The 56037-nt window shown below is 59.9% G+C and carries 63 protein-coding genes, 1 tRNA gene and 1 riboswitch (2 of these 65 cut by a window edge); of the genes, 52 read left to right on the top strand and 12 right to left on the bottom strand.

Annotation, left to right across the window (positions count from 1 at the left end; all coding sequences use genetic code 11):
• On the bottom strand, positions 1–340 hold the start of the coding sequence (locus tag HALAL_RS0109665) for a DNA glycosylase AlkZ-like family protein (RefSeq protein WP_025273813.1). The gene continues 767 nt to the left of window position 1, outside the view; the window shows 340 of its 1107 coding nt (coding positions 1–340); its start codon is at positions 338–340; its stop codon lies beyond the left edge, outside the window.
• Positions 341–425: 85 nt separating this feature from the next.
• Between HALAL_RS0109665 and HALAL_RS17605 the strand changes: the two genes are divergently transcribed.
• Both HALAL_RS17605 and HALAL_RS0109675 read left to right on the top strand, forming a co-directional pair.
• A complete protein-coding gene (locus HALAL_RS17605; protein ID WP_025273814.1) occupies positions 426–1823 on the top strand; it encodes a serine/threonine-protein kinase in 1398 nt (465 codons plus the stop codon).
• A gap of 105 nt (positions 1824–1928) precedes the next feature.
• A complete protein-coding gene (locus tag HALAL_RS0109675; RefSeq protein ID WP_025273815.1) occupies positions 1929–2642 on the top strand; it encodes a ComEA family DNA-binding protein in 714 nt (237 codons plus the stop codon).
• Between the two features lie 48 nt (positions 2643–2690).
• On the opposite strand, the gene HALAL_RS17610 is transcribed toward HALAL_RS0109675, so the two are convergent.
• Complete coding sequence (locus HALAL_RS17610) at positions 2691–3365, bottom strand: Rv1352/Rv1906c domain-containing protein (RefSeq protein WP_051462876.1); 675 nt, start codon at positions 3363–3365, stop codon at positions 2691–2693.
• 180 nt (positions 3366–3545) lie between these two features.
• Between HALAL_RS17610 and HALAL_RS0109685 the strand changes: the two genes are divergently transcribed.
• The 27 genes from HALAL_RS0109685 (at position 3546) to HALAL_RS17620 (ending at position 20818) form a co-directional block, all read left to right on the top strand.
• Positions 3546–5144: an N-6 DNA methylase gene (locus HALAL_RS0109685; protein ID WP_169732432.1), complete on the top strand. Its 1599-nt coding sequence runs from the start codon at positions 3546–3548 to the stop codon at positions 5142–5144.
• A gap of 427 nt (positions 5145–5571) precedes the next feature.
• Complete coding sequence (gene rpsJ / locus HALAL_RS0109690) at positions 5572–5880, top strand: 30S ribosomal protein S10 (protein ID WP_025273818.1); 309 nt, start codon at positions 5572–5574, stop codon at positions 5878–5880.
• Between the two features lie 9 nt (positions 5881–5889).
• Positions 5890–6537 carry a 50S ribosomal protein L3 gene (gene rplC, locus HALAL_RS0109695; protein WP_025273819.1) on the top strand — a complete coding sequence of 216 codons (648 nt, stop codon included), beginning with the start codon at positions 5890–5892 and terminating at the stop codon, positions 6535–6537.
• Positions 6537–7187: a 50S ribosomal protein L4 gene (gene rplD, locus HALAL_RS0109700; protein WP_025273820.1), complete on the top strand. Its 651-nt coding sequence runs from the start codon at positions 6537–6539 to the stop codon at positions 7185–7187. Before rplC ends, rplD begins: the two co-directional genes overlap by 1 nt.
• On the top strand, positions 7184–7498 hold the full coding sequence (gene rplW, locus HALAL_RS0109705) for a 50S ribosomal protein L23 (RefSeq protein ID WP_025273821.1): 315 nt from the start codon (positions 7184–7186) through the stop codon (positions 7496–7498). The genes rplD and rplW overlap by 4 nt, the downstream gene beginning before the upstream one ends.
• Positions 7499–7515: 17 nt before the next feature.
• Positions 7516–8358 carry a 50S ribosomal protein L2 gene (gene rplB / locus HALAL_RS0109710; RefSeq protein WP_025273822.1) on the top strand — a complete coding sequence of 281 codons (843 nt, stop codon included), beginning with the start codon at positions 7516–7518 and terminating at the stop codon, positions 8356–8358.
• Between the two features lie 3 nt (positions 8359–8361).
• Positions 8362–8643, top strand: a complete 282-nt coding sequence (rpsS, locus tag HALAL_RS0109715; RefSeq protein ID WP_025273823.1) for a 30S ribosomal protein S19 — start codon at positions 8362–8364, stop codon at positions 8641–8643.
• A gap of 35 nt (positions 8644–8678) precedes the next feature.
• Complete coding sequence (gene rplV, locus HALAL_RS0109720; RefSeq protein WP_025273824.1) at positions 8679–9143, top strand: 50S ribosomal protein L22; 465 nt, start codon at positions 8679–8681, stop codon at positions 9141–9143.
• Positions 9143–9973 carry a 30S ribosomal protein S3 gene (rpsC, locus tag HALAL_RS0109725; protein WP_025273825.1) on the top strand — a complete coding sequence of 277 codons (831 nt, stop codon included), beginning with the start codon at positions 9143–9145 and terminating at the stop codon, positions 9971–9973. The genes rplV and rpsC overlap by 1 nt, the downstream gene beginning before the upstream one ends.
• A 5-nt stretch (positions 9974–9978) precedes the next feature.
• On the top strand, positions 9979–10407 hold the full coding sequence (rplP, locus tag HALAL_RS0109730; protein ID WP_025273826.1) for a 50S ribosomal protein L16: 429 nt from the start codon (positions 9979–9981) through the stop codon (positions 10405–10407).
• Positions 10407–10637, top strand: a complete 231-nt coding sequence (gene rpmC / locus HALAL_RS0109735) for a 50S ribosomal protein L29 (RefSeq protein ID WP_025273827.1) — start codon at positions 10407–10409, stop codon at positions 10635–10637. Before rplP ends, rpmC begins: the two co-directional genes overlap by 1 nt.
• Positions 10637–10903: a 30S ribosomal protein S17 gene (rpsQ, locus tag HALAL_RS0109740; RefSeq protein WP_025273828.1), complete on the top strand. Its 267-nt coding sequence runs from the start codon at positions 10637–10639 to the stop codon at positions 10901–10903. The genes rpmC and rpsQ overlap by 1 nt, the downstream gene beginning before the upstream one ends.
• 12 nt (positions 10904–10915) lie before the next feature.
• Positions 10916–11281: a 50S ribosomal protein L14 gene (gene rplN, locus HALAL_RS0109745; RefSeq protein ID WP_025273829.1), complete on the top strand. Its 366-nt coding sequence runs from the start codon at positions 10916–10918 to the stop codon at positions 11279–11281.
• Between the two features lie 3 nt (positions 11282–11284).
• Positions 11285–11596: a 50S ribosomal protein L24 gene (gene rplX, locus HALAL_RS0109750; RefSeq protein ID WP_025273830.1), complete on the top strand. Its 312-nt coding sequence runs from the start codon at positions 11285–11287 to the stop codon at positions 11594–11596.
• Positions 11596–12165 carry a 50S ribosomal protein L5 gene (gene rplE / locus HALAL_RS0109755; RefSeq protein ID WP_025273831.1) on the top strand — a complete coding sequence of 190 codons (570 nt, stop codon included), beginning with the start codon at positions 11596–11598 and terminating at the stop codon, positions 12163–12165. Before rplX ends, rplE begins: the two co-directional genes overlap by 1 nt.
• Positions 12165–12350 carry a type Z 30S ribosomal protein S14 gene (locus HALAL_RS0109760; protein ID WP_025273832.1) on the top strand — a complete coding sequence of 62 codons (186 nt, stop codon included), beginning with the start codon at positions 12165–12167 and terminating at the stop codon, positions 12348–12350. Before rplE ends, HALAL_RS0109760 begins: the two co-directional genes overlap by 1 nt.
• A gap of 266 nt (positions 12351–12616) precedes the next feature.
• The gene (gene rpsH, locus HALAL_RS0109765; RefSeq protein WP_025273833.1) at positions 12617–13024 is read left to right on the top strand and encodes a 30S ribosomal protein S8; all 408 of its coding nucleotides are present in this window, start codon (positions 12617–12619) and stop codon (positions 13022–13024) included.
• A gap of 20 nt (positions 13025–13044) precedes the next feature.
• On the top strand, positions 13045–13581 hold the full coding sequence (gene rplF, locus HALAL_RS0109770; RefSeq protein WP_025273834.1) for a 50S ribosomal protein L6: 537 nt from the start codon (positions 13045–13047) through the stop codon (positions 13579–13581).
• Positions 13582–13583: 2 nt separating this feature from the next.
• Entirely contained in the window at positions 13584–13979 is a 396-nt protein-coding gene (gene rplR / locus HALAL_RS0109775; protein ID WP_025273835.1) for a 50S ribosomal protein L18, read from the top strand.
• A 997-nt stretch (positions 13980–14976) separates the two neighbouring features.
• Positions 14977–15591 carry a 30S ribosomal protein S5 gene (rpsE, locus tag HALAL_RS0109780; RefSeq protein ID WP_025273836.1) on the top strand — a complete coding sequence of 205 codons (615 nt, stop codon included), beginning with the start codon at positions 14977–14979 and terminating at the stop codon, positions 15589–15591.
• 12 nt (positions 15592–15603) lie between these two features.
• The gene (gene rpmD / locus HALAL_RS0109785) at positions 15604–15789 is read left to right on the top strand and encodes a 50S ribosomal protein L30 (protein WP_025273837.1); all 186 of its coding nucleotides are present in this window, start codon (positions 15604–15606) and stop codon (positions 15787–15789) included.
• Complete coding sequence (rplO, locus tag HALAL_RS0109790) at positions 15789–16238, top strand: 50S ribosomal protein L15 (protein WP_025273838.1); 450 nt, start codon at positions 15789–15791, stop codon at positions 16236–16238. The genes rpmD and rplO overlap by 1 nt, the downstream gene beginning before the upstream one ends.
• 336 nt (positions 16239–16574) lie before the next feature.
• On the top strand, positions 16575–17912 hold the full coding sequence (gene secY / locus HALAL_RS0109795) for a preprotein translocase subunit SecY (protein WP_025273839.1): 1338 nt from the start codon (positions 16575–16577) through the stop codon (positions 17910–17912).
• 261 nt (positions 17913–18173) lie between these two features.
• Positions 18174–18800: an adenylate kinase gene (locus tag HALAL_RS0109800; RefSeq protein ID WP_025273840.1), complete on the top strand. Its 627-nt coding sequence runs from the start codon at positions 18174–18176 to the stop codon at positions 18798–18800.
• A gap of 49 nt (positions 18801–18849) precedes the next feature.
• Complete coding sequence (gene map / locus HALAL_RS0109805; RefSeq protein WP_025273841.1) at positions 18850–19686, top strand: type I methionyl aminopeptidase; 837 nt, start codon at positions 18850–18852, stop codon at positions 19684–19686.
• A gap of 109 nt (positions 19687–19795) precedes the next feature.
• Positions 19796–20293 carry a DUF1707 SHOCT-like domain-containing protein gene (locus HALAL_RS17615; RefSeq protein ID WP_051462878.1) on the top strand — a complete coding sequence of 166 codons (498 nt, stop codon included), beginning with the start codon at positions 19796–19798 and terminating at the stop codon, positions 20291–20293.
• Between the two features lie 12 nt (positions 20294–20305).
• Positions 20306–20818, top strand: coding sequence for a DUF1707 SHOCT-like domain-containing protein (locus HALAL_RS17620; protein ID WP_025273843.1), 513 nt, complete (start codon positions 20306–20308; stop codon positions 20816–20818).
• Between the two features lie 50 nt (positions 20819–20868).
• Here the strand turns inward: HALAL_RS17620 and HALAL_RS0109820 are convergent.
• Together HALAL_RS0109820 and orn are read right to left on the bottom strand one after the other, a co-directional pair.
• Positions 20869–20944: transfer RNA gene (locus HALAL_RS0109820), tRNA-His, on the bottom strand.
• A gap of 110 nt (positions 20945–21054) precedes the next feature.
• Complete coding sequence (orn, locus tag HALAL_RS0109825; RefSeq protein WP_025273844.1) at positions 21055–21729, bottom strand: oligoribonuclease; 675 nt, start codon at positions 21727–21729, stop codon at positions 21055–21057.
• 613 nt (positions 21730–22342) lie between these two features.
• Here orn and HALAL_RS0109830 point away from each other — a divergent pair.
• On the top strand, positions 22343–23293 hold the full coding sequence (locus HALAL_RS0109830; RefSeq protein WP_245598071.1) for a sigma-70 family RNA polymerase sigma factor: 951 nt from the start codon (positions 22343–22345) through the stop codon (positions 23291–23293).
• Between the two features lie 450 nt (positions 23294–23743).
• Here HALAL_RS0109830 and HALAL_RS17625 read toward each other — a convergent pair whose 3' ends face one another.
• Together HALAL_RS17625 and HALAL_RS17630 are read right to left on the bottom strand one after the other, a co-directional pair.
• Positions 23744–24796 carry a C40 family peptidase gene (locus tag HALAL_RS17625; RefSeq protein ID WP_025273846.1) on the bottom strand — a complete coding sequence of 351 codons (1053 nt, stop codon included), beginning with the start codon at positions 24794–24796 and terminating at the stop codon, positions 23744–23746.
• Between the two features lie 7 nt (positions 24797–24803).
• Positions 24804–24981, bottom strand: a riboswitch (cyclic di-AMP (ydaO/yuaA leader).
• A 746-nt stretch (positions 24982–25727) separates the two neighbouring features.
• Positions 25728–26369: a MerR family transcriptional regulator gene (locus HALAL_RS17630; protein WP_084471943.1), complete on the bottom strand. Its 642-nt coding sequence runs from the start codon at positions 26367–26369 to the stop codon at positions 25728–25730.
• A gap of 101 nt (positions 26370–26470) precedes the next feature.
• On the opposite strand from HALAL_RS17630, the gene argS reads away from it, so the two are divergent.
• From argS to rho, 6 genes are all read left to right on the top strand, one after another.
• Complete coding sequence (gene argS, locus HALAL_RS0109845) at positions 26471–28120, top strand: arginine--tRNA ligase (RefSeq protein WP_025273848.1); 1650 nt, start codon at positions 26471–26473, stop codon at positions 28118–28120.
• A gap of 129 nt (positions 28121–28249) precedes the next feature.
• Positions 28250–29647, top strand: a complete 1398-nt coding sequence (gene lysA, locus HALAL_RS0109850; RefSeq protein WP_025273849.1) for a diaminopimelate decarboxylase — start codon at positions 28250–28252, stop codon at positions 29645–29647.
• Positions 29648–29686: 39 nt separating this feature from the next.
• A complete protein-coding gene (locus tag HALAL_RS0109855) occupies positions 29687–30964 on the top strand; it encodes a homoserine dehydrogenase (RefSeq protein WP_025273850.1) in 1278 nt (425 codons plus the stop codon).
• Positions 30965–30971: 7 nt separating this feature from the next.
• Positions 30972–32054: a threonine synthase gene (gene thrC, locus HALAL_RS0109860; RefSeq protein WP_025273851.1), complete on the top strand. Its 1083-nt coding sequence runs from the start codon at positions 30972–30974 to the stop codon at positions 32052–32054.
• 3 nt (positions 32055–32057) lie between these two features.
• Positions 32058–32942 (top strand): homoserine kinase, encoded by an 885-nt coding sequence (gene thrB / locus HALAL_RS0109865; protein ID WP_025273852.1) that lies wholly within the window; start codon positions 32058–32060, stop codon positions 32940–32942.
• A gap of 594 nt (positions 32943–33536) precedes the next feature.
• Positions 33537–35294, top strand: a complete 1758-nt coding sequence (rho, locus tag HALAL_RS0109870) for a transcription termination factor Rho (protein ID WP_025273853.1) — start codon at positions 33537–33539, stop codon at positions 35292–35294.
• Positions 35295–35376: 82 nt separating this feature from the next.
• On the opposite strand, the gene HALAL_RS0109875 is transcribed toward rho, so the two are convergent.
• Entirely contained in the window at positions 35377–36714 is a 1338-nt protein-coding gene (locus HALAL_RS0109875) for a DUF6114 domain-containing protein (protein WP_025273854.1), read from the bottom strand.
• A 43-nt stretch (positions 36715–36757) separates the two neighbouring features.
• A complete protein-coding gene (locus tag HALAL_RS0109880; protein WP_025273855.1) occupies positions 36758–37366 on the bottom strand; it encodes a DUF6230 family protein in 609 nt (202 codons plus the stop codon).
• 312 nt (positions 37367–37678) lie between these two features.
• Between HALAL_RS0109880 and rpmE the strand changes: the two genes are divergently transcribed.
• From rpmE to prmC, 3 genes are all read left to right on the top strand, one after another.
• Complete coding sequence (rpmE, locus tag HALAL_RS0109885) at positions 37679–37906, top strand: 50S ribosomal protein L31 (protein ID WP_025273856.1); 228 nt, start codon at positions 37679–37681, stop codon at positions 37904–37906.
• 96 nt (positions 37907–38002) lie between these two features.
• Positions 38003–39091, top strand: coding sequence for a peptide chain release factor 1 (prfA, locus tag HALAL_RS0109890; protein ID WP_025273857.1), 1089 nt, complete (start codon positions 38003–38005; stop codon positions 39089–39091).
• Entirely contained in the window at positions 39081–39926 is an 846-nt protein-coding gene (gene prmC, locus HALAL_RS0109895; protein ID WP_025273858.1) for a peptide chain release factor N(5)-glutamine methyltransferase, read from the top strand. The genes prfA and prmC overlap by 11 nt, the downstream gene beginning before the upstream one ends.
• Position 39927: 1 nt before the next feature.
• On the opposite strand, the gene HALAL_RS0109900 is transcribed toward prmC, so the two are convergent.
• The gene (locus tag HALAL_RS0109900) at positions 39928–40620 is read right to left on the bottom strand and encodes a hypothetical protein (protein WP_025273859.1); all 693 of its coding nucleotides are present in this window, start codon (positions 40618–40620) and stop codon (positions 39928–39930) included.
• A gap of 72 nt (positions 40621–40692) precedes the next feature.
• A complete protein-coding gene (locus HALAL_RS0109905) occupies positions 40693–41859 on the bottom strand; it encodes a PP2C family protein-serine/threonine phosphatase (protein ID WP_025273860.1) in 1167 nt (388 codons plus the stop codon).
• 236 nt (positions 41860–42095) lie between these two features.
• Between HALAL_RS0109905 and HALAL_RS0109910 the strand changes: the two genes are divergently transcribed.
• From HALAL_RS0109910 to atpD, 11 genes are all read left to right on the top strand, one after another.
• Positions 42096–42755: an L-threonylcarbamoyladenylate synthase gene (locus HALAL_RS0109910; protein ID WP_025273861.1), complete on the top strand. Its 660-nt coding sequence runs from the start codon at positions 42096–42098 to the stop codon at positions 42753–42755.
• Between the two features lie 8 nt (positions 42756–42763).
• Complete coding sequence (locus tag HALAL_RS0109915) at positions 42764–43327, top strand: arsenate-mycothiol transferase ArsC (protein WP_025273862.1); 564 nt, start codon at positions 42764–42766, stop codon at positions 43325–43327.
• Positions 43324–43746 (top strand): hypothetical protein, encoded by a 423-nt coding sequence (locus tag HALAL_RS0109920; protein ID WP_025273863.1) that lies wholly within the window; start codon positions 43324–43326, stop codon positions 43744–43746. Before HALAL_RS0109915 ends, HALAL_RS0109920 begins: the two co-directional genes overlap by 4 nt.
• Positions 43747–43867: 121 nt before the next feature.
• Positions 43868–44098, top strand: a complete 231-nt coding sequence (locus tag HALAL_RS0109925; protein WP_025273864.1) for an AtpZ/AtpI family protein — start codon at positions 43868–43870, stop codon at positions 44096–44098.
• A gap of 253 nt (positions 44099–44351) precedes the next feature.
• On the top strand, positions 44352–45050 hold the full coding sequence (atpB, locus tag HALAL_RS0109930; RefSeq protein WP_084472089.1) for a F0F1 ATP synthase subunit A: 699 nt from the start codon (positions 44352–44354) through the stop codon (positions 45048–45050).
• 75 nt (positions 45051–45125) lie between these two features.
• Complete coding sequence (locus HALAL_RS0109935) at positions 45126–45347, top strand: ATP synthase subunit c family protein (protein WP_025273866.1); 222 nt, start codon at positions 45126–45128, stop codon at positions 45345–45347.
• Positions 45348–45359: 12 nt separating this feature from the next.
• Positions 45360–45902: a F0F1 ATP synthase subunit B gene (locus tag HALAL_RS0109940; RefSeq protein WP_025273867.1), complete on the top strand. Its 543-nt coding sequence runs from the start codon at positions 45360–45362 to the stop codon at positions 45900–45902.
• A 6-nt stretch (positions 45903–45908) separates the two neighbouring features.
• Positions 45909–46724, top strand: a complete 816-nt coding sequence (locus HALAL_RS0109945) for a F0F1 ATP synthase subunit delta (RefSeq protein WP_169732434.1) — start codon at positions 45909–45911, stop codon at positions 46722–46724.
• A gap of 49 nt (positions 46725–46773) precedes the next feature.
• On the top strand, positions 46774–48408 hold the full coding sequence (atpA, locus tag HALAL_RS0109950) for a F0F1 ATP synthase subunit alpha (protein ID WP_025273869.1): 1635 nt from the start codon (positions 46774–46776) through the stop codon (positions 48406–48408).
• Between the two features lie 3 nt (positions 48409–48411).
• Complete coding sequence (locus HALAL_RS0109955) at positions 48412–49338, top strand: F0F1 ATP synthase subunit gamma (RefSeq protein WP_025273870.1); 927 nt, start codon at positions 48412–48414, stop codon at positions 49336–49338.
• A 3-nt stretch (positions 49339–49341) separates the two neighbouring features.
• Positions 49342–50769, top strand: a complete 1428-nt coding sequence (atpD, locus tag HALAL_RS0109960) for a F0F1 ATP synthase subunit beta (RefSeq protein ID WP_025273871.1) — start codon at positions 49342–49344, stop codon at positions 50767–50769.
• A 65-nt stretch (positions 50770–50834) separates the two neighbouring features.
• On the opposite strand, the gene HALAL_RS17635 is transcribed toward atpD, so the two are convergent.
• Together HALAL_RS17635 and HALAL_RS17640 are read right to left on the bottom strand one after the other, a co-directional pair.
• Positions 50835–51434: a DUF4190 domain-containing protein gene (locus HALAL_RS17635; protein ID WP_051462882.1), complete on the bottom strand. Its 600-nt coding sequence runs from the start codon at positions 51432–51434 to the stop codon at positions 50835–50837.
• A 190-nt stretch (positions 51435–51624) separates the two neighbouring features.
• Positions 51625–53301 carry a glycosyl hydrolase gene (locus tag HALAL_RS17640; RefSeq protein ID WP_025273873.1) on the bottom strand — a complete coding sequence of 559 codons (1677 nt, stop codon included), beginning with the start codon at positions 53299–53301 and terminating at the stop codon, positions 51625–51627.
• Between the two features lie 670 nt (positions 53302–53971).
• Here HALAL_RS17640 and HALAL_RS0109975 point away from each other — a divergent pair.
• Both HALAL_RS0109975 and HALAL_RS0109980 read left to right on the top strand, forming a co-directional pair.
• Positions 53972–55642 (top strand): Wzz/FepE/Etk N-terminal domain-containing protein, encoded by a 1671-nt coding sequence (locus HALAL_RS0109975; RefSeq protein WP_025273874.1) that lies wholly within the window; start codon positions 53972–53974, stop codon positions 55640–55642.
• A protein-coding gene (locus HALAL_RS0109980) for an O-antigen ligase family protein (RefSeq protein ID WP_025273875.1) crosses the window boundary here: on the top strand, positions 55639–56037 show its 5' portion. 1059 nt of this gene lie beyond the right edge of the window; the window shows 399 of its 1458 coding nt (coding positions 1–399); its start codon is at positions 55639–55641; its stop codon lies beyond the right edge, outside the window. The genes HALAL_RS0109975 and HALAL_RS0109980 overlap by 4 nt, the downstream gene beginning before the upstream one ends.

The following is a 56037-nucleotide window of genomic DNA, read 5'->3' on the forward strand; positions in this document are numbered from 1 at the left end:
CCGCGTTGTCGTCGATGCCGAGAGAACGGATATCCTCTTGTGCCGCCGAACGTCGTCTCCGGGCCAAATACGGCCACAGTTGGAGATCGATCAAAGAGAGCGCGTGACCCCAGTGCTCAAAGGCGACCGGCTTTTCACGCCGTTTCAAGGCGTCATCCACCTCATCGGCCTTCACGCCCCGAGACAAGAGTGTCAACTCGTGGGCTCGACGAACCGCCGAAATGGTATCGATTTGAATGCATCCGAGACGCCGAATCACGTCCTGATACGACTGGGGGCCGCCAGATAGCTGACGATCGACCGCCACCGCACGGGCCTGGGCAAGAGAAAACGAATCCACTGATAGCTCCTTATAAACGTCGCTCCGCCACGAAGCTACCTCCCAGGTGTGACACCGCCACATTCCAGCGCACTAAACTTGAACCGTGACTGTTCCCCACAACGACGATTCCTTCTGGGGCGGCCGATACCGCGTCAAAGGAGACATCGGGTCCGGCGGTATGGGACGCGTATTCTTGGCCGACGACACGGTACTGGACCGCGAGGTAGCCATCAAGACCATACGCCCCAGTCGGCTGGAAGGCGATGGAGCCACCACCGTGATCCGGAGGTTCGAACGCGAAGCACGTTTGGCCGCTCGCCTCCGCCATCCCAACCTCCCGGAAATATACGATGCCTCAGAGCGAAACGCCGATTCCCTTTATTTGGTGATGGAGTTCGTCAAAGGAGTCGACCTACAGGCGCCCATCGATGAAAAGACACCTCTGAACTCCCGTGAAGTAGCGGCCATCGGAATGCAAACTGCCAGCGCTCTCGACGCTATTCACCACGGCCACATCGTCCACCGCGACCTTAAACCCGCAAACTTGCGCCTCAACGAAATGGGCGTGGTGAAACTCGTCGACTTCGGGATCGCGGCCGATCGTGATTCGCGAGCCACTCGACTGACGCATACCGGAAACGAACCGGGTACTCCGGACTATCAGGCCCCCGAATTTCTCACCGGCGGTCAGGCCACCCCGGCAACCGACCTGTACGCCCTGGGAGTCGTTCTGTACGAACTGCTACGCGGCGCCAAAATCTTCGGCGACGGTCGGCTCACCGTTTATGAAACTCAACGGGCCCATGCCGAAGAAATCCCGGAGCCTTTGTCTCACCCCGAACTGAACGTACTCATCGTGGAAGAACTTCTGGCCAAAGACCCGAGCAACCGCCCCGCAACGGCCGGTGACGTGTATCGGAGGCTTGGTGAGATCTTTCCATCGACGCCTTTGTCGACCTGCACTCTAGATGTCGATCCCAGCATTCCGTTGGTCATGCCTTTGACTCCGCCCACCGCAGTTAAGGACGTCAATAGTTCGTCGGGGCGGCAAGCTCCGGTGCAGGCGCGACCGTCCAATACCCTGGAGGAAGACCTGCAGCGGCTGTTTCGTGAAGCCGAGGGCTATTTTCGCACTGAGGACTGGAAGCAGGCCGTGCAAAGTTACCGCGTCTTGGCCCGTCGCCTAGCGCAGTCCGACCCGCATGCGGAATTGCGCGCCCAGATTCGAATCGCGGAGGCATTGGCTCAGCTCGGACACCGAGAACAGGCGCTTCAAGGTATCGATACTCTGCTGCGACGGGCAAGCAAGTCAGAGGTCATCGGCCCGGAGGGGTATTTCGAGGTACGACTCGTACGTTGTGACCTTCTGTACCCGACGATAGGGGACACTGCTGCACGCGCCGATATGCAGGCACTGTATGAAGAAGCGCTGCCCGTGTTGGGGTCACAGCACGATGTCGTTCGCGGTGTGCGACAGCGGATGAACAGATCGGATTGGTAATGGCACATTCATACCCGTTACCTTCCAACCGTTTTCCTGCCCAACCTGGAATCGGTATTCTTACTTCGGTTGCCCGATTGCCTCTATTGACAGGAAAGCCCAGACATGGCCGTTGACGAAGATCGTAGTAGCGCCCCGTCCTTTACCCTGCGTGTGTGTTCCTGGGGTTGGAGTCTTATCCCGTTTGCTTCTCTCGGTTATCTGACCCCCATGGTGTATTTGGTAGGGGCGGTCCGTCGGCCCGGAACGACGATGTGGATATCCACAGCGGGGTACGCCGTTCTTTGGATTCTGATCCTGGCGCTGGTGCCCGTTCACGATGCTGATTCGGTGATCGTCAACGTTTTGATCGCCCTGCAGATACTCCTGCTCATGATCGGGGCCGGCGTTCAGTCCATTGTTCTGCGCCGCCGTGTCTGGTATCCATCGACCCCTACCGCCACGACGACGACCGATTATCCCAGGAACAATCGGGCACCGATGCCGGACGCCACCGAACTGCTGCACCGAAAACGTATGGAGCGGCAGCAAGCGCGCCGAATCGTCGCCGATGACCCCATACTCGCCAAACAATGTTGCATCGGACGTCCCGATGTGGACGCTCGGACCGTATCAGACGGTGGCCTGGTGGACGTGAATCATGCGCCCGCTCAGGTACTGCGGGAGTATCCGGGTCTGTCCGCCGCTGTTGCCGACTCGGTCCGTGAGCGTGTTTCTACGCTTGGGCCGTTTACCAACATGGGGGAGATGCTGATGGAAATCGACGTCGCCCCCGAATATGTCAATGAACTATCGGAGTATGCCGTTTTCCTGCCTTGATCGCCGCGGAGGGTGGGTGGGAACCCACCCTGAAGCCGATGGTGGGAGCTACTTCCTGTCCCACTGGCAATCTCCGCTGAACAGTACCCCGGCATCGGACTCATCGACGGTAATGCGTCCCTGCGCACCGGCGTCGATGTTCTCATTGGAGATGAGGTCGTCCACCGACATGGTGAACCCCGACAGGCGCGCGACGTAGCAGAGGTCCAGGGAATCCTCACCTTCATTGACGGTGGTATAGGTTCCCGGTTCGATTTCACTGCCTACTTCCCATATTCCGGCGCTAACGGGGTCTCCGGCGTCGGCCAGGTTGTCGTCTGTGGCTTCCTGCCATCGGCAGTCTCCGGTGAACTCGACGCCGGCGTCGTTCTCGGTGACGGTGACACGGCCGCGCATACCTCCCTCGATGTTCTCGTTCGCGACGAGGTCGTCCAGTTCGCCGCTGAATCCGCTGAGGCGAGCGACGTAGCACAAGTCGAGCGAACCGTCGCCGGTGTTGGTGGTGACGTACGTACCGGGGGAGATTTCTTCGCCGACCTCCCAGGTTCCGGCTCCGATTCCTTTAGACTCCTCAGCGGCGGAGGTACCCGTTTCCTCGGCGGCGTCGGCATCGGAGTCCTCCTCGCCCCCAATGCATGCGACCGATAGACCGGCGAGAGCGACGGAACCCAGCCCGACCAGAAATTTTTTACGAACCGACACGTTGTTGACTGATGTACTCACAAATTGCTCCTGTAGATAGAATATTGAAAAACTGACTGTGAACTCACTTCACGACAATACTCATGTGTGTATCATGTTCGCAAGGCAGGGATGATCACGATTCCATTACAAGAGGAGAGCTCCTTGACGGCTGTGACCTTGAGTGAGATTGCTCGGCTTGCGAATGTCCAGGTCAGTGCGGTGAGTAATTGGAAATTCCGCGACCGGTCCTTCCCCGAACCGATTGATGCTGAAGGAAAGTACTTCGATCTCGATGCCGTAGCCGCGTGGGCCGATCAGGAGGGTCGCCCCGTGCGGATTTCCGGTACGGATCGCATTTGGTACGACTACCTGGGAAACGAGCGGCGCTCCACGACGGCCTTGGCCGACATATTGGAACAGCTCTACCCCGGGCCGATGACCGACCCGGCGCTACACGAACTGGCCAAAGGCGAATCCAGCAACGCACTCATCGAGTCCTTTGTCGCCAAAACCTCACTTGGAACGGGCATTGAACCGGCGGAATACCTGCGGGATATCAGTGTTGCCGTGCGGTCGAACCGACCCGCCGACGTCTATGATCCTGCAGCCGGGACCGGAGAGCTCCTCCTGGCCTTGGCGGGTGCGCTTCACGTCGGCAGAGTCGTCGCGGTCACCTCCTCCGAGGACGATTCCATTATCGCGCTCGCCCGACTTCAGGCCGCCTTTCCCGAGCAGTCCGTCGCAGTGAGAAGCGTCGACCCGTTCGCGGAACCGGTCGGTGAAGAGCGCTTTGATTTGGTGGTTTGCGATGCGTACAGCGCTGCGCGCTCCCAGTCGACCCCGCAATTGGATGTCGGCGACGTGCGGAGCCGATTCGGCCGCCCACCTAAATCGGAGCCGGAACTCACCTGGCTCGTCCATTGCCTGACGGTCACCGCTGCGAATGGACACGCGGTGATCCGGATGCCGAACGCCGCGGCTCATCGCAAAACCGGACGTCGTATTCGCTCAGAGTTGCTGCGTCAAGGTCTGCTCCGCGCCGTCGTCGCCAATCCGGACGGACGGACTCAGACCTGGGTATTGGACGGGGAGAATCACGGTGCTGCTGACCGGCGACTCATGGTGTCCGAATTCGACTCCTTCGCTCGGAAATGGAACGCCGGTGATGGCGAGGTTGCCGGTGCAGCCTCGGTTCCCGTTATCGAATTGCTGGATCAATCGGTGGACTTGAGCCCCAATCTCCATCTTGGTCCAGGCCACGCGACCGAATCGGACTTTCGCGATGGAGTACATGCTCTCCGCCGACGGCTCCGCGGAATTACCTCGACCTTGCCGGAGTGGGATTTCGAATCCAGTGCACAGTACCCCCTGGTAAGTCTCGGGGCCTTGGACAAGGCCGGCGAGATCTCGATCTCGACGGCGCGAGAAGGGCACGGCGTCGTCCTTGACCACCGACATCTGCGAGTGGTGACCGTTGGAGACGTCCCCGAATCAGAGGCGCTCTATTGGTTGGTGGAGGCGAGCGATGAATGGGACCCGCACTACCTGGCCGCTGGGATCCACAGCGGGGTGCGGGACATGTCGACCGCCGTCACCGGCGAAGCCAAGCGTCGTGTGATGGGAATCCGGGTTCCACGCCTCCCCGTGGAGGAACAGCGTCGTCGCGGGGCAGCGTTTCGAGTCGTATGGGAGCTCAATCAGGAGCTTGAAGCGGCTCGTCGGGAGGGTAGGGACGTCATGTTCGACGCCGCGCAGGTGCTTATGGAGAATCGGGTCACCGGTGAGGTGGATTCAAGTGGTCGTCACGGGTGCACCTAGTTCGAGTCGGATGTGTGCTTCGTAATCTGCGTTACCCTGACCGCCCCTGCCTTGCGCCTGATCTCCTGCTTGAGGCATACTATTCAGGTTGCGTCGTGATCCAGTCAAGCACATTGACTTCTCATGACGTGTATTCAAACGGCTCTCACAGAGCGGGCATCTTTTTCTCACGACGTTTGCCCCGCAGGGAGTTGGTTTGTTCGCCTGAATTGCGCTTATCGGTCGGTTCTGCCGGTCCGTGCTGCCATCAGGCCATGTGAACTAACTATTGGTTCTCAGTCGCTGATTCAAACAGTGTCATAAGGGCGCTTCGTCCCCGGAGTTCTCCTCTTGGGGAAGTGCTGTGCCCGACGCTGCTTTTCCCTAGTGACACGCCCGGCCGCGTGAAGCGGCCCCACCTGTTGTTTAACTAAAAAGGTAAGGAACCATGGCGGGACAGAAGATCCGCATCAGGCTGAAGGCGTACGACCACGAGGTCGTCGATTCCTCAGCCCGCAAGATTGTGGAGACGGTCACCCGTACTGGAGCGAATATCTCCGGTCCGGTACCGCTCCCGACTGAAATAAACCGTTTTTGTGTCATTAAGTCGCCGCACAAGTACAAGGATTCGCGCGAGCACTTCGAGATGCGCACGCACAAGCGCCTCATCGACATCCTCGACCCGACTCCGAAGACCGTCGATTCGCTTATGCGTCTCGACCTGCCGGCCGGCGTTGACATCGAGATCAAGCTGTAGGAGGTGACCATGGAACGCAAAATCAAAGGCATCCTGGGCACCAAACTCGGCATGACCCAGGTGTGGGACGAAAAAGGCCAGGCCGTACCCGTGACGGTCGTCCAGGCCGGTCCCAACGTCGTAAGCCAAATCCGTAAACCCGAGATCGACGGCTACAGCGCCGTCCAGCTCGGTTTCGGCGACATCAAACTGAAAAAAGTCACCAAGCCGTTGCAGGGGCACTTTGAGAAGGCCGGTGTCGCTCCGCGTCGCCACCTCGTCGAACTGCGCACCTCCGACGCTGCTGACTACGAACTCGGCCAGACGCTGGACGCCACCGTTTTCGAGAGCGGTGAGCTCGTGGACGTCACCGGTAAGACCAAGGGTAAGGGCTTCGCCGGTGTCATGAAGCGTCACGGCTTCTCCGGTATGGGAGCCGGACACGGTGTGCACAAGGTCCACCGTGCCCCCGGTGCCATCGGCGGTTGCGCCACTCCGGGGCGCGTCTTCAAGGGTATGAACATGGCGGGCCGCATGGGCGGTAACCGTCAGACGACCCAGAACCTGAAGGTTCACGCCGTGGACACCGAGCGTGGTTTGCTGCTTATTAAAGGTGCCGTTCCCGGACCGAAGAACGGTCTGGTGCTCGTCCGTAGCGCAGTGAAGGCGGTCGTCTAATGAGCATTGAAGTCAAAGTAAAAGACGCTGCTGGTAAAGAGACCGGGACGACCATCGAGCTCCCCGTCGACATTTTCGACGTAGAGCCGAACATCCCGCTCATGCACCAAGTGGTTACCGCCCAGCAGGCGGCCGGTCGCACCGGATCGGCCAACACCAAGACCCGTGGCGAGGTCCGCGGTGGAGGTAAGAAGCCTTACCGCCAGAAAGGTACCGGTCGTGCCCGTCAGGGTTCGATCCGCGCCCCCCAGTTCACGGGCGGTGGAACCGTACACGGACCGAAACCGCGTTCGTTCGCCGAGCGTACTCCCAAGAAGATGATTGCCGCCGCCACGTTCGGCGCTCTCACCGACCGGGTACGCAGCGAGCAGCTGCACGTCATCGACTCCTTCATCAAGGACGAGAGCCCGAAGACCAAGACCGCCAAAACGGCGCTGGCCAATGTCAGCGAAGCGAACAAGGTCCTGGTCGTTCTCTCCCGCGATGAAGAAGTTCAGTGGAAGAGCCTGTCGAACCTCACCAACGTTCACCTGCTCACCGCTGGCCAGGTCAACTGCTACGACGTGCTCAACAATGAAGACGTCGTGTTCAGCGAGGCCGCTCTGCGGCAGCTCATCGCTGACCGTAGTAAGCAGGAGGCTACGGCATGAGTGAAGTGACCATCGCCGATCCGCGCGACATCATCATCAAGCCGATCATTTCGGAGAAATCCTACGCTCTGCTTGGTGACAACAAGTTCACCTTCGAGGTGGACAAACGCGCCAACAAGGCCCACATCAAGATCGCCATCAAGCAGATCTACGGTGTCGAGGTCGAAAAAGTGAACACCATTAACCGTCAAGGTAAGCGCAAGCGCACCCGCTACGGCTGGGGCAAGCGTAAAGACACCAAGCGCGCCATCATCACCATTAACGGTGACCCGGGCCGTCTCGGTGAAGTCTTCGGCGGAACGATCAACTAAAGGGGGGTTAGGACACAATGGCTATTCGTAGATACAAGCCGACCACTCCTGGTCGTCGCGGATCGAGCGTTTCCGACTTCGCCGAGATTACTCGTTCGCACCCGGAGAAATCACTGGTCAAGCCGATCACTAAGACCGGCGGACGGGGTAACGGCGGTAAGATCAACACCCGTCACCGCGGTGGAGGTCACAAGCGGCGTTACCGCATCATCGACTTCCGGCGCCACGATAAAGACGGTATTCCGGCCAAGGTCGCCCACATCGAGTACGACCCGAACCGGACGGCCAACATCGCGCTGCTGCACTACGTCGACGGGGAAAAGCGCTACATTCTCGCTCCCCGAGACATCAAGCAGGGCGACCGGATTGAGAGCGGCCAGGGAGCCGACATCAAGCCCGGTAACGCGATGGAGCTGCGTCACATGCCGGTCGGTACCACCATTCACGCAGTGGAGATGAAGCCCGGTTCGGGTGCGGCCCTTGGTCGCAGCGCCGGAACGGCCATTCAGCTGCAGGCTCGGGAAGGGAAGTACGCCCACCTGCGTATGCCTTCCGGCGAGATTCGACTGGTGGACGTGCGTTGCCGTGCGACCGTCGGTGCGGTCGGAAACTCCGAGCACAGCAACATCAACTGGGGTAAAGCCGGACGTCGTCGGTGGAAGGGCTGGCGCCCGTCCGTCCGCGGTGTCGTGATGAACCCGATCGACCACCCGCACGGTGGTGGTGAAGGACGCACCTCCGGTGGTCGTCACCCGGTTAACCCAAAGGGTAAGCCCGAGGGTCGTACCCGTAAGAAGAACCACCCGACGGACCGCCTCATTGTGCGTCGTCGTCAGGCTAACCGGAAGCGGGGTAAGTAAGCCGTGGCACGTTCATTGAAAAAGGGACCTTTTGTAGACGACCACCTTCAGAAAAAGGTGGACGCCGCCATCGAGTCCAAAAGCAAGAACGTCATTAAGACCTGGTCGCGTCGCTCGACGGTCACCCCCGATTTCATCGGGTTGACCTTCGGCGTTCACGACGGACGTAAGCACGTTCCGGTGTACGTCACCGAAAACATGGTGGGGCACAAGCTCGGTGAGTTCGCTCCGACGCGTACGTTCCGTGGCCACATTAAAGACGACAAGAAGAGCCGTCGCCGCTAAGGCAGGCTTCACAGAAATTACGAAGGAATATCACCATGGCACAACTGGAGCAAGAGGCTCCGAAGGCACGCGCCGTAGCTCGCTACGTTCGCGTGGCTCCGCGCAAAGCGCGCCGCGTCGTGGACCTCGTACGTGGCCTGCCCGTGGACGAGGCGCTGACGACTCTGGATTTCGCGCCGTACGCGGCTGCTCGTGACGTCTACAAGGTCGTCGCTTCAGCCCAAGCTAATGCCGAGAACAACCTCGGTCTGGACCCCGAAGCGCTCATGATCTCCGAGATCATGGTCGACGAAGGGCCCACCATGCGCCGTTACCGTCCGCGCGCTCACGGGCGTGCTTACCGGATCAACAAGCGCACCAGCCATATCACGGTCACGGTGGAATCGGTGACTGCCTCCGGCAGCCCCTCCGAGCCGACCGTCCGTCGCCCGAAGGCCAAGAAGCCTGCGGAGGCGGAGACCGTGGAAAGCAAAGACGACGCCGAGAAGGAGACCGAATAATGGGTCAAAAGGTTCACCCTACCGGGTACCGCCTCGGCATCAGCGCTGACTGGACGTCCCGCTGGTACGCCGACAAAGACTACGCCGACTACGTCGGCGAGGACGTCAAGATCCGTAAGCTCCTGACCAAGGGTCTCGAGCGGGCCGGTATCAGCCACGTTGACATCGAACGGACCCGCGAGCGCGTACGCGTGGACATCCACTCCGCGCGCCCCGGTATCGTCATCGGGCGCAAGGGCGCCGAGGCCGATCGTCTGCGCGGTCGCTTGGAGAAGCTCACTTCGAAGCAGGTCCAGCTCAACATTATCGAGGTCAAGAACCCCGATATTGATTCGCAGCTGGTGGCTCAGAGCGTCGCCGAGCAGCTGGCCAGCCGAGTCAACTTCCGTCGCGCGATGCGCAAGTCGATTCAGTCGGCCATGCGCAATCCGCAGGTGAAGGGTATTAAGATCCAGTGCTCCGGTCGTCTGGGTGGAGCGGAAATGTCCCGCTCCGAGCAGTACCGCGAGGGCCAGGTTCCCCTGCACACGCTGCGCGCCAACATTGACTACGGCTTCTTTGAGGCCCACACGACCTTCGGCCGCATCGGTGTGAAGGTGTGGATCTACAAGGGTGAGGCCACGCTCAAGGAGCAGGCCGAGCAGCAAGTGCAGCGTCGCCGTGAGGGCGGCCCAGCCGGTGGACGTGGCGGCCGTGGTGGCCGCGGCGGTCGCGGCGGTCGCGGTCGTGGCGGCCAGCAGCAGACCCAACAGACGCAAAGCACTGAGAAGCGCAACAACGCTTCTGCTGAGGCTTCTGCGTCAGCGGAAACTCAAAAGCAGGAGGGTTAAGCGACATGCTTATGCCACGGAAACCACCGCGTGGTTACCGCAAGCCTCACGCCCCGAAGCGTAAGGGTAAGGCATCCCGCGGTACGCGCGTGTCGTTCGGTGAGTATGGCATTCAGGCCACCGAACACGCGTACGTGACCAACCGTCAGATCGAAGCGGCCCGTATCGCCATGACCCGTCACATTAAGCGTGGCGGTAAGGTCTGGATCAACATTTTCCCTGACCGTGCGATCACGAAGAAGCCGGCCGAAACCCGTCAGGGTTCCGGTAAAGGTAGCCCGGAGTACTGGGTTGCCAACGTGAAGCCGGGCCGGGTCATGTTCGAGATTTCGTTCCCGAACGAAAAGACCGCCAATGAGGCGTTGATGCGTGCGATCCACAAGCTTCCGATGAAATGCCGCATCGTAAAGCGTGAAGGTGCAGGTGAAGTCTAATGGCAGTCGGAATTGACGCCGGTGAGCTGCGCGAGCTCGGAGATAAAGAGCTCGTCGACAAGCTGACCGAAAAGAAAGATGAGCTGTTCAACCTTCGGGTTCGTTCAGCCACGGGGCAGCTCGAAAACAACCACACGCTCGGTGTGGTGAAGAAAGAGATCGCCCGTATTTACACTGTCATGAATGAGCGCCGTCTTGGCCTCAGTGCTGCGCCGGAGGAGGATAACTAATGAGCGAGAACGCAACTCGTGGCCGGCGTAAAGTAATGGAGGGCATTGTCGTCGGCGACAAAATGGACCGGACTGCCGTCATCGAAGTGGAGAGCCGTAAGAAGCACTCCCTGTACGGCAAGGTCATGCGTACCACTAAGAAATACAAGGCACACGACGAGAACAACCAGTGCGGTGTCGGCGATCGTGTTTCCATCATGGAAACCCGTCCGCTGTCCAAGACCAAGCGCTGGCGTCTGGTCGAAATCCTTGAAAAGGCAAAGTAGGGGAGATTCGACGTGATCCAGCAAGAATCTCGGCTGAAAGTCGCCGACAACACCGGTGCGCGCGAGCTGCTTTGCGTTCGCGTGCTGGGTGGTTCGGGCCGTCGCTACGCCGGCATTGGTGACACCATTGTCGCCGCGGTGAAAGAAGCGACCCCGGGCGCCGGCGTGAAAAAAGGCGACATTGTGAGAGCCGTTATCGTTCGCACCAAGAAGGAACGCCGTCGTCCCGACGGTTCCTACGTTAAGTTCGACGAAAACGCCGCAGTCCTCGTCAGAGACGGTGAACCGCGAGGGACCCGTATCTTCGGCCCTGTCGCCCGCGAACTGCGTGACAAGCAGTTCATGAAGGTCATCTCCCTCGCCCCGGAGGTGTTGTAAGAGATGAAGATCAAATCAGGCGACCGTGTACGCATCATCGCCGGCAAGGACAAGGGTGCCGAGGGGCAGGTCCTCGAGGCCTACCCGCGGCGTGAGCGTGTCCTCGTCGAAGGTGTCAATCGCGTTACCAAGCACGTTAAAGCCGGTCAGACCGCACGCGGTTCGCAGACCGGTGGGATCGAGACGCATGAGGCGGCGATCCACGTGTCCAACGTGATGGTCCTCGAAGATGGCAAGCCCACCCGCGTGGGTTACCGCATCGGCGACGATGGCCGTAAAGTCCGTATTTCGAAACGGACGGGTAAGGATCTGTAATGACTGACGTAGCTGAAAAAGTCGCTCCGCGTCTAAAGGAGAAGTACAACTCCGAGATCCGCGGCAAGCTGACCGACGAATTCAAGTACGGCAACGTTCACGAGGTTCCCGGTCTGGTGAAAATCGTGGTCAACATGGGTGTGGGTGACGCTGCGCGTGACTCCAAGCTGATTGACGGCGCCCTGTCCGACCTGGCCACCATTACCGGGCAGAAAGCTATCGTGCGTCGCGCTAAGAAGTCCATCGCGCAGTTCAAACTGCGTGAGGGACAGGCCATTGGCGCCAAGGTCACCCTGCGCGGTGACCGGATGTGGGAATTCCTGGACCGGACTCTCTCGTTGGCCCTTCCTCGTATCCGCGACTTCCGTGGACTGTCCGACCGTCAGTTCGACGGCAACGGCAACTACACCTTCGGTCTGACCGAGCAGAGTGTGTTCCCCGAAATCGACATGGATAAGATGGACCGGGTTCGCGGTATGGACATCACCTTGGTGACCACCGCGAAGACCAACGATGAAGGCCGGGCGCTGCTGCGTCACTTGGGCTTCCCGTTTAAGGAGAACAGCTAATGGCAAAGAAAGCGCTCATCGCCAAGCAACAGCGCAAGCCTAAGTTCAAGGTGCGCGCTTACACCCGCTGCCAGAAGTGCGGTCGTCCGCACTCGGTGTACCGCAAGTTCGGCCTCTGCCGCGTGTGCCTGCGTGACATGGCGCACCGTGGAGAGCTGCCCGGCGTTCACAAGGCCAGCTGGTAGTTTTCCACACCTGCGGGTCGGCCCCGTTCTCTCGGGCGGGGAATCGACCGAACGGGTGCTGGTTTCGTTGGGGTGGGTGTTCGACAACGGGCACTCACCCCCTCTGGTGTGGCCTCGGGCTCGGGTAACCGTTTCCGAAGGCGCACATAATTTCATTCGACCGTTGTCCCCGCTCTGACTTTTCACGAGCCGGGGCAACCGACTGTCACAGGCCCGGAGACGGTGTACCGGCTTCGGGAACCGTGACGGAAAGAGAGTTCTACTCCATGACAATGACCGATCCGATCGCAGACATGTTGACCCGTCTGCGGAATGCCAACCAGGCATTTCACGAATCGACGTCAATGCCTCACTCCAAGACCAAAGCGGCTATCGCCGAGGTCTTGAAGCAGGAAGGTTACATCGCCGACTGGCACGCCGAAGAGCCCAAGGAAGGCACCGTCGGCAAAAAGCTGGTCGTCGACCTCAAGTTCGGTGCCAACCGGGAGCGTTCGCTCTCCGGCCTGCGTCGTGTTTCGAAGCCCGGTCTGCGGGTGTACGCCAAGTCCAGTGAACTGCCGCGAGTGCTCGGTGGTCTGGGTGTGGCGATCGTATCCACGTCCGGTGGTCTACTCACCGACCGTCAAGCTCGTAAACGTAACGTCGGCGGCGAAGTTCTCGCCTACGTCTGGTAAATCAAGGGAGGGTATGCAGCATGTCCCGTGTTGGGAAAGCACCGATTTCAGTTCCCTCCGGCGTTGACATTTCCGTCAACGGCGTTGCGGTCACCGTTAAGGGCCCGAAGGGTGAACTGTCGCAGGAAATTCCGGAAGAGATCTCGGTTGAGGTCGAAGACGGCACCATCAAGGTGTCCCGCCCCGACGACGAGCGGAAGAGCCGTGCGCTGCACGGGCTCGTACGCAGCCTGATCAATAACATGGTTCAGGGCGTCTCGGAAGGCTTCCGTAAGACTTTGGAAATCAACGGTACCGGTTACCGTGGGCAAGCCAAGGGTAAAGGCGTCGAGCTCAGCCTCGGCTACAGCCACAGCATTCAGGTCGACGCACCTGAAGGCATCACCCTGACGCTGGAAAAGCCCACCATTCTGCACATCGACGGTATCGACAAGCAGCTGGTCGGTCAGGTTGCCGCGAACATTCGCGGTCTGCGTCCACCGGAACCGTACAAGGGCAAGGGCGTTAAGTACGCGGACGAGCGCATTCGCCGCAAGGCCGGAAAGGCAGGTAAGTAGTTATGGGTGCCAAACTGCAGAAGCGAAGCAAAACCGCTCCGAAGGCGTACCGCCGTCGGGTGGCTCGCGACCGTCGCCATTTCCGTCTGCGCAAGAAGGTTCACGGCAGCTCGGCGCGTCCGCGCCTCGCGGTATTCCGTTCCGACTTGCACATCACCGCTCAGGTCATCAACGACGACGAGGGCCACACGTTGGCCGCTGCCTCCAGTGTCGAGGCGTCGTTTGACGACTTCGAGGGCACCAAGACCGACAAAGCGAAAAAGGTCGGTGAACTGGTGGCCGAGCGCGCCAAGGAAGCGGGCGTCGACGCGGTCGTATTCGACCGTGGTGGCCGCAAATACCACGGCCGCATCGCCGCACTGGCCGATGCAGCCCGCAACGGCGGCCTTACGTTTTAGGTGACCGTTCCGACGTCGCACAGCACGTCGCCTAGCGGTGTTCTCAGAACCCCGCGTACTGAAGTACGCGCGGAACCTGAGAATCCCACTATTCAACGCACTGTGCGACGTCGGAACTCCTTTCCAGCTCGGACGTCGCATGACCGCGTACGCGCGTCAGCGACTTAATTTTTCGTTGTTATTGCCGTGGTGACCGCATTAGGTGGTGCACTGCGGTTTTTCTTTTGGGCATGTCCCAGTTCCGAACTCGATTGTTGAGCAACCTCCATCGATAGTCCTGCGCCCGGCGTTAATCCAATGGATTGCCCTCGAGCTTCCTACCGCCTACGAACAGCAATCGGCTAACGATTGTTTCCGGCGTCGAGAACGTAAGTACTGGTAGATGCCAGTAGATCTGGCTGTCACGTCAGGAAAGATTCGACCGCCATACCGAACTTGCGATCTACCGATTGGTGACCTGCGGGTGTTTTAGCGCGGTGTGGCAGGAGAACTGGCCGTTTTTCAATCGCATCGTCCCCACGGATACGTCAACTAGCGAGCTTCCAGCGGAGCGTAGAGGCGGTAGAGCTGCCTGTACCTTCAAGAAAACTGGACCACCACGCATGCCCCTGACGTAACTGGCGAGCTTCGAGCGCAGCGCAGAAGCGGTAGAGCTGGAAAGGAGCTGGGGGCTGCTGAGGTGCTGCGAATTCGTGCGAGGAGGACTCGTAGCGGCCTTGTGGTCGCAAGAGGCCCCCGCAGCGCGAAGGCGTAGTGCCTCAGCAGCCCCCAGCGGTCACCCACCCACCAAGTGTGGAAGTTCACGTGGGGTCAATACCTTCGTTAGGGAGGCTTCAAGGCATAATGGTGAGGTTGCCCGTGTCATGGAGTCGATCGATGTGGTCGGCCCCGATTCAGGTAGCGATGTTCCGTTCGCTTGCGAACGGTACAGAAGTATAGAGCGAGTCGAACCCCATAACGGTGGGTTCGGCGTTTAGCAATGGAAGGAATCAGTCTCATGGCTGATGAGAAGCAACAAGGCGGTAAGGGAGACGGTAAGCGTCGTTCCCGCCGTGACGGCGGTGGCCGTGGTGGGGCGGAGAAGTCTCCGCACATCGAGCGCGTCGTCACCATCAACCGCGTATCCAAAGTCGTTAAGGGTGGCCGTCGGTTCACCTTCACCGCTCTCGTCGTCGTCGGCGACGGTGAAGGCAAGGTCGGTGTCGGTTACGGCAAGGCCAAAGAGGTGCCCTCCGCGATTGCCAAGGGTGTTGAAGAGGCCAAGAAGTCGTTCTTCAGCGTTCCCCGTATCGCGGGATCCATTCCGCACCCGGTCCAGGGTGAGGATGCCGCCGGCGTCGTCATGTTGAAGCCGGCCAGCGCCGGTACCGGTGTTATCGCCGGTGGACCCGTCCGCGCCGTGTTGGAGTGCGCCGGAATCCACGACATTCTGACGAAGTCGCTGGGTTCGTCGAACGCCATCAACATCGTGCACGCGACGGTTGACGCGCTGCGTCAGCTGGAGAGCCCGGAGTCGGTCGCCGCCCGTCGTGGCATGCCGCTCGAGGACGTCGCTCCCGCCGGCCTTCTGCGTGCGCGCGCTGAAGCCTCGACGCAGGCTGTACAGGCGTAAGGGGGTTTGGACATGTCAGAGTTGAAGATCACCCAGACCCGTTCGCTGATCAATAAGACCCCCAAACAGCGGGCCACGATCCAGTCGCTGGGACTGCGCCGTATTCGTCACTCGGTACTGCGCCCCGACACGCCGGACACCCGCGGCATGATCGCAATCGTCGACCACATGGTTGACGTCGAGGAGGTGGAGAAGTAATGGGTATTCGCATTCACGACCTCCGTCCGGCACCCGGCGCCAAGACCACCAAGCCTCGCGTTGGGCGCGGTGAAGCCTCGAAGGGTAAGACGGCCGGCCGCGGTACGAAGGGTACGAGGGCTCGCAAGACCGTACCGGCAGGTTTTGAGGGTGGCCAGATGCCGCTCCAGATGCGCCTGCCGAAGCTCAAGGGCTTCAAGCCCCACAACAAGGTCGTTTTCCAGGTTGTGAACCTGGACCGCCTAGTGGAACTGTTCCCTGAAGGCGGTCAGGTTGGTCCTGAGGAACTCATCGAAAAGGGAGTCTTGAACCGTAAAGAACGCATTAAGGTTCTCGGTCAAGGCGACCTGGAGGGTGTCAAGTTCGACCTCAAGGCTCACGCCTTCAGTGGTTCGGCCAATGACAAGATCACCGCCGCCGGCGGTACTTGTGAGGTCGTCGCCCGTTAAGGGAGCTGTGACGACCTGTGCTCTGCTCGTCCGCACCGAGGTGTTGGACGTAGGCTAAGACACAAGGGCGGCTGGGGATACCCAGCCGCCCTTTTTCACTGCCTCCAACTTGTATTCATCCCGTAACTCCTTGGGCGGCAATTTCGTTGACTTGCCAGGGTGGGTGTACTGCGATACTCACCACCTGCTAGGCTCACCTAGCGAGGATCGGTGTTTTGTGAACGCGGATTCTCGACAGACCTTGAAACCTATGAAGCCCGATTTTGGTCAATTGGGAACCCCACCCGATTGAGGCTCGCTTAAGGATCGACCCGGTCCTAACCAGGAGGAAATGCCTTGCTCTCCGCCTTCGTTAGCGCGTTCAAGACCCCTGACCTGCGCAAAAAAATACTCTTTACGCTTTTTATCATTGCGTTGTATCGTCTTGGGGCGCAAACACCGTCACCGGGCATTGACTATGCCACTGTGCAGGCATGTATCGCACCATTGCAGGATGCCGACAGTGACAGTGCCGGGGTCTTCGGTATTTTGAACCTGTTCACCGGTGGGGCCCTTCTGCAGTTGTCGGTGTTCGCCTTGGGTGTCATGCCCTACATCACGGCGTCGATCATCATGCAGTTGCTGACGGTGGTTATTCCCCGCTTGGAGCAGCTGCGTAAGGAAGGTCAGCCTGGGCAAGCCAAGATCAACCAGTACACCAGGTATTTGACGGTTGGCTTGGCGACCTTGCAGGCGGCCGGTTATATCGCGTTGGCAAGAAACGGAACCCTGATGGGGGCCGACTGTCCGGGTATGTTGCCGAACCTGTCTGATCAAGGAATTCCCTTCTGGTTGTCGATCGTCACCGTCGTAGCCGTTATGGTCGCGGGAACCACGATGATCATGTGGTTCGGTGAGCAGGTGACCGAACGCGGTGTCGGTAACGGTATGAGCCTGATGATCTTCGCTTCGATCGCGTCGGCGCTGCCAGGTCAGTTCTGGACGTTGCAGCAGACCGAGGGCTGGTTCCTCTTCGGGATCATCGTGGTCGTCGGTATCGCCATCATGGTCGCGGTCGTCTTCATCGAACAGTCGCAGCGTCGGATCCCCGTACAGTACGCGAAGAAGATGGTGGGGCGCCGGATGTACGGCGGCACCAACACCTATATCCCGATCAAGGTCAACCAGGCCGGTATCATTCCGGTCATCTTCGGTTCCTCGTTGCTGTACATCCCGACCCTGCTTCTCCAACTCAATCAGGGCAGTGACTCCGCTTGGGTCAGCTTTGTATCCACTTATCTGACCGACCAGGGCTCGTGGGTCTACATCAGCATGTACGCGCTGATGATCATCTTCTTCACGTACTTCTACGTGTCGATCACCTTCCGGGCCGACGACATCGCCGACAACATGAAGAAGGCCGGCGGCTTCGTCCCCGGTGTGCGCCCAGGTAAGCCGACGGCGTCTTACCTGCAGCAGGTTCTCTCCCGATTGACGTTCCCAGGGTCGATATACTTGGCCTTGATCGCGATTCTGCCGAACCTGGCGATCGTGATCATGGGTAATCAGGACCTGTTCGCACAGTTCCCCTTCGGTGGTACCTCGGTGCTGATCATGGTCGGTGTCGGTCTTGAATCGGTCCGACAGATCGAATCGCAGCTGGAGCAGCGTCACTACCAAGGCTTCCTGCGGTAATTAAACGTTGAAGACCGGTTCGCCGCTCGAGTTGCGAGCGGCGAACCGGTCTGTTTTATCCTCCCGCCATGTCGGGAGGGCGAGGTTCGCAAAGGCGCGGGCCGAAAGATAGATAAGCCATAAACTCCGCTGTGGCCTCGACAGGGAATGTCGCGGAAGGATACGTTTAAATCCCGTGCCCTTTCGAAGTGGCCGTACTTGCGGGTAGGCATTCGAACGGCATTCGCTGAGAACTCCGCAGTATTTGGGAAGGATATGTTTGTGCGATTGGTATTGGTAGGTCCCCCCGGGGCCGGTAAAGGTACCCAGGCCGGCATGATCGCCGAAAAGCTCAACGTCCCCGCCATCGCGACCGGCGACATCTTCCGCGCCAACGTGGCCGGGGAAACCGAACTGGGCCTCGAGGCAAAGCGGTACATGGACGCGGGCGACCTGGTTCCGGACGAGGTCACCAATAAGATGGTCGCCGACCGTCTGAACGAGGCCGACGCACAGGAGGGCTTCCTTCTCGACGGCTACCCGCGTAACACCGGCCAGGCGCAGTTCCTCGACGAGACCCTGGGAAGCCACGGCATCGACGTCGCTCTGGAACTGCGTGTGCCGGACGAAGAGGTCGTTCGTCGGCTCTCGGGGCGTCGCACCTCGACCGTCACCGGCAAGGTCTATCACGTGGAATTCAATCCTCCGCCGGAAGACGAGCGTGAGCACGTGAAGCAGCGTGACGACGACCATCCTGAGGCGATTCAAAATCGTCTAAAGGTCTTCCACGACCAGACCGCCCCCATTCTCGACTACTACTCCCAGCAAGGAAAGTTGCAGGGCGTCGACGCGGTCGGGGAACTGGATTCGGTAACCAAACGTATTATGAAGGCTTTGAAACTCGATTAGAGTCGGGTTTCGCCCTTTGTCGATTTAAATGCCGTAGGGAAGCGTGGACATGTTCCGTCGTCGTCAGAATATTCAAATCAAAAGCCTCGAGCAGATTCAGAAAATGCGTCGCGCCGGTCTGGTGGTGGCGGCGGTGCACCAGGCCATGCGGGATACGGCTGGACCCGGTGTGACGACCGGTGAGCTGGATCGTATTGCCGAGAAGGTGATTCGTGACGGCGGTGGGATTCCCTCATTCAAGGGCTACGACATCGGTTCGGGCCCCTATCCGGCCTCGATCTGTGCGTCGGTGAATGAGCAGATTGTTCACGCCATCCCAAGTGACGAGCGGGTTCTGCGTGATGGTGATGTGATTTCCATCGATGTCGGCGCGATCGTGGACGGCTGGCACGGGGACGCGGCCATCACCCTTGAAATCGGCGAGGTCACTCCTGAGGTCCACGCTCTCAACCAGGCGTGTGAGGCCTCCATGTGGGCCGGTATCCGAGCTGCCGCGACGGCAAAGCGCCTGGGCGGTATTTCGAACGCCGTTGAGCGTTCGGTCGACAGTTCGGGGAAGTACGGCATTGTCGAAGGTTTCGGTGGACACGGTATCGGGACCGAGATGCATCAGGACCCGCATATCCTCAATTACGGTGAACCGGGAGACGGCCCCAAACTCAAGCCTGGCATGTGCCTGGCGATCGAACCCATGATCACTCTTGGTTCTCCCGACACGATGGAACTGGACGACCAGTGGACCATCGTCGCTGAGGATGGATCGATCGCTGCCCACACCGAACACACCATTGCCCTGTTGGAGGACGGGTTGTGGGTTCTGACCGCTCCTGACGGCGGGGTGGACATGCTGGGAGACCTGGTATCCGCCATCGCCAAGCGCGAATAGCTTGATAATTCCTCACCATCCGGGGATCCGATTCTGACAGCACTGTGCCATAGTCATAATGTCTTGATGACGTCGCGGCGGCGAGATTCGTTAATGTCATACTATGAGCATGTCTACCGACCCCGGCAAGTATCGTATTTCCGATCGTGAACGTGAGCAAGCCGTTGAACTGCTGAACTCGGCCACTACTGAAGGGCGACTGACGATCGGGGAGTTCGACACCCGCTCAGCCCAGGTCTATGAAGCCCAGACCCGAGCGGAATTGGACTTGATATTCGATGACCTTCCCGTTGAGCTGCCTGGCGCACAAGGCGTGGTTCACGCCAATGACCATCGCCCGCTTGAAGGGTCATACGTGGAAAAGCGTGATGGCAAGGTCACGCGTGACGGTGAAGTAGTGGCCGACCAGGATGATACGAAGTCGTTGTCATTCATTGAGGCACTTCATCCGTTCTTGTGGGTCGGTTCCATCACTACATCCGTATGGTTGGCTACCTGGGTCGTCTCCGGCTCGATGAGCGCGTTCTGGCCGGCGTTTCCCATGGCGGTTCTCCTTGCCGTAGGGGTAGTGCGATATATAACGGGTACCGGGAATTGCGATGAATAGGTAAGGATAAGCATGGCCAATAAGAACAACGAGATCGGCGACGGCGGATTCGATGTGGCTAACTCTCCCCCGGAAACACGGCTGGGGCATCGTGAACGACTCTATTTGGATTCACTTCTTAATCGCTCGGTGGAGGACGGATATCTCGAACTGGACGAATATGAGAAACGTCTGGAAAACGTGTTTGACGCCAAGACCTTGGGCGCAGCCGAACGAGAGCTGGCCGACCTTCCCCTCTATCAACAGGCCGTGGCCGGCGGACAAGTGTCGCACGGTACACCCGCGTGGATTAAATGGGTTTGGTTCGGTCTTTCCATTCCCATGGCCACGACCACCAGTATCTGGATGGCTGTTTTCCTTCTTACTGGGGAGCACCAGAACATGTGGCCGATTTGGGTATTGATACCACTCCTCATTGCTGGTGGGGCCCTGACGATTGCCGAACGGTCGATCATCCGTCCCTGGTGGCAGGAGGAACAGCGCAAGCGACGTATGCGACGTGTCCGTAAGCGTTTCGACGACTGAAACTTTAAGGCATGAAAAAGGGCCCCACTTAAAAGTGAGGCCCTTTTGTCTGGGGCGATCGACGGGATTTGAACCCGCGACATCCTGGACCACAACCAGGTGCTCTACCTGCTGAGCTACGATCGCCATGGGTGGTTACCCGGTTGTTCGGCTTCCGGTGAGGAAACCCCGCAACCGGTACTCAATGATAGTCAATCGCTTCCGGCGGATTGACACCGGGGTGGGTGTTCGGCGTCTCAGTCCGAAGTGGCTTCTTTTTCTGATACCTCGTCGCTGGACGCGTCCCAGTTCCGAGCGGACACCTGAGCGGCTATCTCCGCCGCCTGCGTGCTGTTCGGCCCGGGGTGGGGAACAAACACGGCCTCTCGGTAGTAGGTCATCTCGTCGATGCTCTCTCGGATGTCGGCCAGCGCGCGATGTGCCATTCCTTTACCGGGCTGATTCTGGTACACGCGGGGGTACCACCGACGCGTCAATTCTTTGACGCTGGAGACGTCGATCATCCGGTAGTGGAGATGTGCTTCGAGCCGGGGAAGGTACTTTCTGATGAACAAACGGTCAGTGGCAATGGAATTGCCGCACAATGGAGCGGTATTGGCATCGGGAACGAATTGTTTGACGTAATCGGTCACTGCGATGTCGGCTTCGGACAAGGTGACCGTGGACGCGCGCACGGCGTCGGTGAGTCCCGATTCGGCGTGCATCGTAGAGACCACGGGGACCATGTTGTCGAGATGCTCGTCGTCGGCGTGAACGATGATGTCGATTCCTTCATCCAGTGGATTCAAATCAGCATCGGTGACGATGACGGCGATTTCAATGAGGGTTTCGGCCTCGGGGTCGAGACCGGTCATTTCACAGTCGGCCCAGACAAGTCGGTCGGATTTATTGTTGTTTCCGTTATTACTCACAGGGTTACTGTACGCGGTGGGATTGGAAACAACCGCACTTGGCGGCTTGACATTTATTCGCGCTTACCGTTATATTATTGGTCACTGTAGTTGACAGTTATAGTGTGTTTATTCAATTGTTACGTATTATCGCATGTCATGGTACGTGATTGGTGCCGCAATATAAATAGCTCTCGACTTTCGTGCAATAATGCGCGTGTACCTCTGGAGAGTAAGGGCCGCGACGAGGCGGGCCGCACAATGCGGTTGATGAAATCGACTGAATTGCGGCAAACATCTGACGGAGTTTACCTGTTGCCTCCGCGAAGATGTGCCTGTGTTGACAGTCACTGGAAATTCCTTGGAATAAGGTCGTCATGATCGTCCGTTGAATCCGTGAGGTAGATGAGCCTGTGCTTAAGCCGGCGATTCGACGGCAGTGAACAATGAGGTTGCTGCAGGTACCGTTCATCGGTCAAAGCTGTAAGCGTAAAGTAGGAGCAGTGGCGACGGTGGGGTATTGGTGGTGTAAGCGACACCCTGATTGTGGAATTCCCGGTGGTTGCACGGTCGTTGTAACAGGTACGCCGATTTTTACGGCGTGGGGGACGAGAACCTAGAGGAGACCTTGAGCGTGGACAACAACACTACACCCACCCTAACCACCGAAGAGGTCGCTGAAGAGCGGGACCTGGTAGGTGTCTACCTACACGAGATCTCGCGGACGCCGTTGTTGGACGCCGCCGCGGAGGTCGACTTGGCCAAGGCGATCGAAGCGGGACTCTATGCAGCCTACCTGCTTAAGGAGCGCACGGCACCCGAAGGTCTGAGTGATAAAGATCTCAAGCGACTGATCGAAGAGGGTGCTCGAGCGAAAGAGCAGTTCATCAAGGCCAACCTGCGACTTGTCGTATCCATAGCGCGGCGCTACGTACGCTCGGGTATGCCGATGCTGGATCTGATCCAGGAAGGCAACACCGGACTCGTGCGCGCGGTGGAGAAATTCGACTATGCCAGGGGCTATAAGTTTTCCACCTATGCCACCTGGTGGATCCGGCAAGCGATCAGCCGAGCGATCGCACAGCAAGAACGCACCGTACGTCTACCCGTGCATCTGGTAGAAGACGTCAACCGGATGCGCAATGTGACCCGACAACTCACTCGCGAGTTGGGCGGAGAACCCGATCCCGAACAGATCGCCAACGCACTCGGCGTGACCGTCGAGCGAGTCAACGAACTCATACGCTGGAGCCAAGACACCGTCTCTCTGGATACGCCCATCGGTGACGACGGGGATACGAACCTCGGGGACCTGGTGGCCGACTCCGACGAACCGGGACCGGAAGACCTCGTACTGGCCGGGCTGGAACGCCAGCGTATCGAAATGATGCTCAACCACCTGGACGAGCGTTCCGCCGGAATCGTGAAAGCCCGGTACGGCCTCGAAGACGGGCGGGAACACTCCCTGACCGAAGTGGCGCACCGCTTCCACCTATCCAGGGAACGCATCCGCCAACTGGAAATCCAGGCACTGGCCCGCCTGAAAGAGCTGGCAAACGATCAAATACTCGCCGAAGCCGCTTGATTGGTGAGGTGACCGCTCAGCTTGCCCCAGGCACTCCATATTTGCGCTGTGGGGGATTCTCACGACCTGAAGGTCGCGACGAATCTTCCTCGCGCAAATCTGAAGCACCTGGAACAACCTGAGCTCTTCTCCAGCTCTACCGCCGCTACACACGCGCCTGCGGCGCGATGTTAGCGGCTCGCCAGTTCCCTGAGACGTGCGCGCTGGTCGAGTTCCTCCCGAATGCACGGGCAGATCAACCGCTGCGTCGCACTTTCAGCGTCAGCGACCCGTCAGTTTGACACTCCTGGGAGAAAGTTCGGCGGAATTCCTTCCGTGGTCTTAAGCCTGAACGATTTCGATCCATTTAGTTTTGCCTACTCTGGCCCCAGACCCTGATGTTCGTCTTATTCGCATAAAAAGAGGCGACCGCTGGAATACCAGTCGGCCGCCTCGTAACGGTCGGTTGCGCTAAGCGCGTTTGTAACCGTCGATCGCCATCATGTCGACATTGGAGATCTTGACCGATTCACCGGGTTGCGGCGCGTGGACGACGTCGCCACCACCGATGTAGATTCCGACGTGGCTTTGCCCGTTGTAAAACACCAGGTCGCCCGCTTGGAGCTGGTCACGGGAAACAGAGCTGGTCTGATCCCACAAGGCCCACGTATTACCACTGACGTTGATTCCAGCGGATGAATAGGCGGCACTCACCAAACCGGAACAGTCGAACGCATCGGGGCCGGTGGCTCCGAAAACGTACGGCTTTCCGATTTGCGCCACGGCGAAGTCGGCGACGGCATTGCCGGTCTGTGCATCATGCCCTGCGGTATCGTCAGTGCTCTCCGAAGCCTCGGAGGTGTCTGAGCCGGAGTCGTCGGTTTCGGATTCTTCAGCAGCTTCCTCAGCGGCCTTCCGCTCGGCCTCCGCTTCCTCTGCCAGCTCCTTCTTCTCACGCTCGGCCTCTTCCTCAGCCTTCTTAGTGCTGGTGTAGGCGGCATGTGCGGTGGCGATATCGTCCGTCAAGTCCGTTAGGTGTCCGTGCGCACGATTGATATCGGTTTCCAACTCGTCGATAGTGTCGGAGGCGTCGAGCGCCTCGTCCTTTTTCTCATCGAGAATGTTGTTGACGTTGTAGAGATCGCTGACCTTTTGCTTCAGTGAGAGTTCGTCGTCGCGAAGTGTATCGGCCGCAACCTCGAACGCCGACGTATGCGTGTCGAACGTTTCAGCCGCGTCGTCGACGACCTCCTGCTCACGCTTGATTTGCGACTCCCAGGATTCCACTTGGTCGGAGACGTTCCCGAACTCATCGGTCAGGTCGTTCAAGTAGGTCTGGATTTCCTCGCTGGACATTTCACTGTAGTCGACGGAGGTGGGAGCGCTGTCGGCTGAAGCCGGGGTAGCGCCGAAAACTGCGGCGCCACCGACTCCGAGCAAGCCGGCGCCCACAATGGCGATGGAACGTCGTATTAGCGGGTGGCCGGCATGCTGCGCATGCGGTGAGTTGTTTTCGATTGGCACGAAGGAGCCTTTCCTCATCTTCCGCCTACCGGGTTAGCTGTCGGGTTCGGGCTGAAGAGGAAAGCCCTACGCACTGGGGTCCGTGCGATTCACCCCGGATGTCGCATAACAGGGGAAACGGCTGTACGCCGTTGCGCGACGGGTGGGTCCCCGGTCCGGGCGACCGATTCAGTCGAATCGGAAGTCTGGTTCGGCGGTCCGCTCGGGTGGATCGGGTCGATCCGCTGTTTCCCGGTCGGAACGAGAATGACCCTACTGTTTTAAAAAATTTGCGCCAAGGGATGTGTGAAAATCTCGACAAGGTGGACTGAGAGAAATGATCGAGTGGTCAGAGTAATCATCCGAACGTTGGAGGGGAACAGGCCATACGTCCGAGGAGCATCACATAAAAGAAAGGTGAATCAGTCCAATTGTTGGTGTTGGAGCCAATTAAAAATTGGTCGGTGAACAGTTACTGAATTCGACATATCACTTAATCTAGATGCAATATCCGCTGCTGCCCAACGAGCTGCAAACGCTGAAACGACGATATGGCTACCGGTGCTTTAGCAAAACGCCTGACCACCCACGTACTTTCAACCGGTGCGCTTCCGGCGAAGCCCAGAAGGTACGGCTGCCTGTGTTTTCTGCAGAGCTTAATCACGAGTCTGTTCCCACGGATAAACCAACTGGCGAGCCGCCAACACCGCGCGCAGTGCGTGTGTATGCGGCGGTAGAGCTGCCTGTACCTTCAAGATAACTCGACCAACACGCATTACCCCTGACGCAACTGGCGAGCTTCGAGCGCAGCGCAGAAGCGGTAGAGCTGGAGAGGAGCTGGGGGCTGCTGAGGTGCTGCGAATTCGTGCGAGGAGGATTCGTAGCGACCTCCAGGTCGTGAGAATCCCCCACAGCGCGAAGGCGTAGTGCCTCAGCAGCCCCCAGCGGTCACCTACCCACCACGTTGGTGCCAGGAGCTCGCCGCCGTGTGCGCTATTCGGTGCAATGTGGACATTAGGGTTTCGCCTATGAGGAGAGACGTCACCGCCCATTCGGCATCCAGTTCGCCCTCGCTGGCGGTGGCTCGGTCGATGATGTCCAGGTCTCCGGCCGCCAGTTGTGCGGCCGCGTTGGCGATCATGGTGAACAGTTCGGGTGTGTCGGGGTAGCCGAGTGTGTAGTAGGCGGTCAGGATCGCCAGCAGTGAATCGCGATAGGTTTCGGGAGCGTAGTCCTCCCAATCGTGTTCCCGTAGCAGGCGATCTGCGGTTTGCTGTGCTTGTTGTACTGCGGTTTCGGGGGCTTTGGTGGGATGTGGCGTATGGTGTGTGGCGGCCAGTCCGGCGGCCATGGCTTGGTGCACACTCCCACCGAATCGGTTGATCGCCCCGAGGACCTCCTTGATCTGGGAGATCGTCAGGTTCGTGGTATCGGCCAGCGTGCGTATCAAAAGGAGGCGGTGGATATGTGATGCGTCATAGGACATGCTCCGATCGGACGTCTCCACGCCACGCGGGAGAAGTCGCTCGCGTACGTAGTACTTGATCGTGGCCACCGGTATTCCCGTGACCTGCGATAGTTCCCCTATCCTCATGTATCCAGTGTACGGCCCGGAGGGAGCGGGGACATGCGACCTCGAACATTCCCGCAATAAACCATTCGAGTCGGTGGAGAGCGGAACGGTACAGTTGGGCTGTGACTCCAGAATCGCTCGCAGAAAAGGTCCTGTCCGCCACCGTGACGGCGTTCAACGCCGCCGGTCTTGACACGTCGGTGCTTCCGGCGAAGACCACCGTAGAGCGACCCCGAAATCCCGAGCACGGCGACTACGCCTCTACTATCGCCCTACAGTTGGCGAAGAAGGCGGGCACTCAACCGCGTTCGTTGGCCGAACAGATCGCCGCGGAACTCGTTGACGCGGAAGGCATTGAATCCGTCGAACTGGCCGGGCCAGGGTTTCTCAACATCACTCTCGCGGCCGGTGCGGCCGGAGAAATCGTGGGAACGATCGTGGGGCAAGGTGCCAAGTTCGGCACCAATACCACCATGAACAGCGACCGGATCAATCTGGAATTCGTCTCGGCCAACCCCACGGGTCCGGTGCATTTGGGCGCCACCCGGTGGGCGGCGGTCGGCAACGCTCTCGCTCGCGTGATGCAGGCATCGGGAGCCGAAGTGGTCCAGGAATACTACTTCAACGACGCCGGAGCACAGATCGACCGTTTCGCCGAGTCGCTGTACGCCATTGCTCAGGGGCGTGACATCCCCGAAGACGGGTACGCCGGGGCTTACATGGAAGACATCGCGCAGGAAATCGTGGACAACAATCCCGATATTCTTGAGTCGGACAATGCGCTGCGGACTTTCCGAAACGAGGGAATCGACCTCATGTTCGCCGATATCAAGCGTTCTCTCGCTGACTTCGGTGTCGAGTTCGATGTGTACTTCAACGAGCGTGACCTGCATGAATCGCACGCCCTTGAGGACGCCCTCGAAAAGTTGTCCGCCGCCGGCCACGTCTTCGAGAAGGACGGGGCCACCTGGCTGCGCACGACGACCTTTGGAGACGACAAGGATCGTCCCCTGAAGAAGTCGGATGGGGCGTGGACCTATTTCGCCGCCGACTGCGCGTATTACCTCAATAAACGTAAACGGGGATTCGAACACAACGTCATCATGCTGGCGGCCGATCACCATGGCTATGTCGGTCGCATGAACGCCATGACGCAGTGCTTCGGTGACAATCCCGCGCACCTTGAGCTCATCATCGGGCAGTTCGTCAATTTGCTGAAAGACGGGCAGCCGGTCCGCATGTCCAAGCGTGCCGGAACCGTCGTCACCTTGGACGACGTTGTGGAGCAGATCGGCGTCGACGCCACGCGTTACGCCTTGGCCCGTTACAGTATGGACACACCCATCGATCTCGACATTGATCGGTGGACGCGCCACAACAGCGACAATCCGGTGTATTACGTGCAGTACGCGCACGCTCGGATCAGCGCCGTTATTCGCAACGCCGCTGAAAAGGGCATTATTCTGGGTGGGACCTACCGGGCCGAAGAGCTCACTCACGAGCGCGAGCTTGACCTGTTGAAGGAGCTCGCCGAGTTCCCGAACGTGGTGGCCAGTGCGGCCGAGCTGCGGGAAATCCACCGTGTCGCGCGTTATGCCGAAGGGCTTGCGGGTGCCTACCACCGGTTCTACTCTGAGTGCCGGATTCTTCCCCGCGACGGCGAGAAGCTGACCGAGACCGGTCTGTCGCGATTGTGGCTGGCCGAGGCCACCCGTATCACCTTGCGGAACGCTCTCCGCATGCTGGGTGTGTCGGCTCCCGATCGAATGTAGGGGCTTTCGACACGACCCACATCGTGGACAGGACGCCGTCAAGGCAACACCCGCTGGACCCGACGCGTTACGCTGGTCGGGTCCATATCGCTTTCTAGACCATCAGCACAGAGCACCCAAGGACACACGATGCGCGCCCATGAAGCCGGAGCCCTGCACGGAGACTTCACCGGACTCCGCCCCTCCTGGTTGACCGTACCGGTCGACGTCAATGAATTGCACGGTTATCTATGGCCCCAGAACGTTTCCCGCGATGATCGGGGTGAACTGACCGTGGCCGGTCATTCCGTCAGCGAACTGGCCCGGCAGTACGGAACGCCCGCGTATTTCTTCGACGAGGGGGATTTCCGTACCCGGTGTCACCGCTGGGCTGAGGCCTTCGACTTCGCCGACGTCTACTATGCCGCCAAGGCCTTCTGTTCCAAGGCCGTACTGCGCATCGTCGCCGAATACGGATTCAAAGTCGACGTGTGCACCGAAGGCGAAATGGTCGTGGCCCTCACGGCGGGAATCGAACCGAGCAATATCGGACTACACGGCAATAATAAATCCGATTCCGAGCTCACCCTGGCGCTGAAGCATGGAATCGGGCGTATAGTGGTCGATTCCTTCGATGAGATCCACCGCCTGGAACAACATGCCGCCGCGCTCGGTGTCCGTCCTCAACTGATGGTCCGAGTCAACGTTGGAGTGGAAGCGCATACTCACGAATACATCGCGACGGCTCATGAAGATCAAAAGTTCGGATTCAGCCTGACCGACGGCGACGCGTATGCCGCCGCCGATCGCATCATCCGTAGCGAGCACCTCCAACTAGTGGGTCTGCACACTCATATTGGGAGCCAGATTTTCGACACCTCCGCGTTCGAGGTCTCCGCACAACGCGCACTGCGGCTACACGCCAGGTTGCAGCGAGAGCACGGGGTCAACCTGCCGGAATTGGACCTCGGAGGTGGGTATGGAATCGCTCTGAACAGCCAGGACGATCCACAACCGCCTGAGGACATCGCCGATGGTCTGCGGGCGATTATCGCCGAGGAGTCGGCCGCCGCCGGAATCGACCAGCCGCGGATTTCCATTGAACCGGGGCGGAGTCTCATCGGCCCCAGCATGTTCACTCTCTACACCGTGGGGACGGTCAAACCGGTTCGCCTGTCGGGAGGTACCGGACGCCTGTACGTGTCGGTGGACGGCGGTATGAGCGACAACCTTCGTCCTGCGCTGTACGATGCGTCGTATTCCGCGACGCTGGCGTCTCGGGCCGACACCTCGACTGCGTCCCTCGCCCGTGTGGTGGGCAAACACTGCGAAGCGGGCGATATCGTCGTCAAAGACGAGTTTCTCCCCTCGGACATCGCCGTGGGAGACCTGCTGGCCGTCCCGGGGACCGGGGCGTATTGCCGATCCATGGGATCGAACTACAACCACATTCCCCGTCCTCCAGTCATCGCCGTCACCAGGGAGGGAAGTCGCCCCATCGTTGCCCGCGAAACCATAGAGGATCTCCTCCGACTTGACGTCGGTTGAAGCGAAACGCTGACGAAAGTACAACGAAAGGTAAGTTCAATGAAACTCGCGCTACTCGGATGCGGCACCGTCGGCAGTGAAGTCGTACGCCTCATGCGAATGCGCGCCACTGAACTTGCCAATCGCATCGGAGAGCCGCTGGAGATCGCCGGGGTGGCCGTCCGTCGTGCCGGGAAGGATCGTTCCCACCTGGGACTCGACCCCGATCTGTTCACTACCGACGCCACCGAGCTGATCAAACGTCCCGACATCGATCTCGTGGTGGAGGCGGCCGGGGGGATCGAACCGGCCAAGACCTGGATCACCACGGCTTTGTCGGAAGGCAAGAGTGTCGTGACGGCCAATAAGGCGCTTCTCGCTTCGGACGGTCCGGCACTTGCGGCAGCGGCCGAGTCCGGCCGTGCCGATCTGTATTACGAAGCGGCCGCCGCCGCGGCGATACCGCTCATGCGGCCGTTGCGTGACTCCTTTCAAGGCGACACGATCAATGCGGTGCTGGGAATCGTCAACGGGACGACCAACTACATCTGCACTCGGATGACCGAGGCGGGGATGTCGTTCGGAGAAGCGTTGGCCGAGGCCGGTGACCTGGGGTATGCGGAAGCTGATCCCAGTGCCGACCTCGACGGTTACGACGCGGCCGCCAAGGCGGCTCTGATCGCGTCGTTGGCCTTTCATACGCATATCGATCTCGGTGACGTTCACCGCGAAGGCATCTCGTCGCTCACGTCCGCCGACATTGCGGCGGCCACGGCGGATGGACGGGTCATCAAACCGCTGTGCATCGCCACCCGGGACGACGACGGTATCTCGGTGCGCGTGCATCCGGCGATGATTCCGCGCCACCATCCGTTGGCCAATGTGAACGGAGCCTACAACGCGGTGTTCATCGAGGCGGAGTCCGCTGGGCAACTGATGTTCTACGGGGCCGGAGCGGGTGGTACGGAAACCGCCTCGGCTGTCCTGGGTGATATCGTCACCGTGGCTCGTAACCGGCGTAGCGGTGCTCGCGCCTTCCCACCGGAAGCGGCGTGGCAGGAACGGCCCGTGAAGGAAATCGGACAGGCGCTCACGCGCTATTACGTCAGCCTTGACGTCGTCGATGAACCCGGGGTACTGGCTCGGGTGGCCTCCACCTTTGCGCATCATGGTGTGTCCCTGGCCACGGTCAGTCAGACCGGGCACGGGGAGGACGCACAGCTCGTCGTCGTTACGCACCTTGCGCCGGACGCCGAGCTGGCCGCCACCTTGGAGGAACTCAAGCAATTGGCTCTCGTGCGACACGTGAGCTCAACCATGAGAGTTGAAGGAGAATAGGGCACTCATGTCCGACGGTTCCATGTCACAGCACGAATTCACGGGATGGCCGGGGCTCATTCGCCGGTACCGCGATCGATTGCCCGTCAGCGCCGATACTCCGGTCGTTACCCTCCAAGAGGGAAACACTCCGCTGGTTCACGCTCCCGCCTTGTCGGAGCGAGTCGGTTGTGACGTGTATTTGAAGGTCGAGGGGCTGAATCCCACCGGGTCCTTTAAAGACCGTGGCATGACGATGGCCGTATCTAAAGCTCTCGAAGCCGAGTCGCGGGCCGTGATCTGTGCGTCGACGGGGAACACCTCGGCCTCGGCGGCGGCTTATGCGGCCCGGGCCGGGCTGACCTGTGCGGTCTTGGTTCCCGAAGGGAAGATCGCGCTCGGCAAACTGGCTCAGGCCTTGGTGCATGGGGCGGAGTTGCTGCAGGTCAGCGGTAACTTCGACGATTGCCTCACCATTGCCGACGAGCTGTCGCGCAATCACCCGGTCACTTTGGTCAATCATTTGAACCCCAATCGGATCGAAGGGCAGAAGACAGCCGCCTGGGAAGTGGTCGAACGGCTCGGCGACGCTCCGGATCTCCATGTTCTTCCGGTCGGTAACGCCGGCAATATCACCGCGTACTGGGCCGGATACGAACGGGACGTCGAGGACGGCAATGCGAGTCGCTTGCCGGTCATGCTCGGAGTGCAGGCGAGTGGAGCTGCGCCGATCGTCAATGACCGCAGGGTAAAAGACCCGCGAACCATTGCCACGGCTATTCGTATCGGTAATCCGGCCTCCTGGGACAAGGCCCTGGCGGTTCGCGACGCTTCGGCCGGGGAGATCATTGCCGCCACCGATCGTGAGATCCATGCCGCTTACATGTTCTTGGCCCGTTCCGAAGGCGTGTTCGTGGAACTGGCGTCGGCCGCCAGTGTCGCGGGTCTGTTGCAGCAGGCGGAGGCCGGGAACATCACGCCGGGACAGACGATCGTCTGCACTCTGACCGGAAACGGGTTGAAAGACCCCGACTGGGCCGTTTCGACGGCGCCGCAACCGACTCTCGTGCCCGTCGATGCCGAGGCGACCGCTGAAGTGTTGGGGTTGTAAGGAATGAGAGATTCGTCTACGGCCCTGGTTCCGGCCACGAGCGCCAATCTGGGGCCGGGTTTCGACAGCCTTGGATTGGCACTGTCCGTGCACGACACCGTCACCGCTACCCGAGTCGACAGTGGAGTACGTGTCGAGATCGATGGTCCGGCCGACGGTCTGCCTCGCGACGAAAGCCACCTCATTGCCGCCACGATCATGACCGCTTCAGAACGTCTGGGGCATCCACTGCGGGACTTCGAACTCCACTGTGTCAATCGTATTCCTCACGCGCGGGGAATGGGGTCGTCCTCCGCCGCCATCAGTGCCGGGGTCCTCTTGGCCGACTCGCTGCTGGAGACCAAGATGACCAATGGGGAAAAGGTGGCCCTGGCCAGTGAGATCGAGGGGCATCCGGATAATGTGGCTCCCTGCCTGCTGGGCGGGTTCACCATTGCCTACCTTGGGGAGACAGGTGCCCGTGCGGTGTCGCGTCGAGTCCACGAACGGGTCCGTCCCGTGGTTTTCGTCCCTCAGATGCAGGGGCTGACCGAGACGGCGCGGGCCGCGCTTCCGGCGACGGTTCCCTATACCGACGCCGTGTTCAATCTGTCTCGCTCGGCCTTGCTGGTCGAGGCGTTGACGTCGGAGCCGGATCTGTTGTGGGAGGCGACGGCGGATCGGATTCATCAGCCGTATCGGGCCAATGGAATGCCCGACGCCTGGGAGTTGGTACGCAGGCTGCGGGAACAGGGGTTCGCCGCGGCGATTTCCGGGGCCGGACCGTCGGTCATCGTGCTGTGCGACAGAGAAAGTGAGTCTCCGGGTGAATGTGAGGACTGGGAGAGACTGGAACTTGACGTCGGTCCGGGAGCCTGTGTCCTCGATGAGAGCCCGGGAAAATCGTGAGTATCGTGTCGCGGGAAGCGCTATCGGCCTCGGCGGAGTAGTTGACGTCTCAATTTTCTTTCCCGCCCCTATTGGTCATTCGGATACACATGCGCTATCATTAACCCCATAAGAGAGCCTTGTATGAAAACAGGTTCATGGCAGGCCGCTAGGAGCGGGTTCGTCAATCGATCTTCTCCCACGACACAGAAGCCAAGGACACTTTGAATAAGGCTCATCCACCCAGTGTCGTAGCATCTAAATCTAGAGGCTATGCTTATAATCACAACGGCCGCGACGCATCTAGCGTACGCTGGATCTCTGGTTTCTGCTCTACTACCTCCGCGCACATTCCGTTGCGGACAAACGGATTGGCGAGCAGACAGCTGCAAAGGCACACAATGTGGGAAACATTCGCCGCGTGACAGCTGAATCTATGACCAGTTGCTTGGCATCGTGGCTATTTGAGAACGTGGGCACGGTATTTCATTCTCGTAACTCGTGTCCGCTAAGGGAAGGAATCCATTGAGCGACACCACCGGCACATCGTCGGACCAGAAGAGCAGCGCTAAAACAACTACTAAACGCCGCCGGCCTGGGACGGGATTGGCCTCTATGCTGATGCCTCAGCTGCAGCAGATGGCGAGCAACATGGGCATCACCGGCGTGGGCCGGATGCGCAAGAGCGAACTGATCACTGCGATCAAGGCCGCCGAGGAGGCGGCTCAAGACGCTGGTGGCAGTGCAGAACAGGAGGCCCTACCAGTGCCTGACTCCGATAATCCGTCTACCGTCGATGAAAAGGAAAGCTCGGGGGTGGAGACGGCACAGCGTGGGAGACGACGCTCCGCACGCCAGACCAATGCCCCAGAGCAGGAAGACAACGTTAGCGCCGCTTCTGAATCCGAAGGCTCCGAGAATCAGTCCAGCGAAACCGCATCTGAGTCGGTTGAGCAGGTGCGGCGTGGAACCCGTCGTCGCCGTCGGGGCAACGACAGCGACTCCGGTGGTTCCGCACCGCAGCAGTCGTCCACGGAACAGTCTGAGAAGAGCTCCGATGACGACGACAATGGACGCCGTCGGCGCCGCGATTTTGACAACAACCGAGGCAACTACCGCGACCGCCGGAAGCGCCGCGATCGCACCGACCGGGATCGCCGTCGCGGCGGCTACCGGGACCGCAATGACGACAATCGGTCGAATTTCGGTGACGATCGGCGCGATCAGCGCAATGACGACGATTTGCTTCCGGTTGCCGGAATTTTGGACATCCTGGAGAACTACGCTTTCATTCGAACCACCGGATATCTCGCAGGTTCGGAAGATGTGTATGTGTCAATGGCGCAGGTGCGCCGCAATAAACTCCGCCGCGGTGACGCGGTTACCGGTGCGGTCAAGCCGCACCAGGAAAACCAGGGCGGAAAACGCCGCGAGAAGTACAACCCGTTGGTTCGTCTGGATTCCGTCAACGGGATGGATCCGGAGGAGGCGAAGCGTCGCGATGAGTTCTACAAGCTGACGCCGCTGTATCCGGATGAGCGCCTGCGTTTGGAAACCGAACCGAACAACCTCACCGGCCGCGTCATCGATTTGGTAACGCCCATCGGTAAGGGACAGCGCGCCTTGATCGTCTCGCCTCCGAAGGCTGGTAAGACGATGGTGATGCAGTCGATCGCGAACTCCATCACCACCAACAATCCTGAATGCCATTTGATGGTGGTACTGGTCGACGAACGGCCCGAAGAGGTCACCGACATGCAGCGTTCGGTGAAGGGCGAGGTCATTTCGTCCACCTTCGACCGTCCACCGTCGGATCACACCACTATCGCCGAACTGTCCATTGAACGCGCCAAGCGGTTGGTGGAACTGGGGCACGACGTCGTTGTCCTGTTGGATGGAATTACCCGTTTGGCTCGCGCTTACAACAACGCGACTCCGGCTTCCGGACGCATCATGTCCGGTGGTATCGATACCACTGCCTTGTACCCGCCCAAGAAGTTCCTGGGTGCCGCCCGCAACATTGAAGGCGGCGGTTCGCTCACGATTGTGGCGACGGCTCTGGTGGAGACCGGTTCGATGGGTGACACGGTCATCTTCGAAGAATTCAAGGGAACCGGTAACTCCGAGCTGAAACTGGACCGGAAGATCGCGGAGAAACGGCGTTACCCGGCTGTCGACGTTCACGCGTCGTCCACTCGTAAGGACGACCTGATGATGAGCTCCGACGAGCAGGCCGTCATGTTGAAGTTGCGCCGAGTCCTGGCGTCGCTGGAACCGCAACAGGCCATTGACCAGCTCTTTGACCGTCTTAAGAAGACTCAAACGAACGCCGAGTTCCTGATGCAGATCGTCAAGACGACTCCTGGGGAATAGGCTTCGAACCTAAGCGTAAGGGGCGGCGATCCAATCACGGATCGCCGCCCCTTACGCTGTACGTCGTACAGGGCCGTCGCCTCTACTCGACCGGTTCGTTGATCGTCGGCAGTTCGATGACGTCACCACGAACGTAGGTCGTCACGGATTGGGCCTCGGTCAATACCAGGTACGGGGGGACAACCGGCATGGGATTGTCCACAGTCACCTTGATCGGCAGAATTCCGAAGGCCAGACCCTCCGTGGAGAGCGCGTACAGTTCGACGTTTCCCTTCAATTCGGCGGTGGTTCCCGGGTTCTTGACGTGTATATCCTTGTCGCTACCGGGGACGGCGGCGGCCGCCTGATCCATTTCCTCCAAATACAGGGAATCCATGGTGAACTTCATGGCTTCCACGGGACCGTCGTTCGTCTGGATCTCGACGATTCCGTCGTAGGTCACCCACACCATGGTCATCTTGTCGGCCGTGATGGTGGTGAGATCCGAAGCGGCGACCGGGGGGCCGTCGGCGTATTTCGGTTCCGACTCGTAGTCGTCGTCCTCCATACACTCTTCCAGAACCTCGGCGGCCTCTTCGGCGTCGCCGGAGCCCAATTCGATTTCACCATCGGGCATCTTATCGGGTTCGCAGGTGGCGTCCGACTCTTCGTCGTCGCCTTCCCCCTCGTCCTCTTCGGACTCCTCTTCGTCCGAATCGGTGTCCTCGCCCTCATCCGGGTCGGTTTCGCCCTCCTCGGGGAGATCGTCCGACTCCTCGTCCGAGCCCTCCTCAGAGTCCTCGTCTCCGGAGTCGTCCTCATCGTCGCAGAAAAGGGGAATCAAGCACCAGTTGGAATCTTGGGCGTAGGCCGGTTCGCTGGGAACGGCTACCGCCAAAGCGAGCACGACGGCCGCGACCACAGCGGAGGCGGACACGGCACCCGAGGTGCCCTTCTCACCGTCCTTCTGCGTCTCGACCGTGGTCTCGTCGGCAGTGGAATCGGAGTCGTCAGCGGACCCGTCCACGGCCTCGTCCCACAGCTCATCCTCGGATTTGGGTGGGGTCCAGGCGAAAATGAGTCCGCCACCGATGACTATCAACAGCATTCCGATGACGAACCCACCCAGGTTGGCAACAGGCATGGACGCCAAACCCGCGATGACGATCAAGATTCCGGTGACCGTGCGCATCTGGTTTTGAAACCACGACACGAGCACCATACACAGCACCGTCACGCAGATGACGAGCGTACCGAGCTCACCGATTCCACGGATGAAACTGATACTGATCATGCCGCCCAAGACGAGATAGAGTTCCAGCGCTCCGAGAAGCGCGATCAGCCCACCCCAGAAGGGACGTGTGCGTCGCCAGCGGCGCCAGGATCTCCAAGCCCGCCGCAACCACGCGACCTTCTCCTCCGGGGATTCATCCTTGGGCATCTACATTACCTCCCTTGCGATTACGCTCCAGTGCGTTAACCGCCTAGTAACACTCGTTCTCGCCTTGGTGAATGGACATGTGGAGCCCGTTCAAGGTAAAGGTGCCCGCTTCGACGAACCAAGCGTTCTGCTTGGCATCGGTAATGGTGATGGTCTCGGATTGTTGGGCAAAACCACCGGGGGTACCGCTGAATCCTGGGGTGCGATCGACTTCTCCCGCGTCGACGCCGACTTCGATGTTTCCGAACTCGGCGTTACCTTGCAGTTCGTCGATATACAGAATGAGGTTTTCGGCCTCAACAGGGTTTTCAGGGTCGGTACCAGCCTCGACGACCAGGGTGTAGGTGCCCAGAGGCGTGTCGATGAGCGCCGACTGGCACAGACCGACGATCTCGGCACTGGCAATGGCCGAAGGAGCGACGACGTGCTGTTCACCGTCGGACCCCTCCACGATCGCGCCGACCTGGCTAAAGCCTTCACCTTCCATGCTTTCGGCCGTAACCTTGAAATCATCGGAGGATACGGCAAAGCTCGAGGCGATGGCCCCTTGCGCCGTCAGCGCCGCCATGGTGACTCCAGCCGCAACAGCGGGGCCCGCGAGCAGCCCGAATCTCTTCCAGCTGGTGCGCCCCTTAGGTGCATCGTTGGACATGATGCTCCCTTCTCAAATGTCGTGCGGTTTACTTGCTGGTAACTATTCCAAGCAAACATGAGAAAGGCCACAACTGTCAATAGTGAATTGGCAAAACGTCAATGGAAAATCTTGAGTGAACTCTACAAACGCTCATGCTTGGGAACCGACTGTAGCGACGATCACCGGTTACACTAGTTAGTTGGCGTCAAGAAAGGATTGACGACCACTGTCCAAGCGCTTCCTCGGAAGCACGATCCGGTACCGGTTCACGGTTGGCGTCGCGCTCTGTTCGTGCCGTCGATCGACCCGGCGACCGAAGAAAGGCCCACAATGAAACAGGGAACTCACCCGGAATACGTTGTCACTGAAGTGACCTGCACCTGCGGTAATAGCTTCACCACGCGCTCCACGGTGACCTCCGGCAAGATCCAGGCCGCCACCTGCAATGTTTGCCACCCCTTCTACACCGGCAAACAGCGCATCCTCGACAGCGGTGGTCGTGTCGCGAAATTCCAAGCCAAATACGCGAAGGCCAAGAAGGCTCAGGCCGACAAGTAGCGTATTCGCAAACGCCCAGGTGATTCGTCACCTGGGCGTTTGTTTTATGATTGACCGTGTTTCCAGTCGTGGCTTCTTAAGGAGAACTTGAATACCATGTCGACCGCAGCAGACAACCGCCTTGCCATACTCCTGGCCGAATACCACGACTTGGAAATGCAGATGGGTGACCCCAGCCTGCACGCCGATCCGTCGATGGCACGGCGCGTCGGACGTCGCTATGCCGAGCTCACCCCGATCGCAAAAGTAGCCGCCGAGATCGACCAGGCGAAGGAAGATCTGGAAACCGCCGAAGAACTCGCCAAAGAGGACCCGGATTTCACCGCCGAAGCCGACGGGCTCCGCGAGCGCCTGCCGCAACTGGAGGAAAAACTCGCCGAGTTGATGATTCCGCGTGACCCCGATGATTCGAAGGACGTCATCATGGAAATCAAATCGGGCGCCGGGGGAGAGGAATCAGCACTGTTCGCCGCCGATTTGATGCGCATGTATCTGCGGTACGCCGAAAAACAGGGTTGGGCCACCGAAGTGTTGGAAAACGCCGAATCAGATCTGGGCGGTGTCAAAGACGCCTCGATCGCGGTGAAAACCAAAGGAAACCCGGAAGGCGGGAACGGAATCTGGAGTCGCCTCAAATTCGAAGGCGGAGTCCACCGCGTGCAACGCGTTCCGGCCACGGAGTCGCAGGGGCGGGTGCACACCTCGGCCGCCGCCGTCATCGTCATGCCCGAAGCCGAGGAAGTGGACATCGAAATCCACCAGAACGACCTCCGTATCGACGTTTTCCGGGCCTCCGGGCCCGGTGGCCAGTCGGTGAACACGACCGACTCGGCGGTGCGTATTACGCACGAGCCCACCGGTGTGGTGGTGACCAGCCAGAACGAAAAGTCTCAGCTGCAGAACAAGGAAGCCGCGCTCAAGGTCCTGCGCGCGCGTCTGCTGGCCAAACAGCAGGAAGAGGCCGACGCCGCCGCCGGTGAGGCCCGTAAGAGCCAGGTACGCACCGCCGACCGCTCCGAGCGCGTACGCACCTACAATTTCCCTCAGAATCGATTGACCGACCACCGGATCGGCTATACCGCGTACAACCTCGATCAAGTCATGCAAGGTGAGATCGACGACGTCTTGAACAAACTGTCCGCCGCCGACCGTGCCGAACGTATGGCGGGACAAGGTGAGCAATAAGGGTCCCGACTGGAGCGATCTCACTCGTGCGGCGGCGTCTCGACTGGCCGAGTGCGGTATAGCGGGCGCTCGTGTGGACGCCGAGCTGTTGGCTCTCCACGTATCGGGTTTGACCCGCAGCTCCCTGCTTATTGCCGATCCTCCCGACGATGGTGCCCGTGTCCGATTCGAACACCTGGTGGCTCGGCGGTGTGCCCGGGAGCCGCTGCAGCATCTCACCGGATCGGCGGCGTTCCGTCGAACGGAGGTCGCGGTCGGCCCGGGAGTGTTCGTGCCGCGTCCCGAAACCGAATTGTTGGTGGATTGGGCCCTACACGTCGCTCCGGACCGGGGTCTGGTTATCGACGCCTGTACCGGTAGTGGAGCCATTGCCAAGGCGCTTGCCGAAGAGCGACCCGAACTTCGTCTCTGGGCGATCGAAGTGGACGAGGACGCTTACGATTGGGCGGACGCCAATGTGGCGGACAATGGTAACGTCGCTTTGATCCACGCCGATGCGACGGCTTCAGGCACGCTTTCCGAGCTGGACGGGACGGTTGACGTGGTGGTGTCCAATCCACCGTACGTCCCCGCCGATATCGACGTCGCGCCCGAGGTGCACTGGGACCCGGACCATGCGGTATTTGCGGAAGACAATGGACTGGCCGTCATCTCCGAGCTCGTGGAACGAGCGCGAACGTGGCTGCGGCCTCAAGGACACCTGGGATTCGAACACGATGAGACGCACGCGGACGAAGTTCGGGCGCGGTTGCGATGGGCGGGATACCGGGATATCGAAACTCATACGGATCTCACGAATCGCCCCCGTTACACCACGGCCGTCAACGGTCCCTGAGCTACCTCTTGGCGCGGCGGCGCTTCGTGCGACGGTGGTCGACCGGGTGGTAGCGAAACCACGCAAAGGCCAGCATGGTGATCACCGACCAGGCCAACAGTATCTTCAGTGGAGTGTCGACACTCGCGCCGTCGAAGTAGAGAGTATCCCGTACGGCGGCGATGCCGGCCCCTGGAGGGAACCAGTAAGCGAAGCGTTCCATGACGGTGGAGGCGTTTTCTCCCGCCGCCGGTTGCGTCATCGCCAGAAGCAGCAACCACGTCGGCAGCGTTCCCCATCGGTCGAACAGTTCGACGGCAAGGGCGAACAGCATTCCACAGCTGAAACCGACCAGTGCCAGCGCGACCGGAACCGTGGGCAGAGACAGTGGTAGTACGTTTCCCGCCGCGTCGAGACCTATATAGAGTGTCACCGCCACTCCGATCGAAATGCCGACGGTGAACAGGACATTCCACCAGACCGGCAGGTCTTCGGCCTGTTCTCGCAGCTGTATCGCGGTGAGGCAGGCGATGACGACCGTTGTCAACGCCATGAGGTATACCGTTAGGCCCTGCGGGTCACCACTGAGATGATCGACGTCGTCGCCGGACTTCACCGCGGAGCCGAAGGAAAACGCCATGAGGGCGGCGGTACCCACAAGCAGGACCGAAACGATCACAGGAACGGTCAGTTCTTTGCGGAGGGAAGGATGCATGGGACCAGTGTGCCCGACCGTCATTCCCCGCCCCAACGGCCATGCCGTGGAGCGCGGCGCGAGATCCGGTTTCTAGTCGGACCGGCGCGGTTGAATTCCGTCGAAACGCACGATCAACGCCGCCATGTCGTCGGGAACAGTGGCGTGGGACAGGTCGAGATGCCGTCGTTCGAACTCCAGAATGTCATGGGGATTGGTCCCCACACGAGCGACTCCCGCTTCGAACCGATCCACGATCGAATCGGGAGAGCCGCTGAGACGGCAGGACTCGAGGACTCCGTCGGTATAGAAACCCAGAACATCATCGGGATTGAGCTGGAGGCTGATGCTTTCGGGCGGAATAAGAGTCAAATCCTGCATTCCGAGTGGCGCGGTGATGGGGATGCGAACCTCGGCGGCTCGGGTACGGACGAGGATAGGGGCGGGATGACCGTAATTGAACAGTTCCATGCGGCCCTCCGCGTCGACCTCGGCCAGAACGGCGGTCGCATAGGCCGTCTGCCATGGATCGCGTCCCCGGTTCAGGGCGTTCATCCTGTCGTTCAACCGATCGCCGACTCCGAATAGGGACTTTTCATGCTGTGCGGCTTCGTTGAACGTTCCCAGCAACGCCACCGTGGTGGCGATGGTCTCCAAATTGTGACCGGATACGTCGGCCATGATGAGGCGGGTCCCGAACGGAGTATCGACGACTTGAAAGAGGTCGCCGCCTAGATTCGCGGGATTATTGGACGAGGTGCGGTACGCGCCCGCGACATGCAGCGGGCCGACCCGCCCGGGAAGATCCGGCAGGACCGCCTGTTGCAGGGTGTGCGCGACGGTGTTCATCTCCGTGAGACGTTGACTTGATCGTTCCCGTACCCAGGCAAGGAACACGCAGGCGACCATGATCGTCGCCACGGTAGGCAGATCGCTCCACTTGCTCTGCGGGACGGTCAGCACTCCGGCGGCATCGGCTCCCAGCGAGAACAGAGCGATTTCGACCACGCCCGCGAGCGCGGTCAATCCGGGACCGTGTGTCAGTGCCACGAGTGCCGGAAAGACGATGAGGAAGTACCGCATTCGTACCCACTCGTTGTCCACCGCCAGCAGCCCGAGGGTCACCGCCAGGAGAACGAGTGGGAGTAGACGTAGGAATCGTGCGCTCGGGTTCCCGGTGCGTAGTCGTTCCCAGAGGGTCGGGGCGTCCACCGGTGGAATGAGGTGAGGTGGTTGCGTGGTGATTCGTGTGGTGACCAAGATGCCTACCTGCCCGACAGTGCACGTGCCGCGGATCGCCGTCCGCGACCGACGAAGCGTTCCCGTCCCACCTGTGTCGCGTGCGATTCGAAGCTGAATGAATATTTTTCAGTTACACAGTGTATCCGCATCATTCCAAAAAGCGCCACTCGCTTCGTGTCAGGAGGACAACGTTCACGACCCCACGCCGACCGCTCCTTTGCCGCTCTCCACCGCCACGAGTAACCTGGTCAAGCGTGAGGCTTTTTAACTGCAGAAAATTCACTGAACGTGAGACCGGGCTGAAGACGGCCACACGCACGGTCAAGAACGGCCGCCTGGTCGTTCTCCCCACCGACACCGTGTACGGCATCGGATGCGACGCTTTCAACAGCGGTGCGATCCGGTCCCTTCTCGAAGCGAAAGGCCGTGGGCGCGACATGGCGCCGCCGGTCCTCATCGGCTCGCGTCGTGCTCTCGACGGAATCGCCTCCGACCTGCCGGAGAGTGCCACCGCGCTCGCGGAGGCCTTCTGGCCCGGGGCCCTCACCCTGGTGGTCGCGTACAACACCTCTCTCACGTGGGATCTTGGCGATACGGATGGGACGGTGGCGGTACGGATGCCGTTGCATCCCCTGGCCTTGGAACTGCTTAAGTCGACCGGGCCCATGGCGGTGTCGTCGGCCAACAAACACGGGCAGCCTCCCGCGGCGACGGCTGAAGAGGCAAAGCAACAACTTGGTTCGGATGTCACCACCTACTTGGAAGCGGGTCCGAGCACCGATAACGTTCCGTCCACCATTGTCGATTGTCTGGCCGATCCGCCTCGGGTGTTGCGCGAGGGTGCCATTCCGCTGGAAACCCTCCAGACGGTCGTCCCGAAGACGATCGGACCCGATGAGAGCACAGGAGCCTAAGGAGCATCGTGACGATCTCAGAACCGTTTACCGTCCTACACGTCTGTACCGGAAACATTTGCCGCTCGCCTCTTTCGGAGCGCATATTCGACCACCTCACCAGCGATGCGGTGTACAACCACGGAGCGGGTACCTCGGCGTTCCACGAAGGTGAGGACATGCAGAGCAACTCCGCTCGCATCCTCGCCGAACGCGGATACGACGATCGGCGTCACTACTCTCGTCCGCTGGAACGTGATTCGGTGGAGATCTCGGATCTCATCCTGGTGGCCACCGATGGGCACCGCGAGTTCATCGCCGATCGGTTTCCCGAGGCCCTTGACCGCACGATGTTGGTGCGCCATATGGGTGCGATCGCTGCGCGATACGGTTCCGACGTGGTTCAGCGGGGTGACGGTCTCCAGGATCGCCTGAAGCTGCTTCTGTCGCACGCCGATGACACCGACGTCCCGGCCGAGAACCTGGCCGACCCGTGGGGTCTGGGACGACGGGTGTACGACCAGATTGCCGATGAACTGGAGACGGCATTGTATCCGCTGGCCAAAGCTTTGGAACCCGAGGACGTGCAATGACGTCGCGTTCGTCGGGCTCGTCGACGCGGAACGCGGCCCGCGGGTATCTGAAGCTCGCGTGGGGGGTGGTGTCCCTTGTCGCCGTTCTCGGCGCGGCGGTGGCGGCAATCATGACCGGACCGGAGGCGATGGTGGCTTTTGCGTTTGGGGCCCTGTCGGTCGCGGTCGGTTTCACGGTGTCGGTCTGGGCCGTTGCGGCAGCGGAACGAGTTGATATACGTCTCACTTTGCCCGTGGGATTGCTCACGTACGCACTGAAGCTCGTTGCTTTCGGGCTTGTCCTGTGGTGGGTGACTAATGCCTTTTCATCCGTTTTGTTGGATTTCGGCGTCGGCATTATCCTCGGGGCGCTGACTTGGCTAACAGTACAAGCATCCTGGACGTATAGAGCGAAAATAGAATATATCGAGCTTCCTTAGTGTCCTGGGTTACGACGGGACGCGTGTAGGCGCTGCGGTGCTGAAAAATGAGAGTCAGATCCAAGTAGCGGGGAGCCCAATGTTGGACTCCGCCGCAGGTCCTGTTAGAGTTCAAGGCGACATGGCCGACAAGGATTCCCCGGATCAGCCGGAAGATAAATCAAGTGCCCACGGAGCCGACACGGGTTGGCGGGCAATGGGCTATCTCCTGTCTGGACTGATTACCTGGGGAGGAGCCGGCTTCCTTATCGACAAGTGGCTCGATCTCCCCGGGATCGGACTTCTCATTGGAATGCTCGTCGGCGCTGGTACAGGCATGTATTTGCTTATTAAGCACATGCCGAACATGTAATTTAGGGCGTCATTGTCGACGCTCCTGGTCAATCCGTCCGATAGCTGACGAGTGCGGCCTCAGTTGCCCACTGAGACTTGAGCCAGGATCGTTCATAACGCTCGTTGACCTTTGACCGACATCAAGCGAGAGGCGTGACTCGGTGGTGACTGACTCGGGAGCGGTAACGCTAGCCGCAGAATTTCCACCCGGAATCGAAGATTTTGAGTTCCGGGACTGGTTTACAGGGCTTTCGGACACGGGCCTGGCCAACATGATCACTACGATCACGATGGCGGTCTTCGCAACGGTCGTGGTGCTTGCATTCCTGTTCATGTGGGCCTACCGAAATCCACAGATCGTACCCACCAAACGACAGTGGATCGCCGAATCGGCCTACGGTTTCATTCGCAACACCGTGTCGATCGACCTGTTGGGTAAAAAGGACGGCGTGCGATTCGCGCCTTATTTTGCCACTTTGTTCTTCTTCATCCTCATGATGAACCTGTGGGCGATCATCCCCGGCATCCAAATATCGCCGAACGCCCACATTGCTTTCCCGCTGGTACTCGGTGTGCTGTCGTGGATCGTATACAACTACGTCGGTATCCAGAAGCACGGACTGGTCGGATACCTCAAGATGAACTGTGTGCCGCCCGGGGTGCCCTGGTTCATCCTGCCTCTCATCATTCCCCTGGAATTCATCCAGAACTTCATTTTGCGCCCGATCACGCTGGCATTGCGTCTCTTTGCCAATATGTTCGCAGGTCACTTGATCCTGCTGGTGTTCATCACCGGTGGTCTGGCGATGCTGAATTCAGCGAACTTCTTCATTCAGGGCCTGTCGCTGTTCTCGTTCCTCATGGCCATCGCCATGACGCTGTTCGAGCTCATCGTCATCCTGTTGCAGGCGTACGTATTCACGCTGTTGACGGCGCTGTACGTACAAGGTTCGCTGGCGGACGAACACTAGTCCGTCAAAAGGTTTCCCATTAAGCGCGCCCAGGTGTCGGCCGACACCGGGACAACATCAAGTAGGAGATAATCAATGGACATCGTCGCCCTCGAAGGCTCCGCAAACGTCATCGGTTACGGTCTGGCCGCCATCGGCCCCGGTATCGGTGTGGCCCTGGTCTTCGCTGCCTGGATCACCGCCACCGCCCGTCAGCCCGAATCGGCCGGTATCACCCGCCCGATGCTGTTCATGGGCTTCGCCCTGGTCGAGGTGCTGGCCCTGTTCGGCCTGGTTCTCGCTTTCGCACTCGGATAACGGAGTAAACGTATGAATCTAGCAGCAAACGACGGAATGGCGATTCTGTTCCCCATCTGGCAAGAGGTGGTCGTCGGTATAGTCGCCTTCGCTTTGCTCTGCTACCTGCTGATGAAGTTCGTCTTCCCCAAGATGGAAGAGACTTTTAAAGCCCGAGTGGACGCGATCGAAGGGGGGATCGAGCGCGCTGAGCAGGCTCAGGAAGAAGCCAACCAGACGCTCGAGGAATACCGTCGTAAACTTGCCGGTGCGAGTGAAGAGGCGGCTGCCATCCGTGACGAGGCCCGTGCCGACGCGGTAGCGGCCAAGGAGGAAATCCTGGCCAACGCCCGTGAAGAGGCCAACCGCATTATCGCGGCGGGCCACTCCCAGGTGGAGGCCTCACGGCAGCAGCTCATTCACGAGCTTCGCAGCGAAGTGGGCAACTTGGCGGTCGACCTGGCCGGAAAGATCATTAGCCAGGACCTGTCCGGTAAGCCCACGACGGAAGAGGCCGTCGACCGGTTCCTCGCTGAACTGAACGACGAGCAATCCACAGCGAGCGGAGCACGATAGATGTCGATGACTGGACGCGAAAGCATCGAGGCAGGGCGTGAGGCCCTGGAGTCACAGGCAGCCAACGCCAGTGCCGGTGACCTCATCGACACAGCTGACAATCTCATGGCCGTGACCCGCTTCTTGCTCGACCAGCCTCGCCTGCGCCGCGCCCTGTCAGATCCCGCTCAACGAGCGGACGACCGGGAAGGCCTGGCCAGGCGCGTGCTCGAGGGCAAGATCGGTGCCTCGGCGCTGGACGTGGTGATTGCTCTCGTCCGGAGCCGGTGGGGCTCGCCCGGGGAACTGGCCAATGGAGTGGAGACCGTGGGCGTTCAGGCTCTGTTGCAAGCCAGCGCCAAGGAAGGTTCCTTGGCCACGGTGGAAGACGAGCTGTTCCGTTTCCGTCGCATCGTCGACGGGGATCCGGAACTGTCCTCGGTCCTCGGCTCAACGGGCACCGAAGAGACGGTCAAAGTACAGATCGTCGATCGACTGCTCGACGGCAAGACCGACCCGGTGACGGTAAAACTGATCGAGACCGCCTGCCACGGTGTGGGAGGCCGCTCCTTCGATCCTTCGATGGAGCACCTGTTGAATGCGACCGCAGAGGCACGGGAACAGGTTCTCGCCTACGTGACGGTCGCTTCCACACTGGAAGAGGGCGCCGAACAGAAGATTGCCGCCAAGTTGTCGCTGGTCTACAACTACCCTGTCGGGGTCAAAGTGATCGTGGATCCGTCCGTTGTCGGCGGTATCCGCATTCAGGTCGGATCCGACCTGTGGGACGGCACGGTGTCGCGGCGTTTGAACGCTGCTCGTCGTGTCTTGGCCGGTCGGTAACGAGTGCCGGTAGTAAACTGCAAAAATTCAGGAATGAGGGATGAGTAAGATGGCTGAATTGACCATCTCCTCCGATGAGATTCGTAGTGCGCTGGACGACTACGTCTCGTCGTACCGGCCAGAGGTCTCCCGTGAGGAGGTCGGGACCGTTACCACGGCCGGCGACGGTATCGCGATCGTGGAAGGACTTCCTTCCGTGATGGCCAACGAACTGTTGGAGTTCAAAGACGGCATCCTCGGACTCGCGCAGAACCTTGACGTGCGTGAGATCGGTGTCGTCATTCTCGGTGACTTCGCGAAGATTGCCGAGGGCCAGGAAGTCAAGCGGACCGGTAAGGTCTTGTCCGTACCGGTCGGGGACAAGTTCCTGGGCCGCGTGGTCAACGCGCTGGGTGAGCCGATCGACGACCTGGGCGAGATTGAGGCCGAGGGCGAGCGCGAGCTCGAACTGCAGGCTCCCGACGTCGTCAGCCGCCAGGGTGTCAGTGAACCGATGGAAACCGGCATCAAGGCGATCGACTCCATGACCCCCATCGGTCGTGGACAGCGTCAGCTGATCATCGGCGACCGCAAGACCGGTAAGACCCAGGTATGCATCGACACGATTCTCAACCAGAAGGCCAACTGGGAGTCCGGCGACCCGGACAAGCAGGTCCGCTGCATTTACGTCGCGGTCGGCCAGAAGGGTTCCACGGTGGCCGGGGTTAAGGCCATGCTGGAAGAGCACGGCGCGATGGACTACACCACCATCGTCACCGCGAACGCCGATGAGCCCGCCGGTCTGAAGTACCTCGCCCCCTACACCGGCTCGTCCATCGGACAGCACTGGATGTACGGCGGCAAGCACGTACTGATCGTCTTCGACGACCTTTCGAAGCAGGCCGAGGCCTATCGTGCGGTCTCGCTGCTGCTGCGTCGCCCACCGGGCCGTGAAGCCTACCCGGGTGACGTGTTCTACCTGCACTCCCGCTTGCTGGAGCGTTGTGCGAAGCTGTCCGACGAGCTCGGCGCGGGTTCGATGACCGGTCTGCCCATCATCGAGACCAAGGCGGGGGACGTTTCGGCGTTCATTCCCACCAACGTCATCTCGATTACGGACGGACAGGTTTACCTCGAAGAGGGCCTGTTCAACTCCGGTGTCCGCCCGGCCATCAACGTCGGTACCTCGGTATCCCGTGTGGGTGGTTCGGCTCAGACCAAGGGTATGAAGAGCGTCGCCGGTTCGCTGCGTCTTGACCTCGCTCAGTACCGTGAGCTGGAAGCCTTCGCGGCCTTCGCCTCGGACCTGGACGCGGCCTCGAAGGCTCAGTTGGACCGTGGTCTGCGCATGGTGGAACTGTTGAAACAGGGTGTGGCCGAGCCGTTCCCGATGGGCGAGGAAACCATCTCGATCTGGGCCGGCGCGAGGGGCCACCTTGACGACATTCCGGTCAACGAGGTTCGTCGCTTCGAGACGGAGTTCTTGAGCTACATGCGAGCCAACCACGCCGATATCATCACGGAAGCGGCAGAGGGCGGCAAGAAGGTCGAAGGCGCATTGGACGAGAGTCTTTCCAACGCGCTGGAGAAGTTCAAGAAGATGTTCCGCTCCGAAGCCGCCGGATTGCACCCGCACGACGCCGAGGCGGGCGAGCTTTCCGATGAGGACCACGACGCTGAAAAGATCCAGCGAGTAAAGAGGTAGTCGATGGCAGCGCAGCTACGTGTGCTGAAGCAACGACTCAAGTCGGCTCAGTCCATCAAGAAGATCACCAAGGCGATGGAACTGGTGGCCACGAGTCGTATTGCCAAAGCACAAGAGAGAGTCGAGGCGTCGCTTCCCTACGCCCGCGCCATGACGGAGGTCATGACGTCGCTGGCCAGCAACGCCTCGATCGACCACCCGCTGCTTCAGCCGCGCAAAGAACCTCGTAAGGCCGGCGTACTGGTCATCACCTCAGACAAGGGGATGGCCGGCGCTTATAACTCGAACGTGCTGAAGCACGCCGAACAGCTGATCAACAAGCTGATCGAAGAGGGTAAGCAGCCGGTGCTTTACGTGGTCGGCCGTAAGGGTGTCGCGTATTACTCCTTCCGTGACCGGGAGGTCGAGCAGTCGTGGACGGGCTTCACCGAGAAGCCCGCCGTCAGCGACGCTCAAATGATTACGCGTAGTCTCCTGGAGGCCTTTATGGCCGGCAGCGAGGAAACCGTGTCGGACGGTCACCCCGGAGTGGACGAGCTCCACGTGGTCCAGACGAAGTTCAAGTCTCTGTTGACTCAGACCCCACAGGCACGCCAAATGGCACCCCTGGAGGTCGAGGAAGTAGAGGACCCGGAACTCAACGACCGCGTTCTGGTTCCGGACTACGAGTTCGAACCGAACCCGGAGGAACTGCTGAATTCGCTTCTGCCGAGATACTTGACCACCCGCATTTACGCCGCTCTCATCGAGTCGGCCGCGAGTGAGTCGGCCTCCCGGCGTCGGGCGATGAAGGCCGCGACCGACAACGCGGAAGAAATGTCCAAAGACTTGACTCGTGAGATGAACGCCGCCCGTCAGGCCGTGATCACTCAGGAGATCAGTGAAATTGTGGGTGGGGCTTCGGCCCTGGCCGACGCAGGAAAAGGATAAACGATGACTGACACTGATGGAGTGGGACGCGTCGTACGGGTCATCGGGCCGGTCGTTGACGTCGAGTTCCCGCGGAACGCCATCCCCGAGATCTACCACGCGCTGAAGGTCGATGTGACGATCGGCGACACCACTCACACGCTGACCCTGGAGGTCGCGCAGCACCTGGGTGAAAACCAGGTGCGTGGTATCTGCATGCAGCCGACCGACGGTATGGTTCGCGGTATGCCGGTGCGTGACACCAAGTCTCAGATCAAGGTGCCCGTCGGTGACGGCATCAAGGGCAAGGTGTTCAACGCTCTCGGTGAGCCGCTGAACCTGAAGGAAGGCGAAGAGGTCCAGGCGGACGACTACTGGGAGATCCACCGTCACGCGCCTGAGTTCTCGCAGCTGGAGCCCAAGACCGAAATGCTGGAGACCGGTATCAAGGTCCTCGACCTGCTCGCCCCGTACGTCAAGGGTGGGAAGATCGGTCTGTTCGGTGGTGCCGGTGTCGGTAAAACCGTTCTGATCCAGGAAATGATCATCCGTGTGGCGCAGAACTTCGGTGGTTCCTCCGTTTTCGCCGGTGTCGGGGAGCGTACCCGTGAGGGTAACGACCTCATCTCCGAGATGGGCGACATCGGGGTTCTCGAGAAGACCTCGCTGGTCTACGGTCAGATGGATGAGCCTCCGGGCGTTCGTCTGCGTGTGGCGCTGTCGGCTCTGACGATGGCGGAGTACTTCCGTGACGTGAAGAACCAGGAAGTACTGTTGTTCATCGACAACATCTTCCGTTTCACCCAGGCCGGTTCCGAGGTCTCCACGCTGCTGGGCCGGATGCCCTCCGCGGTGGGTTACCAGCCGACCCTGGCCGACGAAATGGGTGAGCTGCAGGAGCGTATTACCTCCATGCGTGGACGTGCCATTACGTCCATGCAGGCGGTCTACGTCCCCGCCGACGACTACACCGACCCGGCTCCGTTCTCGGCGTTCACTCACTTGGACGCCACGACGAACCTGGAACGTAAGATCGCCGATAAGGGTATCTACCCGGCGGTGGACCCCTTGGCCTCCACCTCTCGTATCCTGGAGCCCGAAGTGGTGGGCGATGAGCACTACCGCGTCGCCGGCCAGGTGAAAGAGATCCTGCAGAAGTACAAGGAACTGCAGGACATCATCGCGATTCTGGGTATGGACGAGCTGTCGGAAGAGGACAAGGTCGTCGTGGCCCGGGCCCGTCGCATCGAGCGGTTCCTCTCGCAGAACACTTACGCGGCCAAGCAGTTCACCGAAGTGGACGGTTCGTTCGTTCCGGTGAAGGAGACCGTCGAGGCCTTCAAGAAGATCGCCGAAGGGGAGTACGATCACTTCCCCGAGCAGGCTTTCTTCATGTGTGGTGGCTTGGACGACCTGCACCGCAACGAGGAGAAGCTGCGTCAGAAGAGCTAATCCGCTCGGCGCATGATACGTGAGCTGCCGTAAACGACGTTCGTCGTTTACGGCAGCTTTTTTCGTCAATCGCTGACCGTGGCGCGAGCCGATTCGAGTTCCACGTATTCGGGGGTGACGTCGGATTCGAAGAAGTCGGTGGAGACCAGTTGTGCCGTATCGCCGGAATCGACGTTTTCAAAACGCTCGGTGGTGGTGTCGATCTGTTCCTCGTCACTGTCATACCAGCCGTAGGTGACGGAGAAATCCCGCATGTCGTCGAAATCGTTGTGCACGGTGATCTCCACCTGGAGCCGTCCCGGCGCGTCGGTGTCGTCGTCGATGTCTCCGAGAGTGACATTGTCACTCGCGTCCCGCCCGGAGACTCTGTCCTGAATCGTTTCGACGGCGTCGTCGGTGGTGGTGATGACCGCGATCGCCTGCATCAACCCGAAGCCGACGGCCAAGAGGCACAGAACGATCGCAGTGACCGTCATTCCCTTGTTGTCGGCGGTCTGCGCTTTAATGCGTTTGAAGTTCCGCCACGCCAGGAAGAGGCCGACGGCACCCAAGACGAGTGCCAGCCAGAACATCAACGGAATCCAGGCGACGAGGAGCCCTACAATTCCCACGACCAGGGAGGCCGTCCCCAGGCCGTTGCGTGATGGCGTGTTCTTAGTGTCCATGGCGAAACGCGACCGCACCTTTCCGCCGCTCGCTGATGTACGTCGGCTGTGTCGGACGCCGTGTCCATACGGCGGCATCCCTATCGAGTATCCGACATATATTGAGGCTACGAGGCGAAATGCGGGGAATCGTGCGGTGTGAGGCGATGTATCGGGGGCGGAACCGTGGCGATCCCACCCCCGGCACGGCTCAGTCGAGGTCGACGTCGAAGTACGGTGAGCGCATCAGCTCCTTATAGGCCTCGAGCGTGTCCGGATCGTTGTGTACCTCGGAATTGCGTCCCTCGGCGTTGGGCGACTCGAAATAGACCATCGCCTTCAAACGTGGATAGTGGGCCAGTTGGTCTTTGGCTCGTTCAAAGACCTCCCGTTGATGATCGGGGTAGTCGTCGTCTCGGAATACGCCCCATTCGCCCAACATGATGGGCTTTTCCGGATGGTTCTTCACCGTCCATTCGTAATAGCCCGGCCAGTCGCGAATCGGATCGGGTCGATTGACGAGATCGGTGAGGTCGTCGCTGTATCCGTTTCGATCGGCGAGCCCGTATGCCGACCATCCGACCCAGTCGATCACGTCGTCGCCCGGGTAGATTTCGTGATGCCACGGTTCGTCCACCCATTCCATATACGCCATGTAGTTCATGACCGTCACGAGGTTGTCCACCCCCTTGTCACGCAGATATTCGATGACGTAGCGATACATCGCGGCGTAGTCGGAGGCCTCCCATCCGGAACCGGACTCGGGGCGAACGTCGTTCTCGGGTTCGTGGTGAACGGTGAAGAAGAACGGTTCGGGGAAGTTCTCGTTGATGTGCTTGGCCAGCCGGTCAAGATACGCGTCCACCTCGGCGTTCCCTTCGGCTATGGAGGCCCAGGAGGCCATGCGTGGTTTCCAGTTGATGAACAGTAGCCGTGGATTGTCCGGATCACGAGCCAACTCGATCTGTTCGGGAGCCGGAAAGAGGCGTTCGTCGGCTCGTTCGTAGGCGTGATAGATATCCTGCTTGGACGAAACCCTCTCCTCAAAGGTGTGGAGCGACTGCGGCCGTGGAATGTTCGTGTGAGCACCGGCGGCGACTCCGTCCAACATCCCACAGGTGGGAACGAGCTTTTCGCCGAGTGAACAGCTGTTGAGCACATTGCTGGATTGGCCGCGTTCGGGGATCGCTTCAATGGAGTCATCGGGTGGCTGCGGTATCTCCACGCCGTGCCAGGTACGAAGCACCGGCCCGCGGTCTACGTCGGAGCTTCCGTTGAATTCCAGATACCGATCGGTATCGGGAGTGCTGACGGCGAATCCATAGCGCCCCGGTGCGTCGAAGGCGCCGGTGATGTCGAAGGTGACCTCGGTGTCGGTTGCGGAAACGTCCTTGGCCTGCCAGACGTTGCCGTAAGGTGGAGGGGAGGAACCGTTCAACTGACAGGGACAGTCCGTCGGGCGTACCGAGGCGATTTCCACCGTGACCTTGTCGGAGTCCTCCGGCGCCTGAGAGATGGGGAGTCGAAGCCGGATTTCGGATTCGGGCCGCAGCATGGTCTCGTCCACACTGAAATATATGTGGGCGACCGATATACCGAAGTCCTCCGAGACGCCGACCGGAAGTCGTGCCGGTCGAGGGTTGGTGGGGCTGTCGCGTTCGGTACTCAGATACGTCGCGGTGTCGGGGACGATCAGCTGTTCGTCCGGGGTCTCCACGAAGGTTTGGTCGAGTAGGGGCAGGTCTCCCAACCAATCGGAGTCCGGACTGACGTGAGCGATGAAGTATCCGGACAAAAACAGGACTACAGCGGCGAAGACGGCCGTCAGCCGCCGGAGGAGGCGGTTATGTTCGCCGCTGGTCGCTTCGGCTACCTTGGACCGGTTCATTTGCTTCTCCCTATCGTCGCAGCCGGAATTCGGGTGTTAACGGTGTTCTCATAGCCGTGCCCGAGTCGTGACCGACCCGGATAACGGCACCGTCGTTTTCTTGGCGTGCAATTGATCCCGCCGGTTTCTCCCCTTACGGTTCGTCGTTCGGAATCGGTTGAGTGACCGATCCTCGGCGACCTGGCTCTGTGTGCGTCCGAGTACTCCTCAGTCTAACGTGATGAACATCGCAAAACGCCTACTTAGTGTAGATGGGAATAATATCGTCCAGAAGAGGGTAAAAAGAGCAATCCAGGCATGCAACCGCAATATAACCGCGGTTGTTGTGGATCAATCAAGTGTTCGACACGTAGTTCCACTTCTCGTCCCACAACGTCTACCGTTCCGATCGGTCATCGAATGAGCGACCCGTTCGAGTGACGACGGTCGTCGATGACTCATATTCGGCGTCGTCATCCACAGTGTCGTGTGGTCGCAACTCCCGCACACGACCGTCACCTCACGCCTGCCGGTTCGTTAAGCCGAGCAGACACAGGCCGAGCTGTATTCGTTGATTCTTCCTTGCCGTCGCCGGATGGGATGTACCAGGCGTGAAACGGAACTGCCGTAGGCGTGTGTAAACCTCTGCAATTTCGGGTCGGTACGGCCCCTCTTAAGGGAGTGAACACTATTGAGCAACACCTCGACCGGTGCCCTGAACGATTACGCGACCATGCTCCGTCGTTCTCGCTGGCTAATGATCACGATGATTCTCAGCTCCATTGCTCTTGGTGTGGCCTTCACCGCTTGGCAGGACGACGTTTACGAGTCACGCACGTCGGTGTTGGTGCAGCCGGTCGGCACGGAACGCGATGTCGCTCAAGCGAGAACGAATGGGCAGATCAACCTCGATACCGAGGCTCAGTTGGTGCGTTCCACCGAAATCGCGGCCTCGGCGGCTGAAAAACTGGGTGAGTCCAATCAGACGAAACTCCGCGACGCAGTGGACGTCACGGTGCCGCCGAATACCGCGGTCTTGGAGATCCGCTTTCAAGCCTCCGAAGCGGAGGCCGCGCAACAGGGGGCGATCGCGTACAGCGAGGCCTACCTGGAACACCGGCACGACCAGGCGGTCACCAACCTCGCGCAGGACCGTGAAGCGAACACCGAACGAAAAGACGGCCTGGTCGAGGAACTCGACATCCTACGAGACCGGCTGGCGAACACCGACCCGGAGGGCTCCGCATACACCCAGATCCAGGGTGACATGGAGCGCTTGAACAACCGCGTCGCCGAACTGGAGAACGAGAACGCGGAACTCAAGGCGGCCGAGGAGTCCCTGTCTCCGGGGCGTACCATCAACTCCGCCTCACTCCCGACTCAGCCGGTGTCTCCCAACGCGCTTCTCAACGTCGGTGCCGCTGCCGCCGTCGGGCTGATTTTCGCCCTGCTCATAGCGTATCTTCGCCATCAAGGCGCGCGGCGCGTTCTCTATCCGAGCGATGTCACACAGCGCTGTGGAGTCGACGTCATCGGTGCGGTTCCGAATTCAGTGCGGTTCCGCAGCAGAGAGGTCTTCGGTGCCTATTCCCCCGGAGGTCGCCTCTTTTCTCAAATGCGCAATGTGGTGGTCTCTCAACTGGGGGAGCGCCGCAAAATCATTGTGACAGTGGGCGTATCGCCTGGGCCCGCCGCCTCTATTGTGGTGGCGAATCTGGGGAGTGCGATGGCCCGCTCCGGCGACCGTACCGTGGTCATCGCCGGAAACCCCACCTCCACGGTCGGGTTGTCCGAACTATCCGAAACGAATCCGATTCCGGGGCTCTCGGACATCTGGTCCGGTCGAGTGTCGGTTAAGGACGCCTGCTTCGTAGCGCCCCGTCGCCCCGGTCTGCAAGTCATCGGTTCGGGGGCCGCCGCACGCGCCACCGGACCCACCAGCGAGGCAACCACCGACACCTTCCAGGAACTGGCGGAAGGGGGCAATATCGTGGTGGTGGACGCCCCGCCGCTGTCGTGTTCCGCGGACGCCCAGATGTTCGCCAGCCACGCCGACGGTGTCGTCCTAGCCGTACAGACCGGCCGTGACAGCGTCAAAGCCACAATGGAATCAATCGAGGCGATCGAAAAGGTCGGTACCCGAATCATCGGTGTCGTCCTGCTACCGTCCGATCTCGGGCCGATGATGGAGGCGCCCGCCCCGGGGCGCGCCCAATCGGAAAACGAGGGCGAAGCGGCGGATAACATGCCCGCCGACAACTCGCCCACCGACGCGCTCGACGTCGTCGAAAAAGAGGGTGGAGAGGAACAACCTTCGGATGACGGGTCCCCACAACGAAAGGAACCCGCGGGGCAATCGTGACTATCGGGGACAAGTCGGGGCGCGGCGAAGCACTTGCCTTGACGCTGTTTATCGTCGGATATCCACTGTGGTGGTCTCTGGGCGCGGGAATTCTGCTGCTTCCCGCGCTCACCGTGATCGCGCTGTGGTTTTTGGCCTCACGACGGCGAGTCGAGTTTCCTCCCCTGTTCGGAATCTGGCTGGTCTTCCTGGCCATGGTCGTATTCAGTATATTCAATCTAGGGGCCACTCCGCCGGGAACGGTGGAGTCCAGCTGGATGGACCAAGCTCCAGGGGCGGCCTTCCGCCTCGGGTTCTATCTCAGCGTCAGCGTCATCGCTCTCTGGGCGTACAACCTGATCGCCTACGGCAAGCTAAGTGTGGAGCGCTTGATCGTTCTCCTTGCGTATTGGGGA

The organism is Haloglycomyces albus DSM 45210 (genome assembly GCF_000527155.1).
GTDB lineage: Bacteria > Actinomycetota > Actinomycetes > Mycobacteriales > Micromonosporaceae > Haloglycomyces > Haloglycomyces albus.

What these genes read in the sequence shown, in the direction of transcription:
- HALAL_RS0109675 (WP_025273815.1), top strand. Translation starts at nt 1,929, where the DNA reads ATGGCCGTTGACGAAGATCGTAGTAGCGCCCCGTCCTTTACCCTGCGT.
- rpsJ (WP_025273818.1), top strand. Translation starts at nt 5,572, where the DNA reads ATGGCGGGACAGAAGATCCGCATCAGGCTGAAGGCGTACGACCACGAG.
- rplC (WP_025273819.1), top strand. Translation starts at nt 5,890, where the DNA reads ATGGAACGCAAAATCAAAGGCATCCTGGGCACCAAACTCGGCATGACC.
- rplD (WP_025273820.1), top strand. Translation starts at nt 6,537, where the DNA reads ATGAGCATTGAAGTCAAAGTAAAAGACGCTGCTGGTAAAGAGACCGGG.
- rplW (WP_025273821.1), top strand. Translation starts at nt 7,184, where the DNA reads ATGAGTGAAGTGACCATCGCCGATCCGCGCGACATCATCATCAAGCCG.
- rplB (WP_025273822.1), top strand. Translation starts at nt 7,516, where the DNA reads ATGGCTATTCGTAGATACAAGCCGACCACTCCTGGTCGTCGCGGATCG.
- rplV (WP_025273824.1), top strand. Translation starts at nt 8,679, where the DNA reads ATGGCACAACTGGAGCAAGAGGCTCCGAAGGCACGCGCCGTAGCTCGC.
- rpsC (WP_025273825.1), top strand. Translation starts at nt 9,143, where the DNA reads ATGGGTCAAAAGGTTCACCCTACCGGGTACCGCCTCGGCATCAGCGCT.
- rplP (WP_025273826.1), top strand. Translation starts at nt 9,979, where the DNA reads ATGCTTATGCCACGGAAACCACCGCGTGGTTACCGCAAGCCTCACGCC.
- rpmC (WP_025273827.1), top strand. Translation starts at nt 10,407, where the DNA reads ATGGCAGTCGGAATTGACGCCGGTGAGCTGCGCGAGCTCGGAGATAAA.
- rpsQ (WP_025273828.1), top strand. Translation starts at nt 10,637, where the DNA reads ATGAGCGAGAACGCAACTCGTGGCCGGCGTAAAGTAATGGAGGGCATT.
- rplX (WP_025273830.1), top strand. Translation starts at nt 11,285, where the DNA reads ATGAAGATCAAATCAGGCGACCGTGTACGCATCATCGCCGGCAAGGAC.
- rplE (WP_025273831.1), top strand. Translation starts at nt 11,596, where the DNA reads ATGACTGACGTAGCTGAAAAAGTCGCTCCGCGTCTAAAGGAGAAGTAC.
- HALAL_RS0109760 (WP_025273832.1), top strand. Translation starts at nt 12,165, where the DNA reads ATGGCAAAGAAAGCGCTCATCGCCAAGCAACAGCGCAAGCCTAAGTTC.
- rpsH (WP_025273833.1), top strand. Translation starts at nt 12,617, where the DNA reads ATGACAATGACCGATCCGATCGCAGACATGTTGACCCGTCTGCGGAAT.
- rplF (WP_025273834.1), top strand. Translation starts at nt 13,045, where the DNA reads ATGTCCCGTGTTGGGAAAGCACCGATTTCAGTTCCCTCCGGCGTTGAC.
- rplR (WP_025273835.1), top strand. Translation starts at nt 13,584, where the DNA reads ATGGGTGCCAAACTGCAGAAGCGAAGCAAAACCGCTCCGAAGGCGTAC.
- rpsE (WP_025273836.1), top strand. Translation starts at nt 14,977, where the DNA reads ATGGCTGATGAGAAGCAACAAGGCGGTAAGGGAGACGGTAAGCGTCGT.
- rpmD (WP_025273837.1), top strand. Translation starts at nt 15,604, where the DNA reads ATGTCAGAGTTGAAGATCACCCAGACCCGTTCGCTGATCAATAAGACC.
- rplO (WP_025273838.1), top strand. Translation starts at nt 15,789, where the DNA reads ATGGGTATTCGCATTCACGACCTCCGTCCGGCACCCGGCGCCAAGACC.
- map (WP_025273841.1), top strand. Translation starts at nt 18,850, where the DNA reads ATGTTCCGTCGTCGTCAGAATATTCAAATCAAAAGCCTCGAGCAGATT.
- HALAL_RS17615 (WP_051462878.1), top strand. Translation starts at nt 19,796, where the DNA reads ATGTCTACCGACCCCGGCAAGTATCGTATTTCCGATCGTGAACGTGAG.
- HALAL_RS17620 (WP_025273843.1), top strand. Translation starts at nt 20,306, where the DNA reads ATGGCCAATAAGAACAACGAGATCGGCGACGGCGGATTCGATGTGGCT.
- HALAL_RS17630 (WP_084471943.1), bottom strand. Translation starts at nt 26,369, where the DNA reads ATGAGGATAGGGGAACTATCGCAGGTCACGGGAATACCGGTGGCCACG.
- lysA (WP_025273849.1), top strand. Translation starts at nt 28,250, where the DNA reads ATGCGCGCCCATGAAGCCGGAGCCCTGCACGGAGACTTCACCGGACTC.
- HALAL_RS0109855 (WP_025273850.1), top strand. Translation starts at nt 29,687, where the DNA reads ATGAAACTCGCGCTACTCGGATGCGGCACCGTCGGCAGTGAAGTCGTA.
- thrC (WP_025273851.1), top strand. Translation starts at nt 30,972, where the DNA reads ATGTCCGACGGTTCCATGTCACAGCACGAATTCACGGGATGGCCGGGG.
- thrB (WP_025273852.1), top strand. Translation starts at nt 32,058, where the DNA reads ATGAGAGATTCGTCTACGGCCCTGGTTCCGGCCACGAGCGCCAATCTG.
- rho (WP_025273853.1), top strand. Translation starts at nt 33,537, where the DNA reads ATGCTGATGCCTCAGCTGCAGCAGATGGCGAGCAACATGGGCATCACC.
- HALAL_RS0109875 (WP_025273854.1), bottom strand. Translation starts at nt 36,714, where the DNA reads ATGCCCAAGGATGAATCCCCGGAGGAGAAGGTCGCGTGGTTGCGGCGG.
- HALAL_RS0109880 (WP_025273855.1), bottom strand. Translation starts at nt 37,366, where the DNA reads ATGTCCAACGATGCACCTAAGGGGCGCACCAGCTGGAAGAGATTCGGG.
- rpmE (WP_025273856.1), top strand. Translation starts at nt 37,679, where the DNA reads ATGAAACAGGGAACTCACCCGGAATACGTTGTCACTGAAGTGACCTGC.
- prfA (WP_025273857.1), top strand. Translation starts at nt 38,003, where the DNA reads ATGTCGACCGCAGCAGACAACCGCCTTGCCATACTCCTGGCCGAATAC.
- HALAL_RS0109900 (WP_025273859.1), bottom strand. Translation starts at nt 40,620, where the DNA reads ATGCATCCTTCCCTCCGCAAAGAACTGACCGTTCCTGTGATCGTTTCG.
- HALAL_RS0109920 (WP_025273863.1), top strand. Translation starts at nt 43,324, where the DNA reads ATGACGTCGCGTTCGTCGGGCTCGTCGACGCGGAACGCGGCCCGCGGG.
- HALAL_RS0109925 (WP_025273864.1), top strand. Translation starts at nt 43,868, where the DNA reads ATGGCCGACAAGGATTCCCCGGATCAGCCGGAAGATAAATCAAGTGCC.
- atpB (WP_084472089.1), top strand. Translation starts at nt 44,352, where the DNA reads ATGATCACTACGATCACGATGGCGGTCTTCGCAACGGTCGTGGTGCTT.
- HALAL_RS0109935 (WP_025273866.1), top strand. Translation starts at nt 45,126, where the DNA reads ATGGACATCGTCGCCCTCGAAGGCTCCGCAAACGTCATCGGTTACGGT.
- HALAL_RS0109940 (WP_025273867.1), top strand. Translation starts at nt 45,360, where the DNA reads ATGAATCTAGCAGCAAACGACGGAATGGCGATTCTGTTCCCCATCTGG.
- HALAL_RS0109945 (WP_169732434.1), top strand. Translation starts at nt 45,909, where the DNA reads ATGACTGGACGCGAAAGCATCGAGGCAGGGCGTGAGGCCCTGGAGTCA.
- atpA (WP_025273869.1), top strand. Translation starts at nt 46,774, where the DNA reads ATGGCTGAATTGACCATCTCCTCCGATGAGATTCGTAGTGCGCTGGAC.
- HALAL_RS0109955 (WP_025273870.1), top strand. Translation starts at nt 48,412, where the DNA reads ATGGCAGCGCAGCTACGTGTGCTGAAGCAACGACTCAAGTCGGCTCAG.
- atpD (WP_025273871.1), top strand. Translation starts at nt 49,342, where the DNA reads ATGACTGACACTGATGGAGTGGGACGCGTCGTACGGGTCATCGGGCCG.
- HALAL_RS17635 (WP_051462882.1), bottom strand. Translation starts at nt 51,434, where the DNA reads ATGGACACTAAGAACACGCCATCACGCAACGGCCTGGGGACGGCCTCC.
- HALAL_RS17640 (WP_025273873.1), bottom strand. Translation starts at nt 53,301, where the DNA reads ATGAACCGGTCCAAGGTAGCCGAAGCGACCAGCGGCGAACATAACCGC.